This window comes from Micromonospora sp. LOL_023 (assembly GCF_048060115.1).
In the GTDB taxonomy this organism is placed as follows: Bacteria; Actinomycetota; Actinomycetes; order Mycobacteriales; family Micromonosporaceae; genus Micromonospora_E.
Window position 1 is genome coordinate 57,672 of the sequence record NZ_JBHMIM010000006.1, and the last position, 57,540, is coordinate 115,211.

At 71.1% G+C, this 57,540-nt stretch carries 51 protein-coding genes (2 of these 51 running past the window's edge); 25 read left to right on the forward strand and 26 right to left on the reverse strand.

Annotated features, from left to right (window positions below):
• Together ACFHVL_RS05075 and ACFHVL_RS05080 are read right to left on the reverse strand one after the other, a co-directional pair.
• A protein-coding gene (locus ACFHVL_RS05075) for a ferric reductase-like transmembrane domain-containing protein (protein WP_416625898.1) crosses the window boundary here: on the reverse strand, positions 1 to 940 show its 5' portion. Its footprint begins 356 nt before the window's first position; only the first 940 of its 1,296 coding nucleotides appear in the window; it begins with the start codon at positions 938 to 940; the stop codon falls past the left edge of the window.
• Positions 941 to 1,272: 332 nt separating this feature from the next.
• A complete protein-coding gene (locus ACFHVL_RS05080) occupies positions 1,273 to 2,559 on the reverse strand; it encodes an adenylosuccinate synthase (protein ID WP_416625899.1) in 1,287 nt (428 codons plus the stop codon).
• Between the two features lie 128 nt (positions 2,560 to 2,687).
• Between ACFHVL_RS05080 and ACFHVL_RS05085 the strand changes: the two genes are divergently transcribed.
• Positions 2,688 to 3,758 (forward strand): hypothetical protein, encoded by a 1,071-nt coding sequence (locus ACFHVL_RS05085; protein WP_416625974.1) that lies wholly within the window; start codon positions 2,688 to 2,690, stop codon positions 3,756 to 3,758.
• A gap of 56 nt (positions 3,759 to 3,814) precedes the next feature.
• Positions 3,815 to 5,887, forward strand: a complete 2,073-nt coding sequence (locus ACFHVL_RS05090; protein ID WP_416625900.1) for a MinD/ParA family ATP-binding protein — start codon at positions 3,815 to 3,817, stop codon at positions 5,885 to 5,887.
• 48 nt (positions 5,888 to 5,935) lie between these two features.
• Here the strand turns inward: ACFHVL_RS05090 and ACFHVL_RS05095 are convergent, their stop codons facing one another.
• Positions 5,936 to 6,364 carry a DUF3151 domain-containing protein gene (locus tag ACFHVL_RS05095; RefSeq protein ID WP_416625901.1) on the reverse strand — a complete coding sequence of 143 codons (429 nt, stop codon included), beginning with the start codon at positions 6,362 to 6,364 and terminating at the stop codon, positions 5,936 to 5,938.
• A gap of 243 nt (positions 6,365 to 6,607) precedes the next feature.
• Here ACFHVL_RS05095 and ACFHVL_RS05100 point away from each other — a divergent pair, with 243 nt between their 5' ends.
• Complete coding sequence (locus ACFHVL_RS05100) at positions 6,608 to 7,885, forward strand: LOG family protein (RefSeq protein ID WP_416625902.1); 1,278 nt, start codon at positions 6,608 to 6,610, stop codon at positions 7,883 to 7,885.
• Here ACFHVL_RS05100 and ACFHVL_RS05105 read toward each other — a convergent pair.
• On the reverse strand, positions 7,844 to 8,947 hold the full coding sequence (locus tag ACFHVL_RS05105; RefSeq protein WP_416625975.1) for a MerR family transcriptional regulator: 1,104 nt from the start codon (positions 8,945 to 8,947) through the stop codon (positions 7,844 to 7,846). The two genes, ACFHVL_RS05100 and ACFHVL_RS05105, sit on opposite strands and share 42 nt — an antisense overlap.
• Positions 8,948 to 9,184: 237 nt before the next feature.
• Here ACFHVL_RS05105 and ACFHVL_RS05110 point away from each other — a divergent pair, with 237 nt between their 5' ends.
• The 4 genes from ACFHVL_RS05110 to ACFHVL_RS05125 all read left to right on the forward strand — a co-directional run bounded on the left by ACFHVL_RS05110 (position 9,185) and on the right by ACFHVL_RS05125 (position 12,378).
• Positions 9,185 to 10,465: a helix-turn-helix domain-containing protein gene (locus ACFHVL_RS05110; protein ID WP_416625903.1), complete on the forward strand. Its 1,281-nt coding sequence runs from the start codon at positions 9,185 to 9,187 to the stop codon at positions 10,463 to 10,465.
• Positions 10,466 to 10,742: 277 nt separating this feature from the next.
• Positions 10,743 to 10,913 (forward strand): hypothetical protein, encoded by a 171-nt coding sequence (locus tag ACFHVL_RS05115; RefSeq protein ID WP_416625904.1) that lies wholly within the window; start codon positions 10,743 to 10,745, stop codon positions 10,911 to 10,913.
• Positions 10,910 to 11,185, forward strand: coding sequence for a flavin reductase (locus ACFHVL_RS05120; protein WP_416625905.1), 276 nt, complete (start codon positions 10,910 to 10,912; stop codon positions 11,183 to 11,185). The genes ACFHVL_RS05115 and ACFHVL_RS05120 overlap by 4 nt, the downstream gene beginning before the upstream one ends.
• Entirely contained in the window at positions 11,182 to 12,378 is a 1,197-nt protein-coding gene (locus tag ACFHVL_RS05125) for a helix-turn-helix domain-containing protein (protein ID WP_416625906.1), read from the forward strand. Before ACFHVL_RS05120 ends, ACFHVL_RS05125 begins: the two co-directional genes overlap by 4 nt.
• Positions 12,379 to 12,410: 32 nt before the next feature.
• Here ACFHVL_RS05125 and ACFHVL_RS05130 read toward each other — a convergent pair whose 3' ends face one another.
• From ACFHVL_RS05130 to ACFHVL_RS05140, 3 genes are all read right to left on the reverse strand, one after another.
• Positions 12,411 to 12,929, reverse strand: coding sequence for a hypothetical protein (locus ACFHVL_RS05130; protein ID WP_416625907.1), 519 nt, complete (start codon positions 12,927 to 12,929; stop codon positions 12,411 to 12,413).
• A 121-nt stretch (positions 12,930 to 13,050) separates the two neighbouring features.
• On the reverse strand, positions 13,051 to 14,076 hold the full coding sequence (gene fbaA, locus ACFHVL_RS05135) for a class II fructose-bisphosphate aldolase (protein WP_416625908.1): 1,026 nt from the start codon (positions 14,074 to 14,076) through the stop codon (positions 13,051 to 13,053).
• Between the two features lie 145 nt (positions 14,077 to 14,221).
• Complete coding sequence (locus ACFHVL_RS05140) at positions 14,222 to 14,605, reverse strand: phage holin family protein (protein WP_416625909.1); 384 nt, start codon at positions 14,603 to 14,605, stop codon at positions 14,222 to 14,224.
• Between the two features lie 154 nt (positions 14,606 to 14,759).
• Between ACFHVL_RS05140 and ACFHVL_RS05145 the strand changes: the two genes are divergently transcribed.
• From ACFHVL_RS05145 to ACFHVL_RS05160, 4 genes are read left to right on the forward strand one after another with little or no spacing between them, the layout of a single operon-like run.
• Positions 14,760 to 14,972 carry a hypothetical protein gene (locus ACFHVL_RS05145; protein ID WP_416625910.1) on the forward strand — a complete coding sequence of 71 codons (213 nt, stop codon included), beginning with the start codon at positions 14,760 to 14,762 and terminating at the stop codon, positions 14,970 to 14,972.
• A gap of 55 nt (positions 14,973 to 15,027) precedes the next feature.
• On the forward strand, positions 15,028 to 16,512 hold the full coding sequence (locus ACFHVL_RS05150) for a 3' terminal RNA ribose 2'-O-methyltransferase Hen1 (RefSeq protein ID WP_416625911.1): 1,485 nt from the start codon (positions 15,028 to 15,030) through the stop codon (positions 16,510 to 16,512).
• Positions 16,509 to 19,121, forward strand: a complete 2,613-nt coding sequence (locus ACFHVL_RS05155; protein ID WP_416625912.1) for a polynucleotide kinase-phosphatase — start codon at positions 16,509 to 16,511, stop codon at positions 19,119 to 19,121. The genes ACFHVL_RS05150 and ACFHVL_RS05155 overlap by 4 nt, the downstream gene beginning before the upstream one ends.
• Positions 19,122 to 19,146: 25 nt before the next feature.
• Positions 19,147 to 20,085 (forward strand): DUF368 domain-containing protein, encoded by a 939-nt coding sequence (locus ACFHVL_RS05160; protein WP_416625913.1) that lies wholly within the window; start codon positions 19,147 to 19,149, stop codon positions 20,083 to 20,085.
• A 48-nt stretch (positions 20,086 to 20,133) separates the two neighbouring features.
• Here ACFHVL_RS05160 and ACFHVL_RS05165 read toward each other — a convergent pair whose 3' ends face one another.
• From ACFHVL_RS05165 to ACFHVL_RS05195, 7 genes are all read right to left on the reverse strand, one after another.
• Complete coding sequence (locus ACFHVL_RS05165) at positions 20,134 to 20,916, reverse strand: class II aldolase/adducin family protein (protein ID WP_416625914.1); 783 nt, start codon at positions 20,914 to 20,916, stop codon at positions 20,134 to 20,136.
• A gap of 78 nt (positions 20,917 to 20,994) precedes the next feature.
• Positions 20,995 to 21,372: a metalloregulator ArsR/SmtB family transcription factor gene (locus ACFHVL_RS05170; protein WP_326550550.1), complete on the reverse strand. Its 378-nt coding sequence runs from the start codon at positions 21,370 to 21,372 to the stop codon at positions 20,995 to 20,997.
• A 58-nt stretch (positions 21,373 to 21,430) separates the two neighbouring features.
• Positions 21,431 to 21,970, reverse strand: coding sequence for an orotate phosphoribosyltransferase (gene pyrE, locus ACFHVL_RS05175; protein WP_416625915.1), 540 nt, complete (start codon positions 21,968 to 21,970; stop codon positions 21,431 to 21,433).
• Positions 21,971 to 22,125: 155 nt separating this feature from the next.
• Positions 22,126 to 22,902, reverse strand: a complete 777-nt coding sequence (locus ACFHVL_RS05180) for an SDR family NAD(P)-dependent oxidoreductase (protein WP_416625976.1) — start codon at positions 22,900 to 22,902, stop codon at positions 22,126 to 22,128.
• 51 nt (positions 22,903 to 22,953) lie between these two features.
• Positions 22,954 to 23,826 (reverse strand): hypothetical protein, encoded by an 873-nt coding sequence (locus tag ACFHVL_RS05185; RefSeq protein WP_416625916.1) that lies wholly within the window; start codon positions 23,824 to 23,826, stop codon positions 22,954 to 22,956.
• A gap of 77 nt (positions 23,827 to 23,903) precedes the next feature.
• Positions 23,904 to 26,495 carry an ATP-dependent chaperone ClpB gene (gene clpB / locus ACFHVL_RS05190; RefSeq protein WP_416625917.1) on the reverse strand — a complete coding sequence of 864 codons (2,592 nt, stop codon included), beginning with the start codon at positions 26,493 to 26,495 and terminating at the stop codon, positions 23,904 to 23,906.
• 143 nt (positions 26,496 to 26,638) lie between these two features.
• Positions 26,639 to 27,790, reverse strand: a complete 1,152-nt coding sequence (locus tag ACFHVL_RS05195; protein ID WP_416625918.1) for a hypothetical protein — start codon at positions 27,788 to 27,790, stop codon at positions 26,639 to 26,641.
• Positions 27,791 to 27,884: 94 nt separating this feature from the next.
• On the opposite strand from ACFHVL_RS05195, the gene ACFHVL_RS05200 reads away from it, so the two are divergent.
• The 3 genes from ACFHVL_RS05200 (at position 27,885) to ACFHVL_RS05210 (ending at position 30,194) form a co-directional block, all read left to right on the forward strand.
• Complete coding sequence (locus tag ACFHVL_RS05200) at positions 27,885 to 28,385, forward strand: cation:proton antiporter regulatory subunit (RefSeq protein ID WP_326550555.1); 501 nt, start codon at positions 27,885 to 27,887, stop codon at positions 28,383 to 28,385.
• Positions 28,386 to 28,392: 7 nt separating this feature from the next.
• Positions 28,393 to 29,586, forward strand: coding sequence for a cation:proton antiporter (locus ACFHVL_RS05205; protein WP_416625919.1), 1,194 nt, complete (start codon positions 28,393 to 28,395; stop codon positions 29,584 to 29,586).
• A gap of 176 nt (positions 29,587 to 29,762) precedes the next feature.
• A complete protein-coding gene (locus ACFHVL_RS05210; RefSeq protein ID WP_416625920.1) occupies positions 29,763 to 30,194 on the forward strand; it encodes a hypothetical protein in 432 nt (143 codons plus the stop codon).
• An 84-nt stretch (positions 30,195 to 30,278) separates the two neighbouring features.
• Here ACFHVL_RS05210 and ACFHVL_RS05215 read toward each other — a convergent pair whose 3' ends face one another.
• The 4 genes from ACFHVL_RS05215 to dnaK form a co-directional block, all read right to left on the reverse strand.
• Positions 30,279 to 30,746, reverse strand: coding sequence for a heat shock protein transcriptional repressor HspR (locus ACFHVL_RS05215; protein WP_416625921.1), 468 nt, complete (start codon positions 30,744 to 30,746; stop codon positions 30,279 to 30,281).
• Positions 30,747 to 30,752: 6 nt separating this feature from the next.
• Positions 30,753 to 31,988, reverse strand: a complete 1,236-nt coding sequence (dnaJ, locus tag ACFHVL_RS05220) for a molecular chaperone DnaJ (protein ID WP_416625922.1) — start codon at positions 31,986 to 31,988, stop codon at positions 30,753 to 30,755.
• 193 nt (positions 31,989 to 32,181) lie between these two features.
• Positions 32,182 to 33,159 carry a nucleotide exchange factor GrpE gene (locus ACFHVL_RS05225; protein ID WP_416625923.1) on the reverse strand — a complete coding sequence of 326 codons (978 nt, stop codon included), beginning with the start codon at positions 33,157 to 33,159 and terminating at the stop codon, positions 32,182 to 32,184.
• A gap of 67 nt (positions 33,160 to 33,226) precedes the next feature.
• On the reverse strand, positions 33,227 to 35,182 hold the full coding sequence (dnaK, locus tag ACFHVL_RS05230) for a molecular chaperone DnaK (protein ID WP_416625924.1): 1,956 nt from the start codon (positions 35,180 to 35,182) through the stop codon (positions 33,227 to 33,229).
• Between the two features lie 253 nt (positions 35,183 to 35,435).
• On the opposite strand from dnaK, the gene ACFHVL_RS05235 reads away from it, so the two are divergent.
• The 3 genes from ACFHVL_RS05235 to ACFHVL_RS05245 all read left to right on the forward strand — a co-directional run bounded on the left by ACFHVL_RS05235 (position 35,436) and on the right by ACFHVL_RS05245 (position 40,403).
• A complete protein-coding gene (locus ACFHVL_RS05235) occupies positions 35,436 to 37,367 on the forward strand; it encodes an ABC transporter (protein ID WP_416625925.1) in 1,932 nt (643 codons plus the stop codon).
• Entirely contained in the window at positions 37,364 to 39,109 is a 1,746-nt protein-coding gene (locus ACFHVL_RS05240; protein ID WP_416625926.1) for a GTPase, read from the forward strand. Before ACFHVL_RS05235 ends, ACFHVL_RS05240 begins: the two co-directional genes overlap by 4 nt.
• A 70-nt stretch (positions 39,110 to 39,179) precedes the next feature.
• A complete protein-coding gene (locus tag ACFHVL_RS05245; RefSeq protein WP_416625927.1) occupies positions 39,180 to 40,403 on the forward strand; it encodes a hypothetical protein in 1,224 nt (407 codons plus the stop codon).
• Here the strand turns inward: ACFHVL_RS05245 and ACFHVL_RS05250 are convergent.
• Positions 40,384 to 41,184, reverse strand: coding sequence for a hypothetical protein (locus ACFHVL_RS05250; protein WP_416625928.1), 801 nt, complete (start codon positions 41,182 to 41,184; stop codon positions 40,384 to 40,386). The two genes, ACFHVL_RS05245 and ACFHVL_RS05250, sit on opposite strands and share 20 nt — an antisense overlap.
• Positions 41,185 to 41,644: 460 nt before the next feature.
• Between ACFHVL_RS05250 and pdhA the strand changes: the two genes are divergently transcribed.
• From pdhA to ACFHVL_RS05280, 6 genes are all read left to right on the forward strand, one after another.
• Entirely contained in the window at positions 41,645 to 42,823 is a 1,179-nt protein-coding gene (pdhA, locus tag ACFHVL_RS05255; protein ID WP_416625929.1) for a pyruvate dehydrogenase (acetyl-transferring) E1 component subunit alpha, read from the forward strand.
• Positions 42,820 to 43,809 carry an alpha-ketoacid dehydrogenase subunit beta gene (locus ACFHVL_RS05260; RefSeq protein WP_416625977.1) on the forward strand — a complete coding sequence of 330 codons (990 nt, stop codon included), beginning with the start codon at positions 42,820 to 42,822 and terminating at the stop codon, positions 43,807 to 43,809. The genes pdhA and ACFHVL_RS05260 overlap by 4 nt, the downstream gene beginning before the upstream one ends.
• A gap of 5 nt (positions 43,810 to 43,814) precedes the next feature.
• The gene (locus ACFHVL_RS05265) at positions 43,815 to 45,347 is read left to right on the forward strand and encodes a dihydrolipoamide acetyltransferase family protein (protein WP_416625930.1); all 1,533 of its coding nucleotides are present in this window, start codon (positions 43,815 to 43,817) and stop codon (positions 45,345 to 45,347) included.
• A gap of 234 nt (positions 45,348 to 45,581) precedes the next feature.
• Positions 45,582 to 45,719: a hypothetical protein gene (locus tag ACFHVL_RS05270; RefSeq protein WP_416625931.1), complete on the forward strand. Its 138-nt coding sequence runs from the start codon at positions 45,582 to 45,584 to the stop codon at positions 45,717 to 45,719.
• Between the two features lie 306 nt (positions 45,720 to 46,025).
• Positions 46,026 to 47,912 carry an LppU/SCO3897 family protein gene (locus ACFHVL_RS05275; RefSeq protein WP_416625932.1) on the forward strand — a complete coding sequence of 629 codons (1,887 nt, stop codon included), beginning with the start codon at positions 46,026 to 46,028 and terminating at the stop codon, positions 47,910 to 47,912.
• A gap of 115 nt (positions 47,913 to 48,027) precedes the next feature.
• A complete protein-coding gene (locus tag ACFHVL_RS05280) occupies positions 48,028 to 49,872 on the forward strand; it encodes an NHL domain-containing thioredoxin family protein (protein ID WP_416625933.1) in 1,845 nt (614 codons plus the stop codon).
• Positions 49,873 to 50,016: 144 nt separating this feature from the next.
• On the opposite strand, the gene ACFHVL_RS05285 is transcribed toward ACFHVL_RS05280, so the two are convergent.
• Genes ACFHVL_RS05285 through ACFHVL_RS05295 form a run of 3 tightly spaced genes read right to left on the reverse strand, consistent with a single transcriptional unit; the run spans position 50,017 to position 52,314 of the window.
• A complete protein-coding gene (locus ACFHVL_RS05285) occupies positions 50,017 to 50,766 on the reverse strand; it encodes a LamB/YcsF family protein (protein WP_416625934.1) in 750 nt (249 codons plus the stop codon).
• On the reverse strand, positions 50,750 to 51,646 hold the full coding sequence (locus ACFHVL_RS05290) for a biotin-dependent carboxyltransferase family protein (protein WP_416625935.1): 897 nt from the start codon (positions 51,644 to 51,646) through the stop codon (positions 50,750 to 50,752). The genes ACFHVL_RS05285 and ACFHVL_RS05290 overlap by 17 nt, the downstream gene beginning before the upstream one ends.
• Positions 51,643 to 52,314 (reverse strand): 5-oxoprolinase subunit B family protein, encoded by a 672-nt coding sequence (locus tag ACFHVL_RS05295; protein WP_416625936.1) that lies wholly within the window; start codon positions 52,312 to 52,314, stop codon positions 51,643 to 51,645. Before ACFHVL_RS05295 ends, ACFHVL_RS05290 begins: the two co-directional genes overlap by 4 nt.
• An 83-nt stretch (positions 52,315 to 52,397) precedes the next feature.
• On the opposite strand from ACFHVL_RS05295, the gene trhA reads away from it, so the two are divergent.
• Positions 52,398 to 53,075, forward strand: a complete 678-nt coding sequence (gene trhA, locus ACFHVL_RS05300) for a PAQR family membrane homeostasis protein TrhA (protein WP_416625937.1) — start codon at positions 52,398 to 52,400, stop codon at positions 53,073 to 53,075.
• A gap of 100 nt (positions 53,076 to 53,175) precedes the next feature.
• Here trhA and ACFHVL_RS05305 read toward each other — a convergent pair whose 3' ends face one another.
• Entirely contained in the window at positions 53,176 to 53,457 is a 282-nt protein-coding gene (locus ACFHVL_RS05305; protein ID WP_416625938.1) for a DUF6458 family protein, read from the reverse strand.
• A 116-nt stretch (positions 53,458 to 53,573) separates the two neighbouring features.
• Here ACFHVL_RS05305 and ACFHVL_RS05310 point away from each other — a divergent pair, with 116 nt between their 5' ends.
• Positions 53,574 to 54,074: a SixA phosphatase family protein gene (locus tag ACFHVL_RS05310; RefSeq protein ID WP_416625939.1), complete on the forward strand. Its 501-nt coding sequence runs from the start codon at positions 53,574 to 53,576 to the stop codon at positions 54,072 to 54,074.
• Positions 54,075 to 54,122: 48 nt separating this feature from the next.
• On the opposite strand, the gene ACFHVL_RS05315 is transcribed toward ACFHVL_RS05310, so the two are convergent.
• From ACFHVL_RS05315 to ACFHVL_RS05325, 3 genes are all read right to left on the reverse strand, one after another.
• Positions 54,123 to 54,383, reverse strand: coding sequence for a DUF6458 family protein (locus ACFHVL_RS05315; protein ID WP_326550579.1), 261 nt, complete (start codon positions 54,381 to 54,383; stop codon positions 54,123 to 54,125).
• Positions 54,384 to 54,545: 162 nt separating this feature from the next.
• A complete protein-coding gene (locus ACFHVL_RS05320) occupies positions 54,546 to 56,402 on the reverse strand; it encodes an acyl-CoA dehydrogenase (RefSeq protein WP_416625940.1) in 1,857 nt (618 codons plus the stop codon).
• A 411-nt stretch (positions 56,403 to 56,813) separates the two neighbouring features.
• Positions 56,814 to 57,540: the 3' portion of a PP2C family protein-serine/threonine phosphatase gene (locus tag ACFHVL_RS05325; protein WP_416625941.1), read on the reverse strand. 386 nt of this gene lie beyond the right edge of the window; only the last 727 of its 1,113 coding nucleotides appear in the window; the start codon falls outside the window, past its right edge; it ends in the stop codon at positions 56,814 to 56,816.

Sequence of the window (57,540 nt, forward strand, 5' to 3'; positions counted from 1 at the left end):
CCAACAGCGTCTTGTCCAGTTTGCGGTGCAGGTTGGTGAAGGCGCCGTACGGCCCTTCGATGAAGACCCGGTTGCCGACCTTCAGGTGCCGCAGCCCGGCGCTGGTCTTACCGGAGGCCTTCGCGGTCAACCGCAGTGAACGCCCGTCGGGCGCCGACGACAGCGAGAACGGGTTCGCCTGCCACCAGCGGTTGTGGCCGGGGAAGCGCCAGATGCAGAACTGGCCGGCGCGAGCCGGCAGTCGGTCCAGGTGCCGCCCGGTGACGTGCACCGACACCACGTTGTCGGCCTCAGGGACCACAGCGGCCACCCGGAACTGGTGGTACGCGTTGCGCCACAGCGGCACGACGGCCCGGTTGACGATCAGGGAGCCGATCACCAGCGCCCACAGCGTCCACCAGTAGATGGTGGCCGGGGTGGACGAGAAGGTGGTGGCTTCCATGAACTGGTGGACCAGGCCGGCGAGCAGCGCCAGGTAGATGAGCACGTGCATCGCATGCCAGGCCTCGTACGGCAGGCGCCGGCGCACGTACCGGATGGAGACGCCGACCACGACGATCATGATGCCGGCGGCGATCATCCCGAGCAGGGAGGCGAGCACCCCGGCCAGACTGAGAAACGTCTCACCGAAGCCCATGTCGTAGAGGGTGGCGTAGCCGGTGATGACCGAGGTCGCGTGCAGCATCACGGTCCAGAACAGGCCGAACCCGAGCCAGCGGTGCCAGGCGGTGAGCCGGTCCATCCCGAGCCGCCGGTCCAGCCAGGGGATCCGGGCCACCAGCGTCAACTGCAGCATCATGATCATGGCCGCGTGCAGGCCGAAGAACTTGGCGACCGTCAGCACCGAGTTCTTTCCCTGGCCGTACGCGAAGAAGGAGACTTCGAGAATCAACAGGTTGACCAGCACCACACCGACCAGCGTCCAGCGCGCCAGTGTCATCGGTGGGATTCCGGTCGGGGGGGTCGGGGGGGTGGTGGCTGCCATCGAGCGTCTCGCTCGGGTCGGATCGCCGTACAACCGGCTCACTGCCTTGCTCCCTGCTATCCGCTAACATCGATCAAGTTCGAAAAGGTGTCCCGCCGTCGACGTTGGTGCTAGCCGAAGGACATCTGGGACCGGATCGGATCATCGAGCGGGCAGCGCGGCCATACTTGGTGAAACTCTGAGGATTTGCTGAGGAACCAGCATCCGGGCGCGCCGCAGACATGTCCAAAGACGGACAACACCTGCGACGCGCTCACTCTGGGCGAAATCAGACAGAGTTGTACGGATCAGAGCAGGTCGTGGCGTACCACGTTCTCCTCACGGCCCGGACCGACGCCGACCACGCTGACCCGTGCGCGGCACAGCTCCTCGATGCGGGCGATGTACCGGCGAGCGTTCACCGGCAGCTCTTCCTCGGTGCGGGCCTTGGTGATGTCCTCCCACCAGCCGTCGTGCTCCTCGTAGATCGGCTTGGCGTGGTGGAACCCGGTCTGCGTCATCGGCATGTCGTCGAAACGCTCGCCGTCGATCTCGTAGCCGACACAGATCGGCACCTTCGCCAGGCCGGTGAGCACGTCGAGCTTGGTGACCACCAGGTCGGTCACCCCGTTGAGCCGTACGGCGTACCGGCCGACGACCGCGTCGAACCAGCCGCAGCGGCGTTCCCGACCGGTGGTGGTGCCGTACTCGACGCCGATCTTGCGCAGGTGCTCGCCGTTGGCGTCGAACAGCTCGGTCGGGAACGGGCCGGAGCCGACCCGGGTGGTGTACGCCTTGGTCACCGCGATCACCTTGGCGATCGCGGTCGGCGGGATGCCGGTGCCCACACAGGCACCGCCGGAGGTCGGGTTGGACGAGGTCACGAACGGATAGGTGCCGTGGTCCATGTCCAGCATGGTGGCCTGGGCGCCTTCGAGCAGCACGGTCTCGCCCCGGTCCAGGGCGTCCCAGAGGATCGCCCGGGTCTCGGCGATGTGCGGGCGCAGCCGTTCGGCGTACTCGAGGTACTCCTCGACCACCGCGTCGAGGTCGAGAGCCTTGCGGTTGTAGACCTTGAACAGGATCTGGTTCTTCTCCCGCAGCGCCAACTCCAGCTTCTTGCGCAGGATGCCGGGGTCGAGCAGGTCCTGGACCCGGATGCCCATCCGGGCCACCTTGTCGCCGTACGCCGGCCCGATGCCACGGCCGGTCGTGCCGATCTTCGCCGACCCGAGGTAGCGCTCGACCACCCGGTCCAGGGCACGGTGGTGCGGCATGATCAGATGCGCGTCACCGGAGATCCGCAGCCGGGAGACGTCGACGCCACGTTCGGCGAGTCCGTCGATCTCGGTCAGCAGCACCTTCGGGTCGACCACGACCCCGTTCCCAATGATGATCATCGCGTTCGGGGAGAGGGCACCGGAGGGCATCAGGTGCAGGGCGTACTTCTGCCCGTCCGGCGTGATGACGGTGTGTCCGGCGTTGTTGCCACCGGAGAACCGCACCACGTAGTGGACCCGCTCACCGAGCAGGTCGGTAACCTTGCCCTTGCCCTCGTCACCCCATTGCGCGCCGAGCAGCACGATCGCTGGCATCTTGTGTAACCCGCCTCCATGGGGCTCGGGTGCCAGGTGGCGACCGCGTGGCGAGCCCGAGGAGTCAGGCTAACAAGGGTCACGATCCGGGTGGACGTGGCCGCGAGGATCAGCAGGAGGCGGCGACGGTGTACGACGTGGTGCTGCTGACGCTCGGCAGCCAACCGAACGCGGGCTGCGACGGCATCTGCGGCGCCGGCTGCGGCCCGGCTGCCGATGCGAACAAGCCCGACCGCCCCGAACCGGACTCCACCGACACGGCTGCCTGCGCCGAGCCGGCCCGGGTGCCGGTGCTCGCCTGCCGGGACGCGCTGGTCGCGGCCGGCGCCCGGGTCGAGACGGTCACCGCCCGCTCGGACCGGGAGATCGACGAGGTGATCGCCCGACTGGACGGACCGGCCCGGCCGGACGGCCTGACCTGGCCGGACGACGACGGCAAGACCCGGCTGATCGTCGCCGCCGCGACCGACGGGCAGCTGCGGGCGGTACTGCGCCGGATGGTACGTCGCTACGCCCCGCCGCCGAGCCGACGGCCGGCCGACCTGGCCGGCGACCGGACCCTGCCCGACCTGCCGGCGCTCGGGGTCCTGCCACTCGACCCGGCCGGCCTGCCCGGCACGACGAGGTCGGCGGCGGACAGCGGGACCACCCTGGCCACCGATCTGGTCGGCCGGCTCGGGCTGCCCCGGGAACCGGCCGCGGTCGCCGACGCGGTCGTCGACGGACGGGTACGGCGGCTGGATCTCCTGCGTACCGATGGGGGTTCGGTGACCTTGGACGGCGCGTTGCTGGGCGGAGCCGACGAGCGCGACCACCCGCTACCCTGGCGCGGGCGGATCGAAGTCGATGACGCCGTGTTGAGTGCCGGCAACGACCCGCTGCTGGCCTGTGTGGTGGCCAACGCCGACGGGTACGCCCGACTGGCCGAGGTCGAGCTGGTGGCCCGGGCGGACCCGTCCGACGGGATACTGGAGGTGGCCGTCGCGGTGCCGGTGGTGACCAGGTCGTGGTGGCGTGGCGACCGGGTACGCATCGAGGTTCGCCGGGCCCGGGGACGGGCGGCGGCGGTCACCCCACGCGATGGCGAACTACCGTTCGTCGACGACGGGGTGATGGGCTCATTGTCCCGGAAACGGTCCTGGTGGGTGGAACCGGGTGCCTGGGCCGTGTACACGCTTGGACCTGGTATGCGACGCTAAGTAGCGACTGACCTGCACATCCTCGGGCGAGCGCGGGGGCGAGGAGGGGAGTAGCAGTGCACGAGCAGACCGATCCGGCGCGGATGACCGGCAACGGCGGCGCGACGGCCGAGGAACCGTTCTGGCCGCCGGACGAGATCGTCGCCACTTCCCACAGTGATCGGACGATCTCGGTGCCACTCGTGCCGCCGCCAGCGACGGTGCCGGCGGGTGCCGGGCCGGCCACGCCGGGCGGGCCAACCGCGCCGGGCGGGCCAACCGCGCCGGGCGGGCCAACCGCGCCGGGCGGGCCACCGGCCGAGCCTCTTGCCGCCGGCCGCGACCCCGGGTTGCCGCAGTCGCCGGTCTCCCCGTGGGCGCAGCCACCACGACGGCTGACGACCCGCGCCCCAGGCGCCCCCGACGACGACGAGCCGGACCAACGAGGCACGCTGCCCCCGGCACCGCGGCGCTCCCCGGAGCAGCCGGCACCGGCCGCCGGTCCGACAGCGGCACAGTCCGCTGGCCGGCCCCATCCGACACCGCCCCGCCCTGGGCCGACCCATCCCAGTTCGCCGCATCCCGGGCCGAACCGGCCGGCTCCCCCGCCGGGCCAGACCCCGACGCCACCGCCACCGCCACCGGGCCCCGGCCGGCCGGCTCGGCCCGCTGACCTCGTCCCGGGTCAGCCCGGCGACATCGCATCTGTTCAGCCCACCGATCCGTGGGCCCCGCCGGCCGATGCCGGGGCGCATCCGCCAGCGACCGGCTGGGACGACTGGACGCCGACGGATGACGGTGGCTGGTCGCCGCCGCAGCCCGCGCCGGGACCGCACCAGCAGGCCGGGACGTACCAGCAGGTGGGTCCGGGCGTCACCGAGCTACCCCGGCAACCGTACGAGGAGGTGCCCGGCGTACACCGGATGCCGGCACCACCCACGCCCGCCGGTCCCGGCGCCGCCTACCCGGTGCCGCCAGGTGTACTGGGCCCGGGTGCCGACCACGTTGCGCACCAACCGACGCCAAACCAACAGCCGACACCGCCGCACCCAGCCGGACCGACGCCGTACACCACCGGACCCGCCCCGCACCCAGCCGGACCGACGCCGTACACCACCGGACCGACGCCCTACACCGCCGGGCCGACGCCGTACCCGGCCGGGCCGACGCCGTACACCGCCGGGCCGGACGCGCCAGCCGGCTGGCCCGACGACTCGTTCGTGCCGACCGCGGAGGAGTTCGCGCAGCGGCGCGCGACCAAGCCGGCGAACCCGCTCGCGTCGATGGGCATGCGGGCCGCACTCAACCGCACCACGCTCGGCCTGGTGAAGCTGCCGCCCGCGCAGTACGAGCAGGAGATCCGTCGGGACATCGAGATGGTACGGCGCAACTTCGGTGGGCTGCGGCAGGTGACCGTGGTCAACCCGAAGGGCGGCGCCGGTAAGACGGTCGCCATCCTGATGCTGGCCATGACGTTCGGGCAGAAGCGTGGCGGCTACGTGCTCGCCTGGGACAACAACGAGACGCAGGGCACCCTGGGCATGCGCGCCCAGCAGGACTTCCACTCCCGCACGGTGCGCGACATGCTCCGTGACCTGCGCCAGTTCCAGGGGGCCCACGGCCGGGTCGGTGACCTGTCGCAGTACGTCCGGGCGCAGGGCGAGGGCATGTTCGACGTACTCGCCTCGGACGAGTCGGCCACCGCCGGTGAGATGCTCACCGCCGCCGCGTTCGCCGAGATCCGCGAGGTCGTCAGCCGCTTCTACAAATTGATCTTCGTGGACACCGGCAACAACGTCCGCGCCCAGAACTGGCAGGCGGCGATCGACGCCACCGACCAGCTCGTGGTGACCATGTCCGCGCGCAACGACTCCGCCGAGCCGGCCGCCCGGATGCTCGACCATCTGGAGCAGACCGGCCGGCAACGGCTGGTCCGACAGGCGGTCACGGTGATCTCCATGCCGCCGTCCCGCCGGGAGATCGACCTGGAACCGATCCAGCGGCACTTCGCCGCCCGGACCCGCACGGTCCTGCTCGCGCCGTACGAACGGATCATCGACAGCGGCGAACCGATCCGGTACGGGCAGCTGTCCTCGACCTTCCGTCAGGCCTGGCTCAAGATCGGTGCCGCGGTGTCGGAAGGGCTGTGACCCGGCCGAGCAGCGCCTCGGCCGGGTCGGATCAGGTGGATCGAAGGCTCAGCTGCCGGCCAGGGCGTCCCCGGCGGCCGGGTCGCAGTCGCGCAGGAACTGGGCGCACCGCGCCGCCTCGTCGGACTCGCCGATCTCCCCGGCCGCCCGCGACAGCAGGTGAAGGCAGGCAAGGAAACCCTGGTTCGGCCGGTGGGACCAGGGCACCGGGCCATGGCCCTTCCAACCGCTGCGGCGCAGCTGGTCCAGCCCGCGGTGGTACCCGGTCCGCGCGTACGCGTACGCGGTGACGACCGCGCCCTTGGCGAACGCACGCTGGGCAAGCACCGCCCACGCCCGACTGTAGGTGGGGTGACGACCGGTGGCGGCGGCGTACGCCTCATCGGTATCCACCTGGGCGGCCTCGGCGAGCGCCGCTTCGGCCTGCTCGTCGCCGGGAAGCAAAGTGGCCGGCGGCTCGGGCAACAGGTTCTGCATTCGGCCCATTCAACCCGGATTTGCCGCAGCGTGGTGTCTGAACGGATGAGTCCTTCGTCACGCGTGCGGTGGGTGTGCGACGAGCACTACTCGACTAGAAATAGAGGTCCGGAGCCTCCCCAGGACCCGGTTTGGAAGCCCGGTGGCCTCGTGCCACCGGGCTTCGCCATGTCCAGGGCCGGGCGCCGACCAAGAAACCAACCGGACACTCAGCCGTTTGCGGCGACAGGAGAAAATGTCCAGGTGCCCACGCCACCCCCCGCAGAACTACTCGAACCGTACGACACGACGCCGTACGAAGTAGAATCCCGCGCCGAGCTGGACCGCCACCTGGCCGCCGGCAGCCTCGCCGGGCTGACCGTGCAGGGCCTGCAGTTCGACGTGCCACCGGTACCCGACCTGAGCGACGTCGACCTCGCCGACGCCCTCTTCCTCGGCTGCTCGTTCCCGTCCGCGCAGGCCGAGGCCGACCTGGTCCGGCGCGGCGCGCACGTGGTGCCGCCGTTCGCCGCGCTGCCGTACCCCAGTCATCCGCCCCGGCTCTACACCCCCGCGGACCTCGCCGCCGGGTTCGCCGAGCACGGCCCCGACGGCATGTACGACAACCTGGTCTACCAGCACTTCCGGCAACACGGCGGTGCCCTGCCGGAGATCCGGGAGGCGCTGGCCCAACGGCTGCACGACCACGCCATCGACAACGCGCTCGCCGACACCACCCGGGCCTGGATCGACGCGTACGGGCCGGCCTCGGTGATCGGGGTGATGGGCGGGCACGCCGTGCTGCGCGGCACCTCGGCGTACCGGCTGGCCGCCATGCTCGGCTGGGAGCTGACCCGGGCCGGACGCCTGGTCGTCACCGGCGGCGGGCCGGGCGTGATGGAGGCCGCCAACCTCGGCGCCTACCTGAGCGGTCACGACGCCGAGGACCTGGCTGCCGCCATCGACCTGCTCGCCACCGCGCCGGACTACGCCGACCAGCGGCCGTACACCGCCGCGGCGCTGGCGGTCCGCGACCGCTATGGCGCCGACCCCCACGCCGACGACCCGCCCGCCGAGTCCGCCGCCGGCACCGGCACCGGTGACGGGCTCGACTGGGCGCGGGCCGGCGGGCTGGCCATCCCCACCTGGCTGTACGGGCACGAACCAGCGAATCTGTTCGCCGGCCGGATCGCCAAGTACTTCTGCAACGCCGTCCGGGAGGACACCATCCTGCGGCTGACCCGGGGCGGGATCGTCTTCGCGCCCGGCCGCGCCGGCACCGTACAGGAGGTCTTCCAGGCGGCGACGAAGACGTTCTACGGCACCGACGGTGCCAGCGGCCCGTACGTCTTCCTCGACCGTGCCTTCTGGACCGAGACGCTACCGGTGCAGACCGTGCTGGGGCCGCTGCTGGCGCTGTCCCCGGCTGGCGACCTGTCCCCGCTGATCCGACTCACCGACGACGTTCACGAGGCGGTCGAGCTGCTCACCGCCACCCCGCTACCGCCGGTCGTGCCCGCCCAGGCCACCAGGTCCGGCTGAGCGCGGCACGACCTCGACGACCGCGCAGGCGACGTTGTCCGGGGCACCCGCCCGGTACGCGAGGTCGATCACCACGCGTACCGTCTGCGCCGGATCATGCCCGGCGCTGACGGCGGTGGCCAGGGCGGCGTCCGGCACGACCGCCCAGACACCGTCCGAGCAGAGCAGAAACCGGTCGTACGCGACCAGCGAATGCGTCGCGTACGCCGGCCGGACGCTGCCGGTGCCGTCCAGTGCCTGGGTCAGTAGCGCCCGCTGCCGATGGGTCTGGGCGAGCGCCGGGTCGAGCCGACCCTCGTCGACCAGGCTCTGCACGTAGCTGTCGTCGCGGGTGAGCTGGACCAGTTCGCCGCCCCGGCACCGGTACGCCCGGGTGTCGCCGACGTGCACCAGGGCGAGCCGGTCGCCGACAGCCAGCAACGCGGTCAGGGTGCTGATCGGCGCCTTGCCTGTCTGAGCCCGCACCTGGCCCACCGCGTCGTCGGCCGCGCGGGCCAACGCAGCGCCGGTCACCTGAGCCGGATCGGTGCCGAGCCGCGCCAGCGCACTGATCACCGCAGCGCTCGCCGCCGCCCCGCCCGGCCCGGCGGCACCGTCGGCGACGGCCACCAGCCGGCCTGCGGCGTACGCCTGATCCTCGTTGCTGGTCCGCACCCTGCCGATGTCGGTCCGGGCGGCGCTGTGCAGCTCGAACCCGGATTGTTGGTCGGTCATCGTCGTTCTCCCCTTCTGGAGTTCGTCGACGAGGCTGGTCACGAGTCGTTGCCTGGCCGCCACATCGGCCTGGGTGGCCGACCACCAGTCGGATATCTCCCCGGCGACGGTCGCCGGGTCGTCCGGCCAGTGCGCGCAGACCTGCCGGATCCGGCGTAGCGGCATGCCGCTACGCCGCAACGTGGCCACCAACCTGGCCAACTCCAGCTGCTCCGGGTCGTAGTACCGGTAGCCGGAGTCCGGGTCGACCGCTGCCGGTCGCAGCAGTCCCAGGTCGGAGTAGATCCGCAGGGCCTTGACGGTCAGTCCGGCCGCTCGGGCGAACACGCCGATGGTGAGCAGCCGCATCGTGCCCTCCTCGTGCCGGCCGTCGTCGACCGGCACGACCCATGCTGCGGCCGGCCCCAAGGTCCGGGTCAAGCAGCCGGGCGTACGGTGCCGAGCCACCGAGTCAGGAACGGCAGCGACCTGTCAGATGCCGACCACCCGGACACGGCGAAGGGGTCGGCGTGCGGGCCGACCCCTGGCCAGGATCGTAGCAGCCACGTCGGTCGCGGCGTACCGTCGCCAGTAGAGCGCCGACCCGTGCGGGGGCGGCCAACAACCCTCGTGCGGGAGGGCACAACCATGGCAACCATTGGCGAACGCGTCAGCAAACTCCGCCGGGAGCAGCAACTCACCCAGGAGCAACTAGCCGACCGCGCTGGGCTCAGCGTCGGCGCGATACGGAAGATCGAGCGCGAGAGGCACAACGCACGCCTGGACACGCTGCGGCGGATCGCGAAAGTCCTCGGAGTGGCAACCACATCGCTCATTGGCGACGCGCCGGACGCCGTCGCGCACGCCACACCCGGACACCGAGCCCTGCCACTGCTGGCCCTCCGGCAGGCGCTGACGCCAGTGGTCGGCTACGACGGGCGGGTCCTCAGCGCGGTGGCCGACCAGCCGACCCTGACAATCGGCAGTGTCCGTGCACATCTGGTCGAAGCCAACACTGCGTACCACGCGAACGACTTCGGCGTGGTCGTAGGTCAGCTTCCGGTGCTCATCGCAGAAGCCCGGACCCTAGTGTCGAACAGCAGTGGCGACGACCAGAGCGACGCGCAGCGGATCGCCAGCGGCGCCTACCAACTCGCCGCGCGGCTGCTCCTGCAGATCCGGGCGCACGACCTCGCGCACACCGCCGCTATCGCTGCACGCGAGGCGGCAGCGGAGTCGGGCCACATGCCGACCATTGCGGCCGCCGTCAGTCCCATGTGCTGGCTGCTGATGAGGCAGGCTCGCCTCAGCGAGTCGGCGGAACTGGCCGCGGTCACCGCCGACGGTGTCGAGCCGCCGAGGATCAGTCAGGCCACGTCGGTTGAATTGGCGTCGTGGGGGTGGCTGTGGGTGCGGGCGGCTGCAGCAGCGGCCCGGGATGGCCGCGACCAGGACGCCCACGGCATGCTGGACTTGGCTGCGACCGCTGCGACGAGGATGACCCAGGTCAGCCAGCCATCCGGGCAAACTCAGTACGCGCTTGGGTGGCTGGCGCCATCCAAGGTGCAGATGATGCGTGCCGAGGTGGCAGCTATCACCGGAGACCCAGCGCAGGTGCTGCGGTACGCGGGCACGGTCGGCGACACAGCCGGTGTCCTCGCGAGCTGCAAGCAGCGGCACCAGCTTGATGTGGCGTGGGCGCACGCTGCGCGACGGCAGTGGCCTGAGGCGACCGAGGTACTGACGCGCCTGAGCTGCACTGCTCCGGGCTGGATGCGGCACCAGCGGTACGCGAAAGACGTGATCCGCACCGTCCGGGACGAACGTCGCCGGGCTGCGACCCAGGACCTCGCCAACCTGATCACGCTGGTCGGACTCGACGGGTAACCCATAGCGGGGTACAACCGCCAGGCATCGTGCGTTGTACCCCGCCCAGCATCTTCACTCTCAGTGATCAACTGGGCACGATCTACCCAAGGCGCAGTCAGCACGGTCCCGCGACGGAGCGGGGGGCCGGGCCGCGTAGCGCCTGCGGCCCGGCCCTGCACTCCCGCATCGTCGCGACGCGGGAGCACCGCAAGGCCAGGGCCCCAGATCGGCGGCGGCCCGGGGTCGACGTGGAGAGCCACCCCGGGTCGCCGCCCCTCCACCGAGGAGCGCCCAGATGATCGGCAAATGGTTTCTGCGGCCCGGCGGGGTCGACGTCGTCTATCCGGCACCCGGCCGCCGCCGGTACGCAGACCAGCCTGCCCGACCGGCCGACACCCGGCCACCGGTCCGAGCAGACCGCACCGACCGGCGCGGCGGAAACGCGGGCCGGCATTTCCTGCCATGACCGGCCGCCAAGGCCGCGCCTGCGGCGGCGAGCCAGTCCACGAACCGGCACGGCCCACCTGGTCGTGCACCGTCTGCTCCGACGGCACGCCCTGGCCCTGCTCGCCAGCGCGAACCCAGCTCGCCGAGGCCTACGCCGGCGAACCCATCGCCCTGTCGGTCGACATCGCCGAGCTGCTGTCGGTAGCCGCCGAGGAAGCCGGCATCACCGACCCCGCCGACTTGTACGAACGGTTCGTGGCCTGGACCTGGATCGAGGGCGGGCACCGGTGAGTGCGGCAGTCGGACGGCGGGTCGCCCAATGGCGGGTTCGCCGACGGATGACCCAACAGGTATTCGCCGACCGGATCGGCCGATCGAAAAGCTGGGTCGAGAAGATCGAACGCGGCGCCCGGTCCTTGGACCGGTTCTCGCTGATCTGCACGGTGGCCGAGGTGCTCCGGATCGACCCGGCCGAACTCCTCGACGCCAACCTGCAGTCGACGCCGGCCGGCGTGCCGGCCGGCGTCGACGCGGTCCGCGCTGCCCTGGCCAGCTACCATGCCTTCGCCGCCGCTGGCAGCCGCAGCAAGGTGCCGAACCCGGCCGACGTCGCCCAGCGGGTGGAGCACGCCTGGGCCACCTACCGCCATGGTGACCATCCCCGGCTACTGCGGATGCTGCCTGAACTGCTCGGCGCCGTACAGCACCTGCACGCGACCGGACCAGCCGCTGGCGCGGAGTTGCAGGCACTCGCGTACCAGGTCACGGCGCAGGCGCTGGTCAAGGTCGACGAGCCAGACCTTGCCTGGCTCGCCGCAGACCGGGCACTCGCCACCGCCGGCGACGATCCGCTCCTCGCCACAGCAGCGGCCATCCCGCTCGGACAAGCCCTACGCGGCCTGGGTCAGAGCCGACTCGCGATGGCAGCGACGATCGCCGCCGCGCACCGACTCACCGCGTCCGCGAACGGCATCGCGGACATCGAGCACAAGCCGCTGTACGGCACACTGCTGCTGCAAGCGGCCGTTGCCGCTGCCGGCTGCGGCGACACCACCGCCGTCACCGACCTGATCGGGCAGGCCGCTGCAGTGGCCGGGCAGGTTGAGGACGGCCAGGACCACCGGCAGGCGACGTTCGGCCCCGCCGCCGTCGACTGCGCCCGCGTGTCGGCGGCCGTCACCCTTGGCGACGCGTCCGACGCCGCCCGCCGACACCCCGCAATCATCCGCCGCAACGGGTGGCTACGACTACCCGCCGAGCACCGGGCCGCCTACCTGGTCGACGCCGCACGCGCGTTTCTCCACATCGGCGACCTGGTCGCTGCGGGCCGGACCCTCGTCGACGCCGACCGCCTCGCACCGGCCGAGATCAGATGCAGACCCACCACCCGCAGCGTCATCGCCGAGATTGCCCGCAGCGGACCGGGATCCGCCGGCGTCGGCCGGCTGGCAGCAGCACTTGGCCTGACAGTGAGTGTCGGGTGACCAGAGCGTGCTCACCGGCGACCTCGCGGACGTCAGGCGACCCGGCGGCGGCGCCAGGCGACGATCGGCAACTCGACGTCGGGCTCGGCCGACAGGCCGTTCTCATCCAGGGCGTTGAGCACGGCCAGCCGGGCGTCGTCGAAGAGGAACTCGACCGCGTGCAGCACGTGCGGGCGCCAGTGGGACGGCATGATCCGCTCGATGACGTTGACCGCCCGCAATTGACGGCCGCGGGCCGGCAACGGTGCCGGATGCCGGTCGCTGCGCCAGTCCAGGCGCAGTCCCGCCAGGTCCGGCGGCATCGACATGTCGACCTGGTTCCAGGTGATCGCGCACTCGTCGAACCTTCGGTGCGTCACCTCGACGTTGACGTCGCCGAAGCCCAGGATCACCGGGCCGTTGGCGTACCAGGTGTCCAGGTCGAGATCCCACATCAACCAGGTGTCGATCAGCGGCCGGCCGATCAGCCGGGTGGACCGGGCCCGATGGGCAGCGGCCAGCGTGGCAGCGTCGTGATACCACCGTGGCTCATACCCATCGATGCCGAGCACGACCACCTCCACAGCGGACCTGCTGGATCGGGTGATCCTACCGGCCCGCCCCGACCAGCGACGACGCGGCGGCCGGCCCGAAGATGCCGGGCCGGCCGCCGCGCTGCGAAGCTTGGAAGCGTTACTTGGCCAGCGTGGTGCCGGTGGACCGCAGGTGCTCGCAGGCCTCGACGACCCGCTGCGCCAGGCCGGCCTCGGCCGCCTTGCCCCAGGACCGGGGGTCGTACGCCTTCTTGTCGCCGACCTCGCCGTCGATCTTCAGCACGCCGTCGTACTTGCTGAACATGTGGCTGACCACCGGGCGGGTGAAGGCGTACTGGGTGTCGGTGTCGATGTTCATCTTGACCACGCCGTAGTCCAGCGCGGCCCGGATCTCCTCCAGCAGCGAGCCGGAGCCGCCGTGGAACACCAGGCTGAGTGGCTTGTCCTTGCCGTACTTGGCGCCGACCGCGTCCTGGATCTCCTTGAGGATCTCCGGACGCAGCTTGACGTTGCCCGGCTTGTAGACGCCGTGCACGTTGCCGAAGGTCAGCGCCGCGATGTAGCGGCCCTTCTCGCCGAGGCCGAGCGTCTCGACCATGGCCAGGCCGTCCTCGACGGTGGTGTACAGCTTCTCGTCGATCGCGCCGACGACGCCGTCCTCCTCACCGCCGACCACGCCGACCTCGATCTCCAGCACCACCTTGGCTGCGGCGGCTTCGGCGAGCAGCTCGCTGGCGATCTCCAGGTTCTCCTTCAGTGGCACCGCCGAACCGTCCCACATGTGCGACTGGAACAGCGGAGCACCGCCGGCGGCGACGCGCTCCTTGGAGGCGGCCAGCAGCGGGCGGACGAACCCGTCGAGCTTGTTCTTCGGGCAGTGGTCGGTGTGCAGCGCGATGTTGACGTCGTACTTCTTGGCGACCTCGTGGGCGAAGGCGGCGAACGCCAGCGACCCGGTGACCATGTCCTTGACGGTGGGGCCGGACAGGTACTCGGCGCCACCGGTGGAGACCTGGATGATGCCGTCGCTCTCCGCGTCGGCGAAGCCCCGCAGCGCGGCGTTGAGGGTCTGCGAGGACGTGACATTGATGGCGGGGTACGCGAACGCGCCGGCCTTGGCGCGGTCAAGCATCTCGGCGTAGACCTCGGGAGAGGCGATGGGCATTTCGAACGCTCCTTTGAACCGATTCGGCCGCCGGACGGGCCGGTTGTCATGCTCGTCTTTTCTGCGCTGGACCGCGCTGTCCTCAGCTGGCAGTATCCCGCAGCGGCGTTGCCGCGACGACATCGGCCCTGTCCGGTCGAACCGGTCAGCGCTTGTCGTACTTGTCCGGGATGACCAGGCTGATCAGCCAGCTGACGACGGCCAGCACGATCGCCCCCCAGAAGGCGGGCCAGAATCCGTCGATGCTGAACGGAAGGTCCAGCTGCTGGGCCAGCCAGTCGGTCAGCAGGAACAGCAGCGCGTTGACGACCAGGGCGAACAGTCCGAGGGTCAGCAGGTAGAAGACGCAGCCGACCACCTTGATGACCGGTTTGAGCACCGCGTTGACCAGACCGAAGATCAACGCTACGACGACGATCGTCAGTACGTTGTTGGTCGCCGTGTCACCGGCGACGTCGATCCCGGGCACGATCAGCGTGGTGATCCAGAGTGCGACTGCGGTGACCGCGAGTCTGATCACGAATCCCATACGGCCATCCTGCCACCTGAGGTAAACCACCAACCCACAGAAGCGGGCATTCGGCTTATTCTGGACAGCAGTCTGCGGAGTGCCCGATCAGCCCGTAGCGTGGATCAGGCAGCGGGCAGACCGTGGCAGCGACCGCCCAACCGACGGAGACGACATGACGTACCCGGACGAGGACCTCGCCCCGGCCGACCACCTCGCCCCCGACGAACGCGACATCGAGGCACCAACGGACGACACCTTCGAGCAGTCCGTCGCGGCCAACCCGGTCGACCAGGAGCCGGAGATCCACCGCGGTCTGGAGGTCGACGACTGGGACGCGGTCGAACAGTCCCGGATCGTCGACCTCGACGACGACGGCTACCGCTGACACTCAGCAGATAACCGCTGTCGGCGGGTAGCCGACGGCTGGCACGATCATGCCCGTGCTGCTGACCGTGACGACCACCCACCAGCCCGCCACCGACCTCGGCTACCTGCTGGTCAAGCATCCCGACCGGATGCAGTCGTTCGACGTGCCCACCGGCACCGCGCACGTGTTCTACCCGGAGGCGACCGAGCAGCGCTGCACCGCCGCGCTGCTGCTCGACGTCGACCCCGGCCGGCTCGCCGCCGCGCGGGGCCGCCATCCTGGTCGGCGTACCGCCGCCATGCCGGAAAGTTTCACCCTCGGCCGGTACGTCAACGACCGACCGTACGCCGCGTCCAGCCTGCTCGCCGCCGCACTCGCCAAGGTCTTCCGGTCGGCGCTGCGCGGCGAGAGCCGCGACCGGCCGGAGCTGCCCGGCACCGCCCTGCCGCTGACCATCCGGGTCCCGGTGCTGCGCTGCCGGGGCGGTGCGGCGCTCGCCGAACGCCTCTTCACCCCGCTCGGCTGGGCGGTGACCGCCCACCCGATCCCGCTCGACGAACGCTTCCCGCAGTGGGGCGACAGCCGCTACGTCGACCTCACCCTCACCGGCACGTCGCGGGTCGCCGACGCGCTCAACCACCTGTACGTACTGCTGCCGGTCCTCGATGACGCCAAGCACTACTGGATCGCCCCGGACGAGCTCGACAAGCTGCTGCGCGCCGGGGAAGGCTGGCTGGTCGGCCACCCGGAGCGTCGACTGATCACCCGGCGCTACCTGGCCCACCGCCGGGTGCTGGCGCAGCGCGCCGAGGACAAGCTCGCCGAGACACGGGCCGCCGAGCTACGGCTGTCCGACGCGGCGGTCGAACCCGACAGCGTCGACGCCGAGAACATCGAGCCGGGCGGCGACCAGCTAGTCAAGCCTCGCCCGCTGGCGGCGACCCGGCGGGCCGCCGTACTCGCCGCGCTCACCGGGGCCGGTGCCCGCCGGGTGCTCGACCTCGGCTGCGGCGGCGGCGCGCTGCTCACCGAACTGCTCGCCCAGCCGCAGTTCACCGAGATCGTCGGCACCGACGTGTCGGCGCGGGCACTGGAGCTCGCCGCCCGGCGACTGCGGCTGGACCGGCTGCCGGCCCGCCAGCAGCAGCGGATCCGGCTCTGGCAGTCGGCGTTGACCTACCGCGACGACCGGCTGCGCGGCTACGACGCCGCCGTGCTGATGGAGGTCGTCGAACACCTCGACCCGCCCCGGCTGCCGGCGTTGGCCGAGTCCGTCTTCGGGCACGCCCGCCCCGACACCGTCCTGGTGACCACCCCCAACGTGGAGTACAACGTGCGCTACGACGGCATGCCGGCCGGCGCCCTGCGCCATCCGGACCACCGCTTCGAATGGACCCGCGCCCAGTTCGCCGACTGGGCCGGCTCCGTCGCCGCCGCGTACGGCTACCGGGTCGTGTACCAGCCGGTGGGTGAGGTGGATCCGCAGCTCGGACCACCGACCCAGCTGGCCGTCTTCAGCCGCGACGGCGTGACCGGTGCGGCAGGCGGTGCCCGATGACCGCGCTGGAGATTCCCGAGCTGGCGTTGGTGGCACTGGTCGGCGTCTCCGGATCGGGCAAGTCGACCTTCGCCCGTCGGCACTTCGCCGCCACCCAGGTGCTCTCCTCGGACACCTTCCGGGGGTTGGTCGCCGACGACGAGAACGACCAGTCTGCGTCCGCCGACGCCTTCGACGCGCTGCACTACGTCGCCGGCAAGCGGCTGCGGGCCGGCCGGCTGACCGTGGTCGACGCCACCAACCTGCAGGAACACGCCCGGGCCGGGCTGGTGGCGCTGGCCCGCGAGCACGACGTGCTGCCGGTGGCGTTGGTGCTGGACGTGCCGGAGCAGATCTGCTGGGAGCGGACCCAGGGCCGGGCCGACCGTAGCTTCGGCCGGCACGTGGTGGTCCGGATGCAGCGCGACCTGCGCCGCTCGGTCGGCCGGCTGGCCAGGGAGGGTTTCCGCAAGGTGCACGTGCTGCGCGGCGTCGACGAGATCGACACCGCGCAGGTGCGGTTCAGCAAGCTGTTCAACGACCGCCGCGAGTTGACCGGCCCGTTCGACATCATCGGTGACGTGCACGGCTGCCGCGCCGAGCTGGAGCAGCTGCTCACCACCCTGGGCTGGGCGATCGACCGCGACGACACCGGTCGACCGGTCGGCGCCCGCCATCCGCAGGGGCGTACCGCGGTCTTCGTCGGTGACCTGGTGGACCGCGGCCCGGACTCCCCCGGGGTGCTCCGCCTGGTGATGGGGATGGTGCGGGCCGGCACCGCGCTCTGCGTCGCCGGCAACCACGAGCAGAAGCTGCTGCGCAAGCTGCGTGGGCGCAAGGTGACGGTCTCGCACGGGCTGGCCGAGACCCTGGAGCAGTTGGCCGCCGAGCCCGCCGAGTTCACCGACGAGGCCGCCGGGTTCATCGACGGCCTGATCAGCCACTACCGGCTGGACGGGGGCGCGCTGGTGGTGGCGCACGCCGGGCTCAAGGCCGAGTATCACGGCCGGGCCTCCGGGCGGGTGCGCAGCTTCGCCCTGTACGGGGAGACCACCGGCGAGACCGACGAGTACGGCCTGCCGGTGCGCTACCCGTGGGCCCGCGACTACCGGGGTGCGGCCACCGTGGTCTACGGACACACCCCGACGCCGCGCCCGGAGTGGGTCAACAACACGATCTGTGTCGACACCGGCTGCGTCTTCGGCGGCGAGCTGACCGCGCTGCGGTACCCGTCGCGGGAACTCGTCTCGGTGCCGGCCGCCCACGAGTACTACGCGCCGGTGAAGCCGCTGCTGGCGCCGCCCGGCGACGGCACCGGCCCGCGCGGGTCGGACCGGCCCAGCGACGGGCTCGACCTCGGTGACGTCACCGGCCGGCGGCACCTCGACTACGGCTACGGCACCGCGACGATCGCCGCCGAGAACGCGGCCGCCGCGTTGGAGGTGATGAGCCGCTTCGCGGTCGATCCCCGCTGGCTGGTCTGGCTGCCGCCGACGATGGCGCCCTGCTCGACGTCGACGCAGGAGGGATTCCTGGAGCATCCGGTGGAGGCGTTCGCCGACTACCGGGCCGCCGGCGTGGATCGGGTGGTCTGCCAGGAGAAGCACATGGGTTCCCGGGCGGTGGTGCTGGTGTGCCGCGATCCGGCCGGGGATCCCCGGTTCGGGCCCGGCGGCGGGGTGATCCACACCCGCACCGGCCGGCCGTTCTTCACCGCCGACGGGCAGACCGAGGCACTCCTGGCCCGGGTCCGGGCGGCGGCCGACGCCGCCGGGTTGTGGCAGCGGTTGGCCACCGACACCGGCCCGGCCAGCTGGCTGCTGCTCGACTGCGAGCTGCTGCCCTGGTCGGCGAAGGCACTCGGGCTGATCCGCGACCAGTACGCCAGCGTCGCCGCCGCCGGCCGCGCCGCGCTGCCCGCCGCGTTGGACGCTCTCGACGCGGCGGCGGCCCGTGAGCTGCCGGTCGGGCAGTTGCGGGACCGGTTGGCCCGCCGGTCCGCCGACGTCGACCGGTACGCCGACGCCTACCGGGCGTACGTCGGGGACGCCGAGTCGGTGACGCTGGCGCCGTTCGCGGTGCTGGCCAGCGACGGCCGCTCGTACGCCGACCGGGACCACGGCTGGCACCTGGACTGCGTCGACCTGCTGGTGGCCGCCGATCCGCAGGTGTTCACCCCGACCCGACGGGTGGTGGTCGATCTGGCCGACGAGACCGCGGTGGCGGCGGCCACCCGGTGGTGGCTGCAGCTGACCGACGCCGGCGGCGAAGGCATGGTGGTCAAGCCGTACGCCGGACCGGCCGCCCGGGGCACCGCGGCTCCCGGCGGTCCCGCTGCCGGCAGCCTTGCCGCGCGGGGCGGCGCGGGGCGGCTGCTGCAGCCCGGCGTCAAGTGCCGCGGCCGGGAGTACCTGCGGATCATCTACGGTCCGGAGTACACCGAGCCGGAGCAGTTGGCCGCGTTGCGGCGCCGCTCGTTGGGGCGCAAGCGGGCGATGGCGCTGCGTGAGCACGGTCTCGGTCTGGCGGCGCTGGACCTGCTGGCCGCCGATGCTCCGCTGTGGCGTCGCCACGAGCTGGTGTTCGCGGTGCTCGCCTGCGAGTCCGAGCCGGTCGACCCGCGACTGTGAACGTTGGCCCGGTATGGTTCTGCGAATGTCGGTAGGCGAACGGATCGGCCACGTCCTGCGTGGCGCGGCGATCGGGGTGGCAGAGGCGATCCCAGGTGTCAGCGGTGGGACGATCGCGCTGGTCACCGGCGTGTACGAACGGCTCATCGCCTCCGCCGGTCACCTGATCAGCGCGGTCCGGTACGCGGTCGGTGACGTGCCGCGCGGGCAGGGCTGGACCCGCAGCGGGGAGCAGTTCCGCCAGGTCCACTGGGGAGTCATCATCCCGCTGGCACTCGGCATGCTGCCCGGGCTGCTGCTCGCCGCCGCGCTGCTGGAGCCGATGCTGGAGGAGTACCCGGAGCAGACGCGAGGGCTGTTCTTCGGCCTGGTGCTGGCCTCGGTGCTGGTACCGATCTCGATGATCGGCAAGCCGTGGCGCGGTCGGGACGTCTTCGCGGTCGTCGCCGCCACGATCGCGGCGTTCGTGCTGACCGGTCTGCCGTCGGCGTCGATCGACCCGAACCCGCTGATCGTGCTGCTCGCCGCCTCGGTCGCGGTCTGTGCGTTGGTGCTGCCCGGAGTGTCCGGGTCGTTCCTGCTGCTGACGGTCGGCCTGTACGAGCCGACCATCGAGGCGGTCAACAATCGGGACTTCGGCTACCTAGGGGTCTTCGCCGCCGGCATGCTCATCGGGTTGACGCTGTTCGTGAAGCTGCTGCAGTACCTGCTGGAACACCATCGGCGGGTCACCCTGGCGGTGATGACCGGGGTGATCGTCGGCAGCCTGCGGGCGCTGTGGCCGTGGCAGACCGACGACCGGGGGCTGCTCGCGCCCGGCGGCAACGCCCTGTCGGTGCTGCTGCTCCTGCTGCTGGGCGTCGCGGTGGTCGCCGTGATGGTGGTCATCGAGCAGCGTCGGCTGCGCCGGGCCGCCCTGGATGTCACGCAGGAGGAGTCACCGGAGCTGCGCACCCACCACTGATCCTCGGCTGGCCGCACCGTCGGAGCGCCGCTCGGCACCCGGTCGGCCTCAGACGGTGCCGTGGTCCGGGTCGGGCAGTTGATCGAGGTAGTCGGCCGGCAGCGGGGTCAACTCGTCGAGCCGACCGGCGGCCAGCGCCCGGTAGGTCAGCCGGGCTGCCTCTTCCAGGTTGACCGCGCGCTTGTGCGCCAGCTCGACCGTGCCGGCCAACACCGAGCAGCCGTGCCGGGACAGAATCAGGCAGTTGGTGCCGACGGCGGCCGCGTCGGCGACCGACTGGGCCAGCCGCTGACCGCCGGGCGGCGCGAACGGCACGGTGACGACGCGCCGCAGGTAGAAGGCGTGATCCGTGCTCACCAACCGGATCGGTACGCCGAGCGCGTCCAGCAGCAGCATGCTCTGCGGATGCAGGTGAACGACGGCGGACACGTCCGGCCGGGCACGGTAGACCGCCAGGTGCAGCGCCAACTCACTGGTCGGCGGCAGCGGCCGATCAGCCTGTTGGCGGTGCGGCGGGCCCGCCTGCTGGCCGTACGGCGCAGCGTCCGACGCGGTACCGGCCAACCCGAGGTCGGGTGGCCCGGCACCGGCCGGCTCGGGATCGGGTGACGGACCGCCGGGCAGCGGGCAGCCGTCCGCGATCCGCACCCGGACGAACGACGCACGGTCGAGCCGGTCGAGCCAGGTGCCGGAGCCGGTCACCCAGCAGTCGTCACCATCGGGCAGCCGGGCGGACAGGTTACCGCCGGAGCCCACGACGAGACCGGCGCGCACGACGTCGCGCCCGAGGTAGGCAAGCTGGTCCCGCAGGTCGCCAGCAACGTAGGTCACCGGTGTCCCTTCGAGGCCTTGGGCACCTTGCCTGGCAGCTCCCGCCTCCGCGAGTTGACCAGGCAAGGTGCCGTCAGGTCAGCGAGCCTTCTTGGTGGCCCGCTTACGCGGCGGGGTCAGCAGATCCGCGATCGTGGCGATCGCGGACGGCACCAGCCGGTAGTAAGCCCACACGCCACGCTTCTCCCGTTCCAGCAAGCCGGCTTCGGTGAGGATACGCAGATGGTGGCTCACGGTCGGCTGGGAGAGCCCGAGCGGAGCGGTGAGGTCGCAGACGCAGGCCTCGCCTTCCGGTGCCGACTGGATCAGGCTGAGCAGCCTGAGTCGGGCCGGGTCGGCGAGCGCCTTGAGGACTCCTGCGAGTCGCTCAGCGTCTGCTCGTTCGATCGGCTCGCCGTTGAGCGGCGAGATTTGAGGCATGGTCATTTCAGCCAACGCAGTTCCCACGAAACCCATCCTTCCACCAAACAGCATCGATCCGCCTGCATATCAGCAGATCCGAATCGGCAAACTTTTAGGCCAGAAGGCCGAGGTCAGCCAACGTATAGGCGGCCTGGTAGGCCAGTCCGGCTGCCCGAACCGCGTCACCGGCCCCTCGATCGACGATCACCGCCACGCCGACCACCTCTGCTCCCGCCTCTTGTAGCGCCTCGACCGCAGTCAGTACACTGCCCCCGGTCGTCGAGGTGTCCTCCACCGCGAGTACGCGGCGCCCGACCACATCCGGCCCTTCGATCCGTCGCTGGAGTCCGTGCGTCTTCTCGGCCTTACGCACCACGAAGGCATCCAGTTGACGCTGCCGTTGTGCAGCAGCATGCAACATGGACAACGCCACCGGGTCCGCTCCCAACGTCAGGCCACCGACCGCGTCGTACTCCCAGTCCGCGGTGAGATCGAGCAGCACCCGGCCCACCAACGGAGCGGCGGCATGGTGCAGCGTCACGCGCCGCAGATCGACGTACCAATCAGCTTCGCGACCTGAGGACAGCACTACCTTGCCGTGTACCACGGCCAGGTCAGTGATGAATTTACGCAGGTCGTCATGGTCCCCCATGCCGCAAAGCGTACTGCGCGTCACTGAGTCTCCCGCCGCCGGCCCGGCAACTCGCCGATAACTGCCATCCACGTCGCTAGCTGCTCATACACCACAAAACCGCAGGTGGCGGCAGTGGCCGCCGAATCCCAGCCCACGCTGGTACGCTCGCCGGCTCACTGACCGCCGCGGGGCCGGCCGACTGCTCGACGCAGCAGCCCATGCGGAGCGTGACGCACCACAGTGGCGAGAACCTTGTACCGCCAGTCCGGCACGCTCACCGCCTTGCCCCGCCGCAGGTCCGCCAGCCCGTCGGAGACCACGTCCTCGGCCTGCAGCCATAGCCAACCCGGCGATCCGTCGGTACGAATCCCGGCCCGTTCGTGGAACTCGGTACGGACGTAGCCGGGGCACAGCGCCATCACCCGTACGCCGCGATGGCGGACCGACTGGTCCACCGACTCGCTGAAGTTCGTCACCCACGCCTTGCTCGCCGAATAGGTCGAACCGGCTGCTACCGGACCAAAGCCGGCAACAGACGAGACGTTAATCACTCTTCCCTGCCGGCGTTGCACCATGCCGGGCAGCACCGCGTGGGTCAGCCGGAGTACCGCCTCCACGTTGAGCCGCAGCAGACGCAACTCGTCCGCCTCGTCGGTCCGCAGAAACTGCTGCCTCAAGCCGATGCCGGCATTGTTGACCAGCAGATCGACCGGTGAATCGGCGGCGCGCAGCCGGGACGCCACCACGCCGACCCCGCTCTCGGTGGCCAGGTCGGCGTCGAGCGCCTCGGCCCTGGTGCCGTGCCGCTCAGCCAACTCACCCGCGAGCTCGACCAGCCGCTCGCGATCCCTGGCGACCAGCACCAACTGGTACCCGTCGGCGGCCAACCGGCGGGCGAACGCCGCACCGAGGCCGGCGGTGGCACCGGTGACCAGGGCGGTCTGGACCATGGACGACGGTGCCACCACGACGTGACCTCCAACGAAGGGAAGGACTGCCCGTCAGCTGCCCGAAGGAGGCGGGTTGCCGGACGGGTTGCCGGACGGGTTGCCGGACGGGTTGCCGGACGGGTTGCCGGACGGGTTGCCGGACGGGTTCTCCGGCGGGTTTCCGGCGGCCGGCGGCCCCCCTGGACCAGGCGGCGTGCCGGGTGCCGGCAGCGTACCGGGAGCCGGCGGATAACCCGGCGCAGGCGGATAGCCCGGCGCGGGCGGATAGCCCGGTGCCGACGGGGTGCCCGGGTAGGCGGCACCGGGCATCGGCGGCCCCCCGTAGCCGCCACCCGGCACCGGCGGCTCCCACGCGACGGGCTGCTTGCGGAAGAACTCGTTCGACGGCGGCAGGGCCAGCAGGATCAGCGCCGCCAGCAGCGCCAGCAGGCCGACCACGCTGATCAGCGTGCTGACCGGCTCGTACCAGCCGGGCAGCGCCGCAGCCACGTCGCGCTCGATCTGCTCCAGATCGGGTTGGTTCGGGTCGGTGCTGGTCGCGGTGGGCAGCGCGCTGCCGGCCGCACCGAGCAGCAGGCCACCGCTGGAGCAGCAGAGGAAGAGCCCGCCGAGCACCCAGGTCACGATCCGGGCCGGATTCTTACCCCGGTTGTTCAGCAGCGCCAGCACCACCAGCCCGGCGGCGACCAGCAACCCGAAGACCGCCGCACCGATCAGGCTGACCACGATGAAGGCACCGGTGCCTTCCATGTCCGTGCCGGCGAGCGCGTCGGTGTAGACCTGTTCGGTCGTGCCGATCGTGGGCAACATGACGATCAACCCGATCACCTGTAATGCGGCGATCAGGTACAGCAGGTAACTCGAAATGGTGACGGTGCTCGGCCGCGCCTTGACCGGCGGCGCGGCCGGATACGGATCCGACACGGCACTCCTTTCCTGGAGATTCTTCGGAAGATCACCGTATCGGTACCCCGCCAGCGGCACGGCGCGAACGACGCCGGTCAGCCGGCCCGCACCGCCAGCGCGTCCTTGTCGTCGGAGAGCTCCACCCGCACCGTGTCACCGTCGCGGATATCCCCGGCGAGCAGCCCCTTGGCCAGCTGGTCACCGATCGCCGACTGGACCAGCCGGCGCAGCGGCCGGGCCCCGTAGATCGGGTCGTAGCCGTGCTCGGCCAGCCAGGTCCGGGCGGCGTCGTCGACCTCCAGGCTCAACCGCCGGTCGGCCAGTCGTCGACGCATCCGGTCCAGCTGAATGTCCACGATCGAGCGCAGCTCCTCGCCGCTGAGCATCGCGAAGACCACGATGTCGTCGAGCCGGTTGAGGAACTCCGGCTTGAAATGCGACCGGACCACGGCCAGCACCGCGTCGCGGCGCTGCTCGTCGGTCAACGTCGGGTCGCTGATCAGCGACGAGCCGAGGTTGGAGGTGAGGATCAGGATAGCGTTGCGGAAGTCGACCGTACGGCCCTGTCCGTCGGTGAGCCGGCCGTCGTCTAGCACCTGCAGCAGCACGTCGAAGACGTCCGGGTGGGCCTTCTCGACCTCGTCGAGCAGGATCACCGAGTACGGCCGGCGGCGCACCGCCTCGGTCAGCTGCCCGCCCTCCTCGTAGCCGACGTAGCCGGGCGGGGCACCGACCAGCCGGGCGACCGAGTGCTTCTCGGCGTACTCGCTCATGTCGATGCGGACCATGGCCCGCTCGTCGTCGAAGAGGAACTCGGCCAACGCCTTGCCCAGCTCGGTCTTGCCGACCCCGGTCGGGCCGAGGAAGAGGAAGCTGCCGGTCGGTCGGTCCGGGTCGGCGACGCCGGCCCGGGCGCGGCGGACCGCGTCGGAGACCGCACCCACCGCCTGGGCCTGGCCGACCACCCTGGCCCCCAGCGACGACTCCATCCGCAGCAGCTTGGCGGTCTCGCCCTCCATCAGCCGGCCGGCCGGGATGCCGGTCCAGGCGGCGACCACGGCGGCGATGTCGTCCGCGCCGATCTCCTCCTTGAGCATCGCGCCGTCGGCCTGCAACGCGGCCAGCTCGGTCTCGGCGCGGGCCAGCTCACCCTGCAGCTGCGGAATCCGGCCGTAGCGCAGCTCGGCGGCCCGCTCCAGCTCGCCGTCACGCTCGGCCCGCTCGGCCTCGCCGCCGAGGCGTTCCAGCTCCTCGCGGGCCGTGGAGATCCGGGTGATGTGCCCCTTCTCCAACTGCCAGCGCTCGCTCAACGCGGTCAGCTGCTCGCGCTTGTCGGCCAGCTCGCGGCGCAACCGCTCCAGGCGCTGCGCCGAGCCGGGATCCGGCTCCTTGGCCAGCGCCATCTCCTCGATCTCCAGGCGACGGACGGCGCGTTCGATCTCGTCGACCTCGACCGGCCGCGAGTCGATCTCCATCCGCAGCCGGGACGCCGACTCGTCGACCAGGTCGATCGCCTTGTCCGGCAGGAACCGGTCGGTGATGTAGCGGTCGGACAGGCCGGCGGCGGCGACCAGCGCGGCGTCGGTGATCCGTACGCCGTGGTGCACCTCGTAGCGTTCCTTGAGCCCGCGCAGGATGCCGATGGTGTCCTCGACGGTCGGCTCGCCGACCAGCACCGGCTGGAAGCGGCGCTCCAGCGCCGGGTCCTTCTCGATGTGCTCGCGGTACTCGTCGAGGGTGGTGGCGCCGACCATCCGCAGCTCGCCCCGGGCCAGCATCGGCTTGAGCATGTTGCCGGCGTCCATCGAGCCCTCGCCCTTGCCGGCACCGACGACGGTGTGCAGCTCGTCGAGGAAGGTGATCACCTGGCCGTCGGAGCCCTTGATCTCCTCCAGCACCGACTTGAGGCGCTCCTCGAACTGCCCCCGGAACTGCGCGCCGGCGACCATGGCACCGAGGTCGAGCGAGACCAGCCGCTTGTCACGCAGCGACTCGGGGATGTCACCGGCGACGATCCGCTGGGCGAGGCCTTCGACGATCGCGGTCTTGCCGACGCCGGGTTCGCCGATCAGCACCGGGTTGTTCTTGGTACGCCGGGACAGCACCTGGATCACCCGGCGGATCTCGGCGTCCCGGCCGATCACCGGGTCGATCTTGCCGTCGCGGGCGCTGGTGGTCAGGTCGACGCCGTACTTCTCCAGCGCCTGGTAGGTCTGCTCCGGGTCGGCGGTGGTGACCCGACGGTCCCCGCCGCGCACCGACGGGAACGCGGCGACCAGGTTCTCCTCGGTGGCGCCGGCCGACTTCAGCAGCCCGGCGACGGCACCGCCGACCCGGGCCAGCCCGGCCAGCAGATGCTCGGTGGAGGTGTACTCGTCGCCGAGCGGGCGGGCGATCTGCTCGGCCGCGCCGATCGCGTTGGCGAACTCGCGGGACAGGCTCGGCTCGGCGACGCTGGACCCACGGGCAGCGGGCAGGTTCTCGACGGTGCGGATGGCGGTGCGGCGGATCTCGGCCGGGTTGGCGCCGACGGCCCGCAGCAGGCCGGCGGCGGTGGATCCGCCGGTGTCCAGCAGCGCGAGCAGCAGATGCCACGGCTCGACCGTGGCGTGCCCACGCTGGTTCGCGACGGCGACCGCCGCGGTGATGACTTCGCGACTCTTGGTGGTCAGTCGTTCGGCGTTCATCTGCTCCCCTGTACGGCAGGTTGGTCCACTGATGAGGACTCCACCAGACTTGAGTCTATTCCACTCAACTCCAATCGACGAGCCGACCAGCCGAGCCGATCAGCCGAGCCGACCGGCGGACCGCGCCCGCGCCAGGGCTGTCGTCAGGAGGGCGCCCAGGACACCTGCACCCACCCGGCAGCCGACAGCTGGGCCGGACCGAGCATGACCCCGCCTTCGGACCGGCTCGCCAACACCGTTCCGTCCCGCAACCGGGTGAGGGACGCACCGCGCGCCGGCCAGTCGATCGGCTCGTAGCGACCGTCCGAGCCGATCGCGCCGACACCGTCGCGGGTGGTGACCAGCAACCGGCTGTCGTCGCTCGGCAGCACGGACACCACGTTCGCCGGTGGACTGACGACCGGCAGCTGCTCCAGCTGCGTCCCGTTGACCCGCCAGACGAGCGGAAACTCGCCCGGCACCCGCTCGGCGATCAGCCAGCGCTCGCCCGACGGGGCGACCCGCACCACCACCCGCCGGATCTCCTCCGGCTCGGCGATGGTGATCGCGTCGGTCTGCCACTGCCAACCTGTCTCGGCCACCCCGCGATCGTCGAGCCTGGCCATCAGCACGCCGTACCCGACGTGCAGTCGGCCGTCACGTAGCCCGGCGACGGTCAGCTTGCCGCCGAGGTGCCCGACGGTCTGCACCACCGGGATCGCCGGCTGCTGGGCCAACGGTGTTCTGCCGTGCTCGGTCACCTCGACGACCTGCGCCTCGGGCTCGGGCTGGCAGCACACCTGGTACGGCCCGTCCACGCTGGCGAACTCCGGCGGCATCCACCCTTCCGGGCTGGTCGACCGGGTGAAGCTCGCGCCACCGTCGAGCGACCGGTACCAGTCGGTGCCGGCGGACAGCACCAGGCTGCCGTAGCCGACCTGCATCGAGTGCTCCGCCACGTACGGCGCCGGATGATCCCGCCGCTGCCAGGACTCGCCGCCGTCGAACGTGACAAACAGCAGCGGTGGGCAAGGGACCGGATCGCCGGCGGGCGACCGGGTGCACCCGGCGAACAAGGCGTACCCGTGGTCGGCGTTGTCGAACGCGATGTGCGGGGCGTCGTAGTAGGCCGGCACCGGGACCCGCATCGGGCGGACCTCGACGTCGCCGGGCGCGTCGGTCGGCACCGCCGCCTCGACCGACGGGACCGTGCGCTCCGGCGGGGTACGCCGCACCTCGCCGATCGAACAACCGGCGAGGACCAGCACCGCCGGCAGGCCGACTGCCGCCGCGGGACTACCCACCCTGGGTCGCATCCGCCGCCTCCCGTCAAGTGCACATCGTCGTGACTGCCAGTCTGGCGGGGATGCGCCAGAACCGTTGTCCCGACGGCGGCGTAGCGTGGGCGGTGTGCGAGCACGTGTGGAGCAGGTCGACCTACCCGGCATCGGGGTACGTCACGATCTGCTCACTGAATCGGGTCGACGGATCGGCGTGGTGAGCCACCGGTCCGGGCGACGGGACCTCGTTCTCTACGACGAGGACGACCCGGACGCCAGCGACGCCGACATTCCGCTGACCGATGCCGAGGCGGAGGCGCTCGCCGACATCCTCGGCGCGTCGCTGATGCTCAGCCAACTCGCCGGGCTGCGCGACCAGGCAGCCGGGCTACTCACCGAGCAGGTGGCCATCTCGGCCGGTTCCCCGTTCGTCGGGCGGACCCTCGGCGACACCAAGGCGCGGACCCGCACCGGTGCCTCGATCGTCGCGGTGCTGCGCGACCGCGAGGTGCTGGCCTCGCCCGGCCCGGCGTTCCGGTTCACCGCCGGCGACGTCGTGGTCGTGGTCGGCACCCGGGCCGGCCTGGACGGGGTCGGCGGCATCCTGGCCAACGACGAACCCACCGGCTGAACCGGCGATGCACGACAGCGCGCTGCTACTAATCGAACTCGGCGCTCTGCTACTGCTCCTCGGCCTGCTCAGCCGGCTGTCCCGGCGTTACGGACTATCACCCATCCCGCTCTACCTGCTGGCTGGTCTGTTCTTCGGGCACGGCGGGCTGCTCCCGCTGCACGACATCCAGGACTTCTTCGCCGTCGGCGCGGAGATCGGCGTGGTGCTGCTGCTGGTCATGCTCGGGCTGGAGTACTCGGCCGACGAACTGGTCGGCAACCTGCGGCGTGCCGCTCCCGCCGGCCTGATCGACGCGCTGCTCAACGCGCTGCCCGGTGCGGCGTTCGCGCTGCTGCTCGGCTGGGGACCGGTCGCGGCGCTGGTGCTGGGGGGAATCACCTGGGTCTCCTCCTCCGGGGTGATCGCCAAGCTGCTGGGTGACCTCGGCCGGCTGGGCAACCGGGAGACGCCGGTCATCCTGTCGATCCTGGTGGTCGAGGATCTGGCGATGGCGTTCTACCTGCCGGTGCTCAGCGCGGTGCTGATCGGCGCGGGGCTGGCCGCCGGCAGCGTCGCGGTCGCGGTCGCGGTGACCACGGTCACCGTCGTGCTGCTGATCGCGGTCCGGTTCGGCCATCGGATCTCCGCCCTGCTGTCGGTACGCGACCCGGAGGCGTTGCTGCTCGGCGTACTCGGGTTGACGTTGCTGGTCGCCGGTCTCGCCGCCGAGTTGCAGGTCTCCGCCGCGGTCGGTGCCTTCCTGGTCGGCATCGCCCTGTCCGGGCCGGTGGCGCACAGCGCCACCGAGCTGTTGACACCGTTGCGGGACGTGTTCGCCGCCGTCTTCTTCGTCTTCTTCGGGCTGGTCACCGACCCTCGGGACATTCCGCCGGTGCTGTTGCCGGCGCTGGCGCTGGCCGTGACGACCATGGCCACCAAGGTGCTCACCGGCTATCTGGCCGCCCGGCGGGCCGGCATCGCCGCTCCCGGTCGGTGGCGGGCCGGGCTGGCGTTGATGCCGCGCGGTGAGTTCTCTGTCGTGATCGCCGGGCTGGCGGTGGCCAGCTCCGCCGTCGAGCCGGCGCTCGCTCCGCTGGCGACCGCGTACGTGTTGATCACAGTGGTGACCGGGCCGGTGCTGGCGAGGATTCCGGACACCCAGTGGTTCAAGCGGCGGGTGCGACGCCGCCAACCCGTGACGCCGCCGGTCACCACCTAGGCGATGAACCCAGGCGAATCGCGGCCCAGCGGCGATCAACCCGTAGCGTCCTCATGAATGGCACGCAGGAGGACTTCCCCGATCACCCTCCGGCACGCTACCGTGGCGCGGCAGTAGCTAGTGGTAAGGCCTGGGGCGGAGAACGCCCCGTTGGCCGCGAACGGGAGGATCCCCCGTTGAGCGTGCAAGAGTCGGCGTTCCGCGGCTTCGCCAATCCGGTGGACCCGTCGCCCGGCGAGCTGCGCATCTGGGCGTACCAACCAGATTCGGTTCCGCTGCAGTCGATGCCGCAGGACTGGGATCTGCTCGTCTCCGGCGACCGGTTGATCCCCACGCTGTTCGATCTCGCCATGGACCCCTCGTGTCCGGCCCGCCGGTTCGCGTTGCACTGTCTCTACATCTACGCGGCGGACGGGATCCGCACCAACTTCCGCGCGCACCCCAAGCGCCGGCTGCGCAAGCTGGTCGAGCAGGCCGAGCAGCACGGCGACGAGCTGATGCTCGCCTGGGCGCACAACACCCGCGTGCTGCTGGCCAAGCCGCAGCTGTTCGACTACCACGACTGGTGCGAGGGCGGCCTGGTCCGCAAGTCCCGCCGGTTGAGCTGACACAGCTCGGTCACCGTGCCCGGTGGCCACGGCGTCGGTAACTGCCGTGGCTCTGGGCCGTGACTGCGTCGGCCCGCCGTGGCGTCAGCCGGGTTGTCCCGGTGGCGTGCGGCCCGGCCGGTCGCTGCGGTTGGGCCGCCACACCACCAGCGCGGTCGAGGTCCGGCTGGTCGGCACCAGGTCGCGACGCGGGTACGGCCCGAGCGCCTCCAGCTCGGCGATGCGCTGGTACGCGGCGGCCAGCTCGGCCTGGAGTCCGTCGACCCGGCGTTGCAGCTCACCGGCGAACTGCTCCAGCCCGATGATCCGCTTGATGCCGGCCAGGTTGACCCCGTCGTCCTGGCTCAGTCGCTGCACCTCACGCAGCAGTACGACGTCCCGGATGCTGTACCGGCGACCGCCTCCGGTGGCCCGACCGGCCTGCACCAGGCCCAGCCGGTCGTACTGACGCAGTGTCTGCGGATGCATGCCGGCCATCCGCGCCGCCACCGAGATGATCAACACCTTGGCGTCGGAAGCGGCTTCGAAGGAGATCGTCAGCTCGTCGTCCACCGTCGCTCACCTCTTGTCCGTACCTTGTCGCGGCCCGGCCGACTGCTCCTCGTTGCGACGCAGTCGGGCGGTGAAGCGTTCCCGGTCGGCGGCGGGGGTGTTCGCCGCGAGGGTACGCAGCGCGGCCTGCGCCGACTCGTCAACGGTAGCCGGCACGACGACCTCGACGGTGACCAGGAGATCACCCGCGGTACCGTCCCGGCGGGAAACGCCCTTGCCCCGAGCCCGCAAGGTGCGCCCACTCGGAGTGCCGGGCTGCACCCTCAGGGTGACAGCGCCGTCCATCGTCGGTACCCGCAGGTCGGTGCCGAGCACCGCCTCGGCAATGGTGATCGGCACGGTCAACGTCAGGTCGTCGCCGGTGCGGCCGAACAGCTCGTCGCCGCGCACCTTGACCAGTACGAACAGGTCGCCGGCCGGACCACCCCGGTCACCCGGCTCGCCGCGGCCGGCCAGCCGGATCCGCTGCCCGTCGGCGACACCGGGCGGGAAGCGGACGTTCAACGTCCTGGTCTTCGTAACCCCACCGGTGCCGTGACACTCCGGGCATTTCTCGTCGACGATGGTGCCCACGCCCTGGCAGTCCTTACACGGCTCGGAGAAGCTGAACGACCCCTGGTTTCGGGTGGTCAGCCCGGCACCCGAGCAGGTGGGGCAGGTCCGCGGCACCGTACCCGGCTTGGCGCCGTTGCCCTGGCAGGTGTCGCAGACCCCGGGGGCCCGCAGGCTCAGTGGCAGGGTGGTGCCGCGAACGGCCGCGGCGAAGTCCAGCACCACCTCGGCCTCGACGTCACGCCCCCGGGCCGGGCCCCGGGCACGTGTCCCGCCCGGGCCGCCGGAGAAGATCGAGCTGAAGATGTCCGAGAATCCGGCACCACCGAACCGCCGGTCCCCAGCACTGGCACCCGCGCCACCGGCACCGCCCGCACCACCGAATCCGCCGAACAGGTCGGACGGGTCGAAACCGCCGCCCGGACCGCGCGCACCCCGGCGGAACGCGCCCGAACCGAACAGCGAGCGCATCTCGTCGTACTCCTTGCGCTTGCGGTCGTCGGCGAGCACGTTGTACGCCTCGGAAACCGCCTTGAACCGCTCCTCCGCGGCGTGGTTGCCGGGGTTGTGGTCGGGGTGCAACTCGCGGGCGAGCTTGCGGTACGCCTTCTTGATGTCGTCGGTGGGAGCCGCCTTGGGCACCCCCAGTACGGCGTAGAAGTCCTTCTCCAGCCAGTCCTTGGAACTCACGCTGTCCCTCTCCCGCACGTCGCCGAACCGCCGCCATCACCCCAACCACCGGCAACCGCCCCAACCATCGGCGATCGCCGTACCGCACGTCGCCGGGTGCGGCCGTCGGCCCGTGTCCCGCCGTCCGGCGGCGGGACACTCACGGTGTCCCGCCGCCGGAAACGGTGCCCGACCCATCGGCCACCGGCACCTGTCATTCCGGGTCGGCGACCGCCACCAGTGCGGCCCGCAGCAGCCGGTCGCCGAGCAGGTAGCCCCGCCGCATCACGTCGACACAGGTCGGCTCGGTGACCTCCGCGGACGTCAGGTGCGCGACCGCCTCGTGCCGGGTGGGATCGAACGGGTCGCCCTTCTCACCGAACGGCGTCAGCCCGAACTTGCCGAGCGCCGCGCTGAGCTGCTCGGCGACGGTGCCGAACGGACCGACCAGATCGCCGTGCTCCCGGGCCCGGTCCAGATCGTCCAGGATCGGCAGCAGCGCGGCCAGTACCGCGCCGGTGGCCTGCTCGGACGACAGTCCCTTGTCCCGGTCGACCCGTTTGCGGTAGTTGGCGTACTCGGCGGTCACCCGCTGCAGGTCACGGGTGCGTTCGTCGAGCTCGGACCGCAACGCCGCCAACTCGGCACCGAGCGGTGCGGTGCCGGGGGTGGACTCCACCGGCTCCCGCCCGGCAGGCGCCTCGGCGGACTCGACCACCTCACCGACGACCGGCTCGTCGACCACGGCCGCGTCTGCCGTGTCCGGCTCGCTGGCCGGACCGGTGGCACCGGACGCCGTCGCGCCAGACGCGGCGGCGCCGGACGCGCTGGCAGCTGGCTCAGGCGTTGGCTTCGGCTTCGGCGTTGGCTTCGGCGTTGGCTTTGCCGACGCGCCCGGGTCGGGCCGCGCCGACGCATCCGAACCGGTGCCGGCCGACCCGCCAGCGGTGTTGCCATTGGCTTGCGCGCTCACTGGCTCCTCCTCCGGGCCTTCCTGGCCCGATCGGGCGTGCCGCCCGACCGGGCGATGCTCGGTGGCAGTTGCCGCATCAGCCGGGTCGGTCGCCGCATGACGAGCGGCCCGGGTGCGAGTCCCGGTCGGATCGATCCGGCGCTTGTCCCGGATCACCAGACGCTCCGCCCCCGGCGATTCCGCCGGGTCGCGGTCGGTGGCCCGTGGCTTGCTCGTCATGCGAAAACCTCGCTCCGTGCTGCGGTTCGAGGGAAGATCATCACTGGTCCTCGGCCTCGACGGGGACTCACTTCTTATCGTCCTCGATGATCTCCGCGTCGACCACGTCGTCGGCACCGCCGGCAGCACCGGCGGTGCCCGGCCCGGCGGTACCCGGCCCGGAAGCGCCCGGCCCGGAAGCGCCCGGCCCGGAAGCGCCCGGCCCGGCGGCACCGGGCCCACCGAAGCCCGGGTCACCGGCGCCGCCCGGCTGCCCCTGCTGCTCGGCCTGCTGAGCGTAAAGTGCCGATCCGGCCTGCTGCGAGACCTGAGCCAACTTCTCGTGCGCCGACTTGATCTTCTCGAGGTCGCTGCCGGCCAACGCACCGCGCAGCTCGCCGAGCGCCTCGTTCATCTGGTCCCGGGAGTCCGAGGAGAGCTTGTCGCCGCTCTCCGCCAGGAACTTCTCGGTCTGCCACTGCAGCTGCTCGGCCAGGTTGCGGGTCTCGGCGTCCTCCCGACGCCGCTTGTCCTCGTCGGCGTGGTCCTGCGCGTCGCGCATCATCCGCTCGATGTCGTCCTTCGGCAGCGCCGAGCCGCCGGTGATCGTCATCGACTGCTCCTTGCCGGTGCCCAGGTCCTTGGCGTTGACGTGGACGATGCCGTTGGCGTCGATGTCGAAGGTGACTTCGACCTGCGGTACGCCACGCGGTGCCGGCGGCAGGCCGGTGAGCTCGAACGTGCCGAGCTTCTTGTTGTAGGCCGCGATGTCCCGCTCGCCCTGGAAGACCTGGATCAACACGGACGGCTGGTTGTCGTCGGCCGTGGTGAAGACCTCGGACCGCTTGGTCGGGATGGTGGTGTTGCGCTCGATCAGCTTGGTGAAGATGCCGCCCTTGGTCTCGATGCCCAGGCTCAGCGGGGTGACGTCGAGCAGCAGGACGTCCTTGACCTCGCCCTTGAGGACACCGGCCTGCAGCGCCGCACCCACCGCGACGACCTCGTCCGGGTTGACGCCCTTGTTCGGCTCCCGCCCGGTCAGCTGCTTGACCAGCTCGGAGACGGCCGGCATCCGGGTGGAGCCACCGACCAGGATCACGTGGTCGACGTCGGCGAGCTTGACCCCGGCGTCCTTGATCGCCTGCTCGAACGGGCCCTTGCAGCGGTCCAGCAGGTCCTGGGTCATCCGCTGGAACTCGGCCCGGGTCAGGGTGACGTCCAGGTGCAGCGGCGCCGACGGGGCACCGTCCGCGCCGGCCGGACCGGCGGTGATGTAGGGCAGGTTGATGCTGGTGGTGGTTGCCGCGGACAGCTCGATCTTGGCCTTCTCGGCGGCTTCCCGCAGCCGTTGCATGGCCATCTTGTCCTGGGCCAGGTCGACTCCGTGCTGGCCGCGGAAGGTCTTCACCAGGTGGTCGATGACCCGCTGGTCCCAGTCGTCGCCACCGAGCAGGTTGTCACCGCTGGTGGACTTGACCTCGATGACGCCTTCGCCGAGCTCCAGCAGCGAGACGTCGAAGGTGCCACCGCCGAGGTCGAAAACCAGGACGGTCTGCTCCTTGGAGCCTTTGTCCAGGCCGTAGGCGAGCGCGGCGGCGGTCGGCTCGTTGACGATCCGCAGTACGTTGAACCCGGCGATCTCGCCGGCTTCCTTGGTGGCCTGGCGCTGGGCGTCGTTGAAGTACGCCGGAACGGTGATCACCGCGTCGGTGATCCGCTCACCGAGGTACGCCTCGGCGTCGCGCTTGAGCTTCATCAGGGTACGGGCGGAGATCTCCTGCGGCGTGTACTTCTTGCCGTCGATGTCGACGGTCCAGTTGGTGCCGACCTCCCGCTTGACCGACCGGATGGTCCGGTCCGGGTTCGTCACCGCCTGCCGCTTGGCGACCTCACCGACGAGCACCTCGCCGTTGCGGGCGAACGCGACGATGGAAGGAGTGGTACGCGAGCCCTCCGCGTTGGCGATGACGGTAGGCTCACCACCCTCCAGCACACTGACGCAGGAGTTCGTCGTGCCCAGGTCGATTCCGACCGCACGTGCCATAGTCGCTTCCTCGCTTCGTTCGTAGAGCAGGTGCCGGGGCACCGCCCCGCCGTACACCCACCGTAAGTTGAGTGGACCTGACTCAATACTGCCACGATAGTCGGCTCCGTCAAGTCAGGTTGAGTCAAGGACACGCAACTACTGCCCTCAACTGCACCGACAGCCCGTCCAGACCAGGGAGAACCATGCCGCAACGAGCCACGCCGGGCCGGTTCAGGTTGTCTGACATGCATAGATCAGGCACGCTCTACCCGTGACCACGCAGGGCGGACCGGCCGCGCCCAGCCACGGCGCACCGGCGCTGCCCGATGCGCTCGCCCGACTACGCTCAGCAATCGCCGCCATGGCGTACCCGCTCGACCTGCCCTCCGCCGAGGAGGCCCAGGCAGTCGGCAGCGGACTGATCGCCCAACTGGACGACTACCTGCTGCCCCGGCTCGTCCGACTCGACGCCCCGCTACTCGTCGTCGTCGGCGGGTCCACCGGTGCCGGCAAGTCGACACTGGTCAACAGCCTGGTCCGGGCCCGGGTCAGCGCCACCGGTGTGTTGCGCCCCACCACCCGGTCGCCGGTGCTGGTCAGCCACCCGGCCGACGCCGCCTGGTTCCGCCAGGGCGACCTGCTACCCGGGCTCACCCGGACCGCCGGCCCGACCGACGCCCCGGACTCGCTGCAACTCGTCTCCGCCCCGGCGCTGCCGCCCGGTCTGGCCTTCCTCGACGCCCCGGACATCGACTCGGTCGTCGACGCCAACCGGGCACTCGCGGTACAGCTGCTGGCCGCCGCCGACCTGTGGTTGTTCGTCACCACCGCCGCCCGGTACGCCGACGCCGTCCCCTGGCAGCTGCTGCAGACCGCCCAACTGCGCGGCACGATGATCGCGCTCGCCCTCGACCGGGTGCCCCCCGAAGCGATCGCCGAGATCACCGACCACCTGCAGGAGATGCTCACCGGTCACGACCTCGGCGAGGTGCCGATCTTCGTCGTGCCGGAGACGCTGGTGGACGGCCAGGGCCTGCTGCCGGAGCTGGCCACCGCGCAGTTGCGGGAATGGTTCGGGCGACTCGCCGGCGACTCCACCGCCCGCGCCGCGGTGGTCCGGCAGACCCTCGACGGGGCGCTGAGCGCGCTCGGGCCCGCCGTCGACGGGCTGGCCGCCGCCGACGACGATCAACTCGCCGCGGCCCGCAGCCTCACCGACCGGGTCCGCTCCGCGTACCGGGGGGCGACCCGCCACGCCGAGCAGGCGGTCCAGGACGGCCGGCTGCTCCGTGGCGAAGTCCTCGGCCGCTGGCAGGACTTCGTGGGCACCGGCGAACTGTTCCGCTCCATGGAGGCCCGGGTCGGCCGAGTCCGGGACCGGATCGTCAGCGCCGTGACCGGTCGCCCGGCACCTGCCAGCCAGCTGCGGACCGCGATCGAGTCCCAGCTGGTCACGGTGATCCGGGGCGCCGCAGCCGAGGCCGCGGAGACCGCGCAACTCGGCTGGCGCGCCCACCCCGCCGGTGCCGCACTGCTCACCGCCGAGCTCGGCTACCCCTCGGCCGACCTGCCGCAACGCGCCGAACGTCTGGTCCGCGAGTGGCAACGCGACGTGCTCGAACTGGTCCGCGCCGAGGCCGGTGACAAGCGGTTCGTGGCCCGGACCGCCGCGTACGCGGTGAACGCCACCGGTCTCGCGGTCATGATCGCGGTCTTCGCGTCGACCGCGTTCATCCCCACCGGCCTGGAGGTCGCCGCCGCCGGCGGGACCACGGTCGCCGCGCAGAAGGTCCTTGAAGCGATCTTCGGCGACCAGGCGATCCGCAGCCTCGCCAACCGCTCCCGGGCCGGTCTGCTGCACCGCATCCGCGCGCTGCTGGACGAGGAAGCCGACCGCTACCTGCGGCTGATCGGCGCCACCGGGATCGCGGCGGAGTCCGTCGAGACCGACGCCGAGACGCCCGGCGATCGGCTGCGCATCGCCGCCGTCGAGGTCGAACAGGCCCGCACCGCCGCCAACCTGAGCAGCGGTACGCCGTACCAGCTGCCGGGCACCGGCCCGACGGCACCCGGACAAGACGCGGTCACACCCGGGTCCACCGACCCGATGCCACCGGTATCCGCCGACCTGATGCCACCGGCCGCCGGCACGGCAGGTCCACTGGCCGGACCCGCCGGCCCGCCACCGGGAGCGGTCGCGTGACCGGCTTCCTCGACCGGGTCCGCGAAGCGGTACGCGGCGAGCCCCGGGTCGACGCCGACCGGCTGGTCGACCGGCTCGACGCCCTCGGCGGATTCCTGCGCGCCGTCGACGGCCGAATCCCCGACGAACAGCTCGGCGCGGCGCGAACCCTGGTCGAACGGGCCGGCGGCCGGTTGGCACTGTCCCGGGAGCACACCGTGGTGGCGCTGGCCGGTGCCACCGGCAGCGGCAAGTCGAGCATCTTCAACACCCTGGCGGGGATGAGCCTGTCCCCGGTCGGGGTCCGCCGCCCCACCACCGGGTACGCGCACGCCTGCGTCTGGGGGGCGGACGACGGAGCGACCGAACTGCTGGACTGGGTCGGGGTCCTGCCCCGGCACCGGTTCGTCCGGGAGAGCGCACTCGACGGCGGCGACGAAGCCGCCCTGCACGGGTTGATCCTGCTCGACCTGCCCGACTTCGATTCCGTCGAGTACGGCCACCGGCTGGAGGTGGACCGGTTGCTGGGCCTGGTCGATCTGGTGGTCTGGGTGGTCGACCCGCAGAAGTACGCCGACCGGGTGATCCATCGCAACTACCTCGGGGAGTTCCGCCGAAACCGGGACGTCACCGTGGTGGTACTCAACCAGGCCGACCGGCTCGAACCGGCCGAACTGTCCCGGCTGCTCACCGACCTGCGTCGGTTGCTCGACGCCGACGCACTGGACGGAATCCCGCTGATGGCCGCCTCGGCGCTCGTCCCGGCCTCACTGACCGAACTGCGGGGGTTGCTGGAGCGTACGGTGACCGCCCGGCAGGCGGCCCTGCGCCGGCTCAACGGCGACCTCGACGTGGTCACCGAACAGTTGGCGGTGCTGGTCGGCACGACGCGCGCCGAGGAGGACGTCAACCGGGGCAGCGTACGCCGGCTCAGCTCCGCGTTGGCGGCCGCCGCCGCGGTGCCGACCGTGGCCGAGGCGGTCGAGTCGGCGTACCGGCACCGGGCCGCTGCCGCGACCGGCTGGCCGCTCACCCGCGCCTGGCGCAGGCTGCGACCGGATCCGCTGCTGCGGCTGCATCTGCTGGGCTCCCGGCAGGTCGATGGGCGCCACATGCGGGCGGAATCGGTCGCAGCGGCGGCCGAAGCGGGCCACCGGGGGTCGGGTCCGGAGCCGGTCCCGCTACCGCTGACCTCGCTGCCGGCGCCGACCGCCGCCCAACGCGCCGCCGTCGACCTGGCGATACGCGGCCTTGTCGATCAGGCCGGGAGCCGGCTGCCAGTGCCGTGGCCGGCCGCGGTGACCGCCGCGGCCCGGTCGCAGGCGGCCGAGTTGCCGGATGCCCTCGACCGGGCGGTCGGCGGCACCGAGTTGAATCTGGCCGGTCGGCCGTTGTGGTGGCGGCTGGTCGGCGCGCTGCAGTGGCTGTTGACCGCCACGGCGCTCGTCGGCCTCGGCTGGCTGCTGATCGGGTTCGTCATCCGTACGCTGGGTCTGCCTGCGTTGGAGTATCCGACCCTCGGCGCGCTTCCGGTGCCGACCGGGCTGCTGCTCGGCGGCCTGCTCGGCGGGATCGGGCTCAGCCTGCTCATCCGGCCGGTGACCGGCTGGGCCGCCCGGCGGGCCCGGCGACGCGCCGAGGACCGGCTCACCGAGGCGGTGACCGAGGTGGCCCGCCGGCATGTGGTCGAGCCGGTACGCGAGGTGCTGGCCGCGTACGGCGACGCCCGGGATGCCTTGGAACACGCCCGGTCGACACGCTGAGCGGCTAGGCGTGGCCGACCTGTAACGCGCTGGTGATGCCCTACGCCACGGCACAGCGTAGGGTCGATTCATGGCCACGCCTGATACCCCCTACGACGCGGTGCTCGCCGCCGCCCGTGACGTGACCAAGTTGGAGTGCGCCCTCGACGCGGAGATGCTCGGTGCCGCGTTGCTGGGCAGCGTCTACTCGGTAGCCGAGACCGACCGGGCGGACGCGGTCCGCGAGTTCGTGGGTGGCTTCCTCTCCGCCACCGCCCGCCGCCGCACCGCCGCCGCCGCCACCATCCGCACCGTTTTCGCCCATCTCGTGCCGGAGGCGACCGGTGCCGCCGACGTCAAGACCGGCAAGCTCGTCCCGGCCTGGGCCGGCCAGCTGGGCCGGGTCCGACTGACCGGCAGCTACGCCTACGGCGACGTGTACGGCGACCAGACGTCCTACCTCGCAACCTTCGCCTACGACGACGAACTCGGCGGCCCGGAGCACGCGGTGGTGGCGCTGGTCGACCACAACATCGGCATCACCAAGGACGTGTTCGTCGGCGGTCCCGCCGAACGAATCCTCGGCCAGGTCCGCCAGATGTGCGTCAACGACGAGCTGACGTGGTTCCGGGAGGAGGATCCCGGGGTGCTGCGCGGTGAGGTGAGCCGGCATCTGACGATCACCGACGGGCTGGGCGAGTTGCCCAGCGAAGGATCGCTGGCTACCGACCGGGCACTGGTGGGCGCGCGACTCGCGGTGCTTCCGGCCCCGGCTTCGGTGCAGGCACCGACACTGGACGACCCGATTCCGGCCGAGCGGCGGACCATCCTGGTACGCGAGTTCCTCGCCTCCGCCGAGGCAAGGCGGTTCGGCCTGGACGCTACCGGCACTCCGGATCTGGCTTCGCTGCACTTCTGCCTGAGCCTGGTGCTCGACCACTCGGCCAGCCTGCTGGATCCCGACCCGCTCAGGTGGAGTCCGGCCGTCGCCGGCATGTTCCTGCTCGACTGGGTGCACCGGCGCGCGGTGCTGGACATCGACGACGCGGCGATGCTGCCCGGCGTGGTCCGGGGTTGGGCCGCGTACGCCGGTCGGCAGCGCGGCCTGCCTGCGGCGGCGATCACCCAGACCGACGACACGATCGCCGAGCTGGTGCCGGAATTCGTCCGGCTCTACACCACCGGGGAGCGGCGTAGCCCGGCTACCGCGGCGGTCGCCCAGCTCATCGCCGACGGTGTCGATCTCAGCAACCCTGAGGCCCTGGACTCGTGGATCGAGGCGAACCGCCAGCGACTCACCGACGACCCGAGCTGACCGCAGCCGGCCGGGTGGTCGGGCAACTGGCCTCCGGTTCGACAGTGGGGGCGGGGTCGACGTCCGGGGTCGGTGACGGATCGACCTGCGGGTCGGCATCGGGGTCCGGCGACGGGTCAGGGTTCGGGCGCGGGGCCGGGTCGGGGTCCGGCGACGGGTCGGCCTCCGCACCGGTCCCCGGGTCGGCCTCCGCACCGGTCCCCGGGTCGGGGTCCGGGTCGGCGTCCGGGTCCGGGTCGGCGTCCGGGTCCGGGGACGGATCGGGGTCCGGGGATGGATCTCCCTCCGCACCGGTCCCCGGGTCGACATCCGGATTCGCGTCGGTAGCCGGCGGCGGATCCGTCGCTGGCGGTGCGGCCGAGGGTGGCGGTTCGGCCGAGGGTGGCAGCGATTCATCAGCGGGATCCGCGACGACCGGTCCGATCAGTGCCGGTGCCCCATCCGATGGTGATTCGCCGTACTCGCGTGGGTTCGTCACCAGAACCGGTCCGACCCAGCCATCGGCGGCCGCACGGGACCCGTCACCACCGGCCGGCTCCGGAGGCAGCTGCGGTGGCGGCGGAATCGGATGCACGACGACCGGCCCATCGCGCGGCAGGCCGATCAGCGGCACGGTCCCGGCGACCCGGCCTTCGCCGATCACGGTCGCCGAGCCGGCACCGAGAGTCGCCAGCATGGGCAACGATGCGGTCAGCACCAGCAACGCCACGATCAAGGCGAACCGCCGGGCCGGGCCGCCCAATCCGGCGGTCCGGGCTGCGGGATACTGCGGCAGCACCACAGTTGATCTCCTCGTCGGTCTGGCCTCGCCACCGGTGGACCACCGATCGCCGACCCTGGATACATCCTGAAGTAGTGACAGAAAGTTTTCCAGTTCAATACATCGTGTTATCAGAACCGGGCGGATGAGTCACTCTCGGCCGAACGCAGCGCAGGGCTACAACTTCCACGCAACGTGGACATCGCAGTTTCATGTCCGGACCGACCTATGACGCCCCTCACCTTCAATGCGAACATGGACCGGACGGCACCGCAGCCGCCGCCTCCGCCTCTACCGCGGCGGGCGCGACTCGATGCCGCCCCTCCCGGACCGGGGTCCGTCGGATTCCGGACCGTGCCGCGCGGCAACCCTCACCCGGGCCAAGCGCGGTGAGAGGACCTACGTCGGCAGCAGCCGACCGTAGGACGAGCTGCGCGGTCGGGACACCCCCGCTGCCACGCACACACGATGGGAGAGACGGATGGCGAAAGTCGACCGCGGGACGGCCACCCGCGGCAGACCAGCCACGGCTCGGCGGCGCACCACGAAGAACACCGCCGACCCGGAGCTGGTCCAGCTGCTCACCCCGGACGGCGAACGGATCGACCGGTTCACCGCACCAGACGGTACGGAGTACACGGCCGACTTCACCGACGAGGAGTACCGGGGTCTCTACCGCGACCTCGTCGTGGTGCGCCGGCTCGACGCCGAGGCGACCGCCCTGCAGCGGCAGGGCGAGCTGGGCATCTGGGCGAGCCTGCTCGGCCAGGAGGCCGCCCAGGTCGGCTCCGGCCGGGCACTGCGCCCGCAGGACATGGCCTTCCCCACCTACCGCGAACACGGTGTGCTCTACTGCCGGGGGATCGACCCGATCATGCCGCTGGGCCTGTTTCGCGGCGTCGATCAGGGCGGCTGGGATCCGGTCGAGTTCAAGTTCAACATGTACACGATCGTGATCGGCGCCCAGACGCTGCACGCCACCGGCTACGCCATGGGCATCACCATGGACGGCAAGACCGGCGGCGACGACGACGAGGCGGTCATCGCGTACTTCGGTGACGGCGCGTCCGCCCAGGGTGACGTCAACGAGGCTTTTGTCTGGTCCAGCGTCTTCAACGCACCCGTCGTCTTTTTCTGTCAGAACAACCAGTACGCCATTTCCGAACCGCTGGAACGGCAGACCAGAATCCCGCTGTACAAGAGGTCGTCCGGCTTCGGCTTCCCCGGCGTACGGGTGGACGGCAACGACGTGCTGGCCAGCTACGCGGTGACCCGGGCCGCGCTGGACAACGCCCGGCACGGTCAGGGACCGACGCTGATCGAGGCGTACACCTACCGGATGGGCGCACACACCACGTCGGACGACCCGACCCGCTACCGGATCGCCAGCGAGGTGGAGGCCTGGCAGGCGAAGGACCCGATCGCCCGGGTTCGTGCCTTCCTGGACAAGCAGCAGATAGCCGACGCGGACTTCTTCGCCGAGGTCGACGCGCAGGCCAAGCGGGACGCGGTCCACCTGCGGGAGCGGGTGCTGAATTTGCCCGACCCGGCGCCGATCTCGCTGTTCGACAACGTGTACGCGCACGGTTCGCCGCTGCTCGACGCGGAGCGGGAGCAGTTCGAGCGCTACCAGGCGTCGTTCGAGGGAAGGACGCACTGATGGCCGAGACACTCACCCTGGGCAAGGCGCTCAACACCGGACTCCGCCGGGCACTGGACGCCGACAGCAGGGTCATCCTGATGGGCGAGGACGTCGGCAAGCTGGGCGGCGTCTTCCGGATCACCGACGGGCTGCAGAAGGACTTCGGCGAGACCCGGGTGATCGACACACCGCTGGCCGAGTCGGGCATCATCGGCACCGCCGTCGGCCTGGCCATCCGGGGCTACCGGCCGATCTGTGAGATCCAGTTCGATGGGTTCGTCTACCCGGCGTACGACCAGATCGTGTCGCAGGTCGCGAAGATGCACTACCGGTCGCAGGGCAAGGTCAAGTTGCCGATCGTCATCCGAATTCCGTTCGGTGGCGGCATCGGTGCGGTGGAGCACCACTCCGAGTCGCCGGAGGCGTACTTCTCGCACACGGCAGGTCTGAAGGTCGTCGCCTGCTCCAACCCGCAGGACGCCTACACGATGATCCAGCAGGCGGTGCTCTCCGACGATCCGATCGTCTTCCTGGAGCCGAAACGGCGGTACTGGGAGAAGGCACCGGTCGAGCTGGAGGCACCACTGGGTACGGCGTACCCGCTGCATGCCGCCCGCACGGTGCGGCCCGGCAGCGACGCGACGGTGTTGGCCTATGGGCCGATGGTGCGCACCGCGCTGGACGCCGCCACGGCGGCGGCGGAGGAGGGCCGCGAACTCGAGGTGGTCGACCTGCGTTCGCTATCCCCACTGGACCTCGACGGTGCGTACGCATCGGTCCGACGCACCGGCCGGTGCGTCGTGGTGCACGAGGCGCCGACGAATCTCGGCCTCGGCGCGGAGATCGCCGCCCGGATCACCGAGGAGTGCTTCTACTCTCTGGAGGCACCGGTGCTGCGGGTCGGCGGCTACAACACGCCCTACCCGGCCGCCCGGCTGGAGGAAGAGTTCCTACCGGACCTGGACCGGGTGCTCGACGCCGTCGACCGCGCCTTCGGTTGGTGAGCGCGATGTCGCGAATCAAGCAGTTCGATCTGCCGGACCTGGGTGAAGGGCTCACCGAGGGCGAGATCCTCAAGTGGCTCGTCGCCGTCGGCGACGTGATCGAGTTGAACCAGCCGATCGTCGAGGTGGAGACGGCGAAGGCCGCGGTGGAGATCCCCGCCAAGTGGGGCGGTCAGGTACAGGCGATCTTCCATCCGGAAGGCGCGATGGTCGAGGTGGGTACGGCGATCATCGAGATCGACACCGATCCGTCGGCCGGGCCGGCACCAGCTGCCGGCCCGCCTCCGGCGGCAAACGGGTCGGCGGGCCTGGCGGGTCAGCCGGAGATCCCTCCGGCGGACGGGGCCATCGAGCCGGGCATGATCGGCGGCCCGGCGCCCGGTGGCCGGACGGCGGTGCTGGTCGGCTACGGACCGCGTACCACCGCGGCCAAGCGGCGGCCGCGCAGGTCGAACGACCACCAGCCGTCGACCGGCGGTGTCACCCCGCCGCTCGCGGCCACGCCCGCGGTGCACGCCGCGCCTGCGGCACCAGCCACACCAGCCACACCTGCGGCACCAGCCACACCTGCGGCACCAGTGACGTCGACGGTGCCCGACCCGTCGGTGGTGCCGGCGGGCACCGGCAAGACGTTGGCCAAGCCGCCGGTGCGCAAGCTCGCCCGGGAGCTCGGCGTCGACCTCGCCGGGCTCAGCGGTAGCGGTCCGCTCGGTTCGGTCACCCGCGACGACGTGTTGCGGGCCAGCCAGCAACTGGCGGTGGCGTCGCCGACGGAGGCCCCGGAGACCGGGCAACTCGCCGGGGGTTCCGCCGGCCGGTCCGTGCCGCGGACCGGGTCGGAGCGAGAGCGGCGGGTCCCGGTCAAGGGGGTACGCCGGCTGACGGCGGAGAACATGGTCGCCTCGGCGTTCACCGCGCCGCATGTCACCGAGTTCCTGACGGTCGACCTCACCCGGTCGATGAAGGCTCTGGATCGGCTACGCGCCCAGCCCGAGTGGCGGGAGATCCGGGTCTCGCCGCTGCTGATGGTCGCGCGGGCGATGATCCTCGCGGCGCATCGGCATCCGATGGTGAACTCCGCCTGGGCAGGCGACGAGATCGTCGTCAAGGACTACGTCAACCTGGGGGTCGCGGCGGCCACCGAACGCGGCCTGATCGTGCCGAACATCAAGGACGCCGGCCGGCTCAGCACCCGGGAACTGGCCGAGGCGATGGCGGACCTGGTCCGGACCGCGAAGGCGGGACGTACCGCGCCGGCCGACATGGCCGGAGGGACGATGACGATCACCAATGTCGGCGTGTTCGGCGTAGACAGTGGCACGCCGATCCTGCCGCCGGGCGAATCCGCGATTCTCGCGGTAGGCACCATCCGCAAGGCACCTTGGGTACACAAAGAAAAGATTCGGATACGCCAAGTAGCGACCCTCGCGCTGTCGTTCGATCATCGGATCATCGATGGCGAGCTCGGCTCGGCGTTCCTGCGCGACATTGGTGCCTTCCTCACCGACCCGGAGGCGATGTTGCTCGCCTGGACCTGACCGGCACACAACTCAACAGCAAGATTACGAACAGCGTCGCTATCGTCACCGGTAGCGACGCTGTTTGTTGAAGCTTTCCGAACATACCGTCGACATGTGACCCCCGATACCTAGTTTTCGAAGGCGAGTGGCGCCTCTCACCTAAGATTCGTTGGCAAGTCGGAGGGTTTCGCGGTTCACTTGAGTCAGCCGCCAGAGCGGCCGAGCAGTTCAGAACCCGCAGGAGAGCACCCCATGTCCATGATCGATCGAATTCGTCGCCACCGAGAAGCCAACCGCCGTACTCGCGCCCTCGAGCGCGCACTGCGCTCCACCGACTCCGCCGCTGTCCGCGACGAGATCCGCGCAATCGCACAGCGCTACCACAGCTGAACTCGGCGCCGTCGAACCTCCGCCGAACCGCGACACCTCCGCCACTTCAACGGCACCGGGATTCCTCCGATACGGAGGGCCCGGTACGGTGGGCTCGGTCGCCTTCGGGTCGACCCGGTGCACTGAAGGCCAGAACCGGCCGTCAGATGCCGGGTCACCGGTCGGCGCACCAGGCTGGCCAGCCTCGACGATGACAGATCGGCGAGATCCGGCTGGCCCGCCCGGCTGGACCACCGGCGTCACTGGTCGACCGACCAGCCGCGTCGACGGCACCGGCGCGGCTGATATGTCATGGAGGAGGCGCACATGACGTCCGAGGGCACGCAGCATCCCGGCCAAGAGCCGGCGGAGGCGGGCGTCGGCGGACCCGCGCCGTACGACAGCCAGCGGCAGAGCGTCGATCAGCCATCTGCTGACTCCGACGCAGCTCCGACGCCCCAGCAGTGGTCCCCTCCGGGGGGCGGCGGTTGGGGTACCAGCTTCGGGGAGCAGGCCGGCCGAACCACCGGCTACCCGGCACCGTCTCCGTACCCCGCGCCGGCTGGCGCCGCCAGCGGACAGCCGGGCGGGATCGCCCCCGGCCCGCCAGCGGAACACCGACCGGGTGGGCCCGGCGACGAGCCGAGCGGACCCCGGCCAGCCGAGGCTGGCTGGGCCGCGCCGCCCGCCATCCCGCCGGCGGCACCCTGGTCGCCACAGCAGGCATGGCGGACCGATCAGGACCGGCCGGCGACGAGTCCGGCGTCGGATCAGCCCGAACCGCAGCGGTTCCCGTCCGGGCCGACCGAGAACCGCTTCGAGCCACCTGCCGACGACGCACCGTCGCGGCACGGCGCGGCGCTGCCGTTCGCACCCGCCGGTCCGACCCCGCTGCCGCCGCAGGAGGCAAGGGTGCCCGGTGCGTCGTTGGCAGCCGCGTTGGGCGGCCAGCCGGCAGCCCAGCCGGCAGCCCACGTACCGCAGCAGCGCTCCCCGTACGACGAACAGCCCGTCGCCGAGGAGCGATCGGCCTTCCCCGGCCCCAGCCGGCAGCCGATGGCCCCGGCCGGCACGGAACCGTCGCCCGCGTCGCCCACCTCCGGCGGGCCGGCGGGCGGAGCACCGGCCAACGGAGCCGCGACCGGCCGCACGGTCACCGCCAGTGCCGCCGTGCCGAGCGCCAGCAAGGTCGCACCGCCAGCGGACCAGTCCGCCCTGGGCACTGGCCGACCGCCGGCCCAACCACGGGTGTACGGCCGGCCCGCCGGTTCGGAACCGGAGCCCGGCGGCCGTCCTGAGCCGTTCGGTCCGGGCGGCGCCCCGTTCCCGCCCACCGGATCGCCGGTGCCGTCGCCCGAACCCGGATTCGGCCCACCCCCGCTGGCCCAACGCCCGCCGGGGCAGTCCTTGCAAGCGTTTGGTGCTCGCCCCAACCCGGAAGGTTCCCCAGCCGGCGGTGCCGCTCGCGCCGACATCGCCAACCTGGCACTTCCGCACCTGAGTCAGGCCGCGCACATTCAGCCCACCTCTGCGGCCGACGCGGCCCGCGGCTACCCCCCACCCGGTGCGGCACCCTACGGCGATCTGCTCGGCGATCCCCACCGGGACACCCGGCAGGCAGTACCCGGGGCGTACCAGTCTCCCGAGGCCGGCCACCACCAGCCAGGCGGCTACGGCCCGGTCGGCCAGTCGATCGCGGCGGCGCCCCGGCCCGGCGAGTTGCCCCCGGCCAGCGCGGCGCAGGTTCCCGGGCAGGGGGGCGCACCGGATCAGGAGCAGAACCGGTTCGACGCGTTCCGTCCAGAGCCGGCGACCCCGGCCGGTGAAGAGGCCAAGTCGGAACCAGAACCGCAGGTGCGCAACGGCCGGGTGCTCGTCGCGGTCCTGGCCGCTGCGGCCCTGCTGGTGGCGATTCCGCTGTCATTGGTCTGGCTGATCACCCGACCGGGAGATCAGGCGTTCGATCCGGCGGTCGGCACCTGCGTCAAGCAGTCCGGTAACACCGCTGCGCCGGCCGACTGCGCCGAGCCGGGCGCCTACCAGGTCGTCACCAAGGTCGGGCAGGTCGACCAGTGCGCGGATCCCAATGCTCCGCACATCGAGATACCCGCAGGCTCCGGCAGCGAGCAGGTTCTCTGCCTGCAACCGGCGGCGGCCGGAGACCCGGCCGGAGACGACCCGGCACCGGACAGCGACGCGACGCCGACCGGCTGACCCGCTGCCCAACCATTTCCGGAAGGTGCCGTGCCGACAGGTACGGCACGGCACCTTGACCCAGTCGGCGGGCCCGACCGACCGCCACCATCGCCGCCATGGCAGGGTCTGCGGTATGCCGAGGTCGTCACGTGTCCGCGCACCCGAACTCAACGGGCGCCAGTGGCTGAACACCGATGGACGACAGCTGACGCTGCGCGACCTGCGCGGGCGGATCGTCCTGCTGGACTTCTGGACCTTCTGCTGCGTCAACTGTCTGCACGTGCTGGACGAGTTGCGCCCGCTGGAGGAGAAGTACGCCGACGTACTGGTGGTGGTCGGCGTACATTCGCCGAAGTTCGCTCACGAACGGGACCCAGCCGCGGTGGCCGCGGCCGTCGAGCGCTACGGCGTGACCCACCCGGTGCTCGACGATCCGGAACTGGACATGTGGCAACAGTACGCTGCCCGCGCCTGGCCGACGTTGGTGCTGGTGGACCCGGAGAGCTACGTCGTCGCCACGATGGCCGGCGAAGGACACGCCGATGGCCTGGCCCGGGAGATCGACCAACTGATCGAAACGCACCAGGCAAAAGGCACCCTGCACCGGGGTGACGGCCCGTACGTACCGCCGGCACCGGTCGATACGACGCTGCGCTTCCCGGGCAAGGCGGTCGCGCTCGACGACGACGCGCTGCTGGTCTCCGACTCCGCCCGGCACTCGCTGGTGGAGTTGGCCCCCGACGGCGAGACGGTACGTCGACGCATCGGTTCAGGAGCGCGTGGACGCACCGACGGCGGCCCCGAATCCGCCCGGTTCAGCGAACCGCAGGGGCTGCTGCGGCTGCCGGCACAGATCGCCGCCGTCGCCGGCTACGACGTCCTGGTCGCCGATACGGTCAACCATCTGCTGCGCGGTGTACGGATGACCACCGGTGAGGTCGTCACGGTCGCCGGCTCCGGCCGTCAATGGCGCTCCACCGTCAACTACGACGCACACGACGCGCTCTCCGTCGACCTCTCCTCACCGTGGGATCTCGCCTGGTACGACGACCGGGTGATCGTCGCGATGGCCGGTATCCACCAACTGTGGTGGTTCGATCCGATCCGGCGGGCCGCCGGCATGTACGCCGGCACCACCGTCGAGTCGTTGCGCGACGGCCCGATCCCGGACGTCTGGCTGGCGCAGCCGTCCGGCCTGGCGACCGGCGTCGACGGGGATCAGTTGTGGATCGCCGACAGCGAGACCAGCGCGCTGCGGCGGCTCGCCGACGGTGAACTGCGTACCGTCGTCGGACAGGGACTGTTCGACTTCGGACAGGTCGACGGGGCGGCGGCTGAGGCGCTGCTGCAGCACCCGCTCGGGGTCTGCGCGTTGGCGGACGGTTCGGTGCTGGTCGCGGACACCTACAACGGGGCCATCCGCCGCTACGACCCGGCCAGCGATCGGGTGACGACGGTGACGGACGGGTTGGCCGAGCCGAGCGACGTGCTGGTGACCGCCGACGGCGCGGTCTGGGTGGTGGAGTCCGCCGCGCATCGGCTGACCCGGATCGCCCCGGGTGCCCTGTCTGCTGCCGGAGCCACCGTCGAGGGCGTACGGCAGCGGGCCGAACGCCCGCCGATGCTGGTGGCACCCGGTGAGGTGCGCCTGGACGTGGTCTTCACTCCCGCACCCGGGCAGAAGCTCGACACCAGTTTCGGCCCGGCGACCCGGCTCGAGGTCTCCGCCGATCCGCCGGCGCTGTTGCGCTCCGGCGCGGGCACCGACACCGGGCTCAGCCGCCGCCTCGTCCTCGACCCGTCGGTGCCGGCCGGCGTGCTGCAGGTAGTGGCCCAGGCCGCGACCTGCGACGCCGACAACGAGCATGCCGCCTGTCACCTGACCCGACAGGACTGGGGTGTGCCGGTGCGGATCGACCCGGCCGGGGTGACCCGAGTACCGCTGGTCCTGCGCGGCATCGACCCGGCCGGCGGCTGAGGCTCGGCCGGCAGACCGCAGCTCGGCCGGCAGACCGCAGCTCGGCCGGCAGACACGGCTCGGCCGGCAGACACGGCTCGGCCGGCAGACACGGCTCGGCCGGCAGACCGCAGCTCGGCCGGCAGACACGGCTCGGCCGGCGGATCAGACGAAGGCACCGACCCGCTGGCTGGCGGATTCCAGGGCGGCGCGGATCCGCTGGGCCAGCGCGACCGCTCCGGGCGTGTCCCCGTGAACGCAGATCGACTCGACGGGGCAGCCGACCACCGTGCCGTCCGTTGCGGTCACGGTGTGGTCGACCACCATCGACAGCGCCTGGGCGACGACCGTCGCGTGGTCGTCGAGCAGCGCACCGGGCTCACCACGGGGCACCAGCCGCCCGTCCGACAGGTAGCCGCGGTCGGCGAACCCTTCGTCGACATGGCGCAGCCCGGCACCGGTGGCAAGTTGCCCGAGCACCGAACCGGGCAGGCAGAGGATCGGCAGGGTCGGATCGAAGTCGACCACGGCGGCGACGACCGCTGCCGCCTGCGCCTCGTCGACACAGGCGGTGTTGTACAGCGCCCCGTGCGGTTTGACGTACCGCACCCGGGCACCGGCGACCCGACAGAGTCCGTCCAACGCGGCGATCTGGTAGAGCACGTCGTCGCGGAGTTCGTCGAAGCGGTAGTCGATCCGTCGCCGGCCGAAGCCAACCAGGTCGCGGTAGCCCACCTGCGCGCCGACGACCACGCCACGGGCGGCGGCCGCGGCACAGACCCGCCGCATCGTCGCCGGGTCGCCGGCGTGGAATCCGCAGGCGACGTTGGCGGAGGTGACGATGTCGAGCAGTGCCTCGTCGTCGCCGAGGCGCCAGACGCCGAAGCCCTCCCCCAGATCAGCGTTGAGGTCCATGGAACTCCACGGTAGTGCCCGGCCTGGCCTGAGCGAGCGCGGTGACGTCGTCGACCACGCCGATGACCGGGTAGCCGCCGGTGGTCGGGTGATCCGCGAGGAAGATCAGCGGCTGACCGTCGCCGGGGACCTGGACGGCACCGAGCACCAGCCCTTCGCTGGGCAACTCCTCGGCGATGGCCCGGGGCAGTGCCGCGCCGGTCAGCCGGACACCGATCCGGTTGCTCACCGGGCTCACCGCGTACGCGGTGTCGAACAGCCGCCGGACCGCCTCGCCGGTGAACCAGTCGGCGCGCGGGCCGAGCCGGATGGCGAGTCGGACCGGATCGGGTGGGGCCGACCAGCCAACGGCGTCGGCCGCGGGCAACAGGCCGCCCGGCCGCCCGGCCGCCGGGCGCTCGCCGATCGGCAGCACGTCGCCGTCGGCCAGCGGCGCCGGACCGATGCCGGCCAGGGTGTCGGTCGACCGGCTGCCCAACACCGGCGGTACGGCGATCCCGCCGGTCACCGCCAGATAGCTGCGTACCCCGTAGCTGGCCGGGCCGATCCTGACCAGCCCACCGGCCGGCACCGGCTCCGGGGTCAGGAACCCCATCCGGCGGCCGGCGGGCTGCGGCGTACCGGACCCGATCGGGCCGAGCAGCATCGTGGCGGGTGCTCCGGTGAGCGCGATCGTGGCCCCGGCAGGGAAGCGCAGCGTGCAACCGGTGAGGGTGACCTCCAGGCCGGCGGCCGCTGGCGGGTTGCCGACCAGCCGGTTGGCCAACGCGAGCGCCGGCTGGTCGAGGGCACCGGCCCGGGGCACGCCGAGGTGTGCCCAGCCGGGGCGGCCGTGGTCCTGCACGGTGGTGAGGGCACCGGCCCGGACCACTTCGATCATCGCGGCCCCCGGGCCGGGTCCGGCAGTCGCCGGGGCGGATCCGGCGGCGGTCCGACCGGGCTCAGCCGGACCCGGGTGCCCGGAGCGAGGGTCGCGGGCTGCTCGCGGTCGAGGTCGAACAGCACCAGGTCGGTACGGCCGACCAGTTGCCAGCCTCCGGGCGACGCGGTCGGATAGATCCCGGCGTACTCGCCGGCCAGGGCGACCGACCCGGCCGGTACCGCCGGGCGTGGGCTGGCGCGGCGTGGCACCGTCCAGCCGGCAGGCAGCCCGGTCAGGTATCCGAACCCGGGAGCAAAGCCGCAGAACGCCACGGTGAACTCGATACCGGTGAGGCGCTCGACGGCCCCGGCGACGTCGACGGCCCAGTGCCGGGCCACCTGCGGCAGGTCCGGTCCGTCGTAGCGGACCGGCACGGTGACCACCGTGACGCTGGCGGTTTCGCTGGGCACCGGCGGCGGCCAGTTGGCGACCTGTGTCACGGTGGCCGCCGGGTCGGGCAGTCCATCGAGCAGGATCGTCCGGGCGGCGGGCACGATGTCGACGACGGCCAGCTCACCGAGGTCACGGCGGCGGCTCAGCTCAGCTCGCCACGCCTCGATGTCTGCGGCCGCCGGCGTGGGCCACTCGAGTAGCAACGCCCGGCGGCCGACCGAACGCAACCGCATGTGGCCATCTTCGCGCAGCGGCACCAGCTGACGTGAGGCGATTCACTACCAGACAGTAACCTACGGTGCCGTAGCCTTATCTCGTGACCACCGAAGCACCCCTTCGCCTCAAGCCGGTCGACCTGGGCAAACCTCGGATGCGCGGCTGGCTGCACACGTACGCCTTCTTCGTAGCCCTGGTCAGCGGGATCGTGCTCTGCTCGCTGGCGGCTACCCGACCGGGCTGGACCCCGCTGATCAGCTGCGTCGTCTACAGCCTGACGGTCTGCGGACTGTTCGGCACCAGCGCGCTGTATCACCGCCGGGTCTGGTCGGAGCGCGCCTACCAGGTGATGCGCCGACTCGACCACTCGATGATCTTCGTCTTCATCGCTGGTACATATACACCGTTCTGTCTGCTCCTGCTGCCCGGACGCAGCGCGGCGACCATGCTCGCGGTGGTGTGGGCGGGAGCCCTCGGGGGGGTGGCGATGAAACTGATCTGGCCGCATCTGCCGCGCTGGGCGGGAGCCCCGCTCTACATCGCCCTCGGTTGGGTCGCGGTGGCGGTGCTGCCCGACATTCTCCACTACGGCGGCGTCACCGCGTTGGTGCTGCTGATCATCGGCGGCGCGGTGTACAGCGTCGGCGCGATCTTCTACGCGCTACGGCGGCCGAACCCGTGGCCGACGGTCTTCGGCCACCACGAGTTCTTCCACGCATGCACCCTGGTGGCCGCGCTCTGCCACCACATCGCGATCTACTTCGCCCTCTACGCCTGACCGGCCCACCCACCCCCAACATCGCGGCGATCTTGCAGTTATCGACGGACAAGGTGGACAAATCCTGTCGATAACTGCAAGATCGCCGCGAGGGGCGGGCTCAGACGGGGCGTCCCGGGCGACGGACCTCCCGGTACTGCTGCTCCTCGACCACCCGGTCGTTCTCCATCGGAGCCGCCGCGACTGCCGGCTCGTCGGACCGGGCCACCACCGTGCGCCGCCGGCTCTGCCAGAACCACAGGGTCAGCACGAGCCCGAACACACCGGCGACCATCAACACCCAGCCGACGGTGGTCAAGTCGAGAAAGCCCAGTTCAGCCTCGACCGCGAAGGCCAGGATCGCACCCAGAGCGATGAGGAAGATGCTGCCACCGATACCCACTTCGAACCTCCTTGGCTACTGCCGGCATCGTCGTGCCGGCCGGACACCGCTTGTGAGGTAGCGGCGCGCACCGATGTACCCAGGCACTTCTCGGCTCAATCAGGCATGCTGTCCGCATGACGCGACGCGGGATCGTGCTGCTGCGCCACGCCAAGGCCGAGCAGCCTGACCAGATGGCGGACACCGAACGTGGGCTCACGCCCCGCGGTCACTCGGACGCGGCGCACGCGGGACGCTGGCTGGTGAGCGAGGAACTCTGGCCCGAGTTGGTGCTCTGCTCGCCGGCGCGACGCACCCGGCAGACCTGGCACGAGGTGTCGGCGGCGGGTCCGCAGGTCCCGACCCGGTTCGAACCCCTGTTGTACGGCGGAACCGTCCGCGACCTGCTCACCCTGTTGCAGAAGCTCGACGAACCGACCGGCCGGGTGCTCGTCGTCGGGCACAACCCGACGATCTCCTACTTCTCGGCCCTGCTGGACCCGGCCGGTGCCAGCGACAGCGGGCTGCGCACCTGCGGGATCGCCGTGCACGAGTTCACCGGTGACTGGTCCGGGTGCGGGCCGGAGGCGGCCCCGTTGGCGAACACGTACACCGCGCGGGGGGCGAACGCCGGCTGAGCCGGTGCGGTTCGCCCACCCGTGCGGTGTACACGGAGTCGGTCCGAGTCAGTTGGGTGGCTGCGGCGGTTCCGCCGGCGGCGGGACCATCTGCGCCGGATGGGAGAGTTTGTTCTCTTCGACGATCACCGTCCGGGCCCGCCGGCGACGGTCGTTCCAGAACCAGAGCACGGTGAGCAGGATCGCCAGGCCCGCCAGCATCAGCACCCAGCCCACGGCTTGCACGTCGAGCCACCAGACGTCCGCCCGGACGGCGTACGCCAGGATGGCGCCTACTGCGATGAGGAAGATTCCACTGCCGATACCCATGTGCACTCCTTGTGCGGTCGCTACAAGTTGTGCGATCGCCTGCTGATCTACCCGGCAGGCAGCGTGCGAAACGGCGGGGGACGCGGGAGCGGCCGGCGAGCAGGGGGCTCCCGCCGGCCGCACGACGCGTGGGGTGAGGGTGGGGTTTCAGGCCTCAACCGGTCAGAAGGCGTCCTCGGGCAAATCCATCACGTCGAGCGACGTGCCGGCGATGATCCGACGATCCGCACCGATGCGGGGCAGCACCTCGCTGGCGAAGAACCGGGCGGCGGCGACCTTGCCCTGGTAGAAGGATCGATCGGCGGCCGTGACGTCACCGGTCAACGCGGCCAACGCGACCTCGGCCTGGCGCTGCAGCAGCCAGGCGATCACCACGTCGCCGAGGGCCAGCAGCAGTCGGCGGCTGCTCAGCCCGACCTTGTACAGCGAGCGTGGCTCACCGCCCTGCACCTCACCGAGCCAGCCGGTCATCACACCGAGGATGTTCTGCACCTCGCCGAGCGCCCGGCCGAGGGCCGCCCGCTCCTCCTTGAGCTGGCCGTTGCCGCCCTCGGCCTCGATGAAGCCCTGGATCTCGGTGGCGACCGCCATCAGCGACTGGCCGTTGTCCCGCACGATCTTGCGGAAGAACAGGTCGAGGCTCTGGATCGCGGTGGTGCCCTCGTACAGGGTGTCGATCTTCGAGTCCCGGACGTACTGCTCGAGTGGGTAGTCCTCCAGGAAGCCGGATCCGCCGAAGGTCTGCAGCGACTCGTGGCTGAGCAGTTCGTACGCGCGTTCCGAACCGCACCCCTTGACCAGCGGCAACAGCAGGTCGTTGACCCGTTTGGCAACCTTGACGGTCTCCTCGTCGCCAGCCGCCCGAGCGATGTTGATCTTGTCCTGCCAGCTGGCGGTGTAGCAGACGAGAGCACGCAGACCTTCGGCGTACGACTTCTGCAGCATCAGCGAACGGCGTACGTCCGGGTGGTTGGTGATCGCGACCCGGGGCGCCGACTTGTCAGTGCTCTGCAGCAGGTCGGCGCCCTGCACCCGGTTCTTGGCGTACTCCAGGGCGTTGAGGTAGCCGGTGGACAGGGTGGCGATCGACTTCGCGCCGACCAGCATCCGGGCGTACTCGATGATCAGGAACATCTGCCGGATGCCGTCGTGCACGTCGCCGAGCAGCCAGCCCTTGGCCGGCACGCCGTGCTCACCGAAGGTGAGCTCGCAGGTGGTGGAGACCTTCAGGCCCATTTTGTGCTCGACGTTGGTTGCGAAGACACCGTTGCGGTCGCCGAGCTCCCCGGTAGCCGGGTCGAAGTGGAACTTCGGCACGACGAACAGGGACAGGCCCTTTGTCCCGGGGCCGCCGGCGCCTTCCACGCCGACCGGGCGGGCCAGCACGTAGTGGATGATGTTGTCGCTCAGGTCGTGCTCACCGCTGGTGATGAACCGCTTGACGCCCTCGATGCGGAAGGAGCCGTCCGGCTGCGGGATCGCCCGGGTACGGCCGGCACCGACGTCGGATCCGGCGTCCGGCTCGGTCAGCACCATGGTCGACGCCCACTGCTTGTCGACGAAGAGCTTCGCCCATTCCTTCTGCTCCGGGGTGCCCTCGACGTAGAGGGTGTGGGCGAAGGACGGTCCGGAGGCGTACATCCAGATCGGCGCGTTGGAGCCGAGCACCAGGTCAGCCAGTGACCACCAGAGTGCACGGGGCGCGTTGGTGCCGCCCAGCGCCTCCGGCAGGTCCAACCGCCAGAACTCGGCGGCCATGAACGCCTGGAACGAACGGTGGAACTCCGGCGGCATGCGCACCGAGTGGGTGGCCGGGTCGAAGACCGGCGGATTGCGGTCGCCCGGCACGAAGCTGGCCGCGAACTCCTCGCGGGCCAACCGGTCGACCTCGGCGAGGATGCTCCGCGCGGTGTCGACGTCGAGGTCGGCGTAGGGCGCCTGGCCGAGGGTGCGGTCAGCGCCGAAGACCTCGAAGAGGTTGAACTCAAGATCCCTGAGGTTGCTCTTGTAGTGGGTCATCGAGTGGTGGCCCCCGCTCCCGGAAGTGTTACTGGTCAGTAACCACCACTGTATTACTCCTGGGTAGCCACCGACAAGCCCATCTAGCACAGTGACTGAAGCCACCCCACCCGACAGGCGGTCAATTGGACGGCTTTAGTCCGTTTGGAGGGCAATGACCGTGAAGGGAGCTAAAGGATGATGCGTCGGCCGTTACCGACTTCGCGGGAGATCGTTTTGCTCGGTGCGAGACTGCTGCAAAACGGCAAATCCGGATAACCGCCCGATTCAACCCGAGGAGGTCGAGGTGTCCATCATCCGACTGTTCGATTCGCTGATCGACCCCATCGCCGGTCGCCGCTACGTCGGTCGCCACCGGGCCCTCAGCACCGGCAACAGCTTTCTGGCCGTACCCCGCCTCGCCTGACCAGATCAGCCTTCGGCGGCGCCGACCTCCCAGCTCGGCACGGACGGAGCCGGCACCGCCCCGGACCCGGTGTACTCCATCAGCACCAGCGCGATGTCGTCGTCGAGCCGGCCGTACACCCATTCGATCAGGGCCGTCTCCAACGACGCCAGGCCGTCACCGACCTTTCCGTGACCGAGCAGTCGCCATGCTCGTTCCGCTGTCGGGAAGAACGCGCCGTCGCGCCGTGCCTCCCCCAGTCCGTCGGTGAACAGCAGCAACCGGTCACCTGGCTCCAGGCGCTCGACGCGTGGGCGTACCACCGGCATGAAACCCAGCGGCGGCGCCGGCGCCGGCGGTTCCAACGCGATCACCTCGCCCCGCCGCAACAGCAGCGGCGCTGGGTGGCCGCAGTTGACGATGGTCAGCGTGCCGCCACGTTCCTCGACGAGGGCGGCGGTCACGAAGTCCTCGTCGCCGACGCTGCGGGCCACCGCCCGATCGAGATCCGCGACGATCGCCCGCAGGTCGGCACGCTCGTACGCGACATGTCGGTACGAACCAAGCACGATACTGGCCAGCCGCACGGCGTCCAGACCCTTGCCGCGCACATCGCCGATGATCATCCGTACGCCGTAGGGCGTGTCGACCGCCTCGTAGAGGTCGCCGCCGATGTCGGCGGCGGCGGTGGCCGAGATGTAGCGACCCGCCACCGCCAGCGTACCGACCTGCGGCCCGAGCGGGCGAAGCACC

Coding starts and splice junctions, on each gene's coding strand:
- ACFHVL_RS05080 (WP_416625899.1), bottom strand. CDS start 2,559: ATGCCAGCGATCGTGCTGCTCGGCGCGCAATGGGGTGACGAGGGCAAG.
- ACFHVL_RS05095 (WP_416625901.1), bottom strand. CDS start 6,364: ATGCAGAACCTGTTGCCCGAGCCGCCGGCCACTTTGCTTCCCGGCGAC.
- ACFHVL_RS05105 (WP_416625975.1), bottom strand. CDS start 8,947: ATGCGGCTGCTCACCATCGGCGTGTTCGCCCGAGCGGCCGGACTGACC.
- ACFHVL_RS05115 (WP_416625904.1), top strand. CDS start 10,743: ATGATCGGCAAATGGTTTCTGCGGCCCGGCGGGGTCGACGTCGTCTAT.
- ACFHVL_RS05120 (WP_416625905.1), top strand. CDS start 10,910: ATGACCGGCCGCCAAGGCCGCGCCTGCGGCGGCGAGCCAGTCCACGAA.
- fbaA (WP_416625908.1), bottom strand. CDS start 14,076: ATGCCCATCGCCTCTCCCGAGGTCTACGCCGAGATGCTTGACCGCGCC.
- ACFHVL_RS05140 (WP_416625909.1), bottom strand. CDS start 14,605: ATGGGATTCGTGATCAGACTCGCGGTCACCGCAGTCGCACTCTGGATC.
- ACFHVL_RS05145 (WP_416625910.1), top strand. CDS start 14,760: ATGACGTACCCGGACGAGGACCTCGCCCCGGCCGACCACCTCGCCCCC.
- ACFHVL_RS05155 (WP_416625912.1), top strand. CDS start 16,509: ATGACCGCGCTGGAGATTCCCGAGCTGGCGTTGGTGGCACTGGTCGGC.
- ACFHVL_RS05160 (WP_416625913.1), top strand. CDS start 19,147: ATGTCGGTAGGCGAACGGATCGGCCACGTCCTGCGTGGCGCGGCGATC.
- ACFHVL_RS05170 (WP_326550550.1), bottom strand. CDS start 21,372: ATGGGTTTCGTGGGAACTGCGTTGGCTGAAATGACCATGCCTCAAATC.
- pyrE (WP_416625915.1), bottom strand. CDS start 21,970: ATGGGGGACCATGACGACCTGCGTAAATTCATCACTGACCTGGCCGTG.
- ACFHVL_RS05180 (WP_416625976.1), bottom strand. CDS start 22,902: ATGGTCCAGACCGCCCTGGTCACCGGTGCCACCGCCGGCCTCGGTGCG.
- clpB (WP_416625917.1), bottom strand. CDS start 26,495: ATGAACGCCGAACGACTGACCACCAAGAGTCGCGAAGTCATCACCGCG.
- ACFHVL_RS05195 (WP_416625918.1), bottom strand. CDS start 27,790: ATGCGACCCAGGGTGGGTAGTCCCGCGGCGGCAGTCGGCCTGCCGGCG.
- ACFHVL_RS05205 (WP_416625919.1), top strand. CDS start 28,393: ATGCACGACAGCGCGCTGCTACTAATCGAACTCGGCGCTCTGCTACTG.
- ACFHVL_RS05225 (WP_416625923.1), bottom strand. CDS start 33,159: ATGACGAGCAAGCCACGGGCCACCGACCGCGACCCGGCGGAATCGCCG.
- dnaK (WP_416625924.1), bottom strand. CDS start 35,182: ATGGCACGTGCGGTCGGAATCGACCTGGGCACGACGAACTCCTGCGTC.
- ACFHVL_RS05245 (WP_416625927.1), top strand. CDS start 39,180: ATGGCCACGCCTGATACCCCCTACGACGCGGTGCTCGCCGCCGCCCGT.
- pdhA (WP_416625929.1), top strand. CDS start 41,645: ATGGCGAAAGTCGACCGCGGGACGGCCACCCGCGGCAGACCAGCCACG.
- ACFHVL_RS05265 (WP_416625930.1), top strand. CDS start 43,815: ATGTCGCGAATCAAGCAGTTCGATCTGCCGGACCTGGGTGAAGGGCTC.
- ACFHVL_RS05270 (WP_416625931.1), top strand. CDS start 45,582: ATGTCCATGATCGATCGAATTCGTCGCCACCGAGAAGCCAACCGCCGT.
- ACFHVL_RS05275 (WP_416625932.1), top strand. CDS start 46,026: ATGACGTCCGAGGGCACGCAGCATCCCGGCCAAGAGCCGGCGGAGGCG.
- ACFHVL_RS05280 (WP_416625933.1), top strand. CDS start 48,028: ATGCCGAGGTCGTCACGTGTCCGCGCACCCGAACTCAACGGGCGCCAG.
- ACFHVL_RS05285 (WP_416625934.1), bottom strand. CDS start 50,766: ATGGACCTCAACGCTGATCTGGGGGAGGGCTTCGGCGTCTGGCGCCTC.
- ACFHVL_RS05290 (WP_416625935.1), bottom strand. CDS start 51,646: ATGATCGAAGTGGTCCGGGCCGGTGCCCTCACCACCGTGCAGGACCAC.
- ACFHVL_RS05295 (WP_416625936.1), bottom strand. CDS start 52,314: ATGCGGTTGCGTTCGGTCGGCCGCCGGGCGTTGCTACTCGAGTGGCCC.
- ACFHVL_RS05310 (WP_416625939.1), top strand. CDS start 53,574: ATGACGCGACGCGGGATCGTGCTGCTGCGCCACGCCAAGGCCGAGCAG.
- ACFHVL_RS05315 (WP_326550579.1), bottom strand. CDS start 54,383: ATGGGTATCGGCAGTGGAATCTTCCTCATCGCAGTAGGCGCCATCCTG.
- ACFHVL_RS05320 (WP_416625940.1), bottom strand. CDS start 56,402: ATGACCCACTACAAGAGCAACCTCAGGGATCTTGAGTTCAACCTCTTC.